A 57671-nucleotide genomic window follows, 5' to 3' on the forward strand; every position below is an offset into this window, starting at 1 on the left:
CACGCTCCACCCGGCAGCACCACGCGAACCAACCGACCCACGCTGTCCCACTGATACTGGGTCAGCGCGCCATGCTCATCCTCGCGGGCAATCTGTCGCCCCAAGTCGTCATAGCGATAACGTTTTATCCCGCCATTAGGCAGTTGCTCCTCAAGCAACTGCCCCCGCTCATTCCACACCAGCCGATGGCAGCTGTGATCCGGGTACCAAACCCCAACCAGTTGCCCATATTTGTCGTAGCTGTAATCCGTAACATGACCATCGGGATCGATCTTACGAATGACATCGCCCTGGTCGTTACGCTCGTACTTCCAGACCGCCAGACCCCGCCTTACAACCCGTACGAAGCCATTGTCATGCTCGTAGGTTGTCGGCTCATCATCCCCAGGAAACAACGCCACCAAGCGTCCGGCATCGTCGTACTGATACGCCGTCACCGCCCCCAGCGGATCCTGCTCAACCGTCAGGCGACCCTTGTCATCGTAGGATTTGAAATGCGAAGCACCGTCCGGATCAATCCGCTGCACCAGCCGTGCCCGGTCGTCATGGACGTACACTTCCTGGCTGCCATCGGCGTTATGCACCGTAACGCGGCCGTCATCACCCCAGGCATACCGCGTATCCATCTGCGAAAAACTGGCCCAGTGCCGGACACAGCGCGCAGCCTTGCCAGCCCGTTCCCATTCCCAGAAGAAACTCGCCCCACCGGCCAAGCTCCGCTCAAGAATCACGTGCTGATCGTCGTAGCGATAAACCTCGCTTTCGCCTACTGCATTGGTCGCCGAAACCAGCCGGCCAGCGTTGTCGTATGCGTAGGAAACAACGTTCTGCTCGGTCACCCACTCGAAGGGTTCATACCCCTTGGCGCGCTGAACCTGATAGTCCACCGCCACGATGTGGCCGAACGCATAGCGCAGGAACAGCGAGCGTCCGACGCCGTTATCCAGCCGCTCAATACGCCCCAAATAATCCCGAGAAATCCGCAGCCGGTTGTCGTACGCATCGCTGATGGAGACCAACACACCGTCGCGAAAGTGATAAAACTGCGACGCCTGGGACAACACCAACTCATCCGGCGAAGCGCCCAAATAGATCGCCGCTTCGGCCAAACTATTGGTGATGGCCGGTCGAGCAACGGTCGGCATCGGAAACGAAGTACTGCGGTTCTCATGGTCCGTCCACACCACCGAATCGCCCGACACCACAAGCCGATGCGCCAGCGAATGACTCCAGCCAAACCCCAACCCGCAATCCACTTCCACCGCACTGGTGCGATACAACCGCGTCCACTCAAACGGCAAAATCCCGTCCAACGTGCCATCGGTCAGGGTCAGCAGTTCCTCCCCGGTAACCATCGACACGGGGCAGCCGTTGGTGACGGTCTTATCCGAAGGAGCCGCCGCATCGCCCTTCGGATTAGTCGATACAACAGGCACATCATCGACAGGCTCCTGCCTGACCAACACGGTCTTCTGTGTCTTGTTACGAACCGCCGGTACCGGGTTGGAAACCAACTGATCCCCAGCCTTCAACGGCGCAACCGGTACAGTCTTGATCGCCGTCGCCGGGCCACCGAGCAGCAAAGGCTTCACCGCCTCGGCATGCGCGTCCATGGGAGATTTTCCGAACTGCCCCGCCATGCGCTCCAACCATCGGCGCGCACGTTGAGACTTGATGCCGCCCAGCACCTTGGTACTTATTCGCACCGCCATCCCCATCCCGGCAGTGGCGAGACACAGAAGCAAATTGATCAATACTTCGGCGCTGATTTCCCCGAGCAACTCGTTCATATAGGGCGGCGGCAACAGGCGCATCCAGCTGACCGCTGCCGAGAGATGGATGAACAACAGCGGCTCGTCGCTGAGCACCAACAAGCCCTTGGCGAGGGTGTTGGCGCCGAGGCTCAGCAGCTTTTCAAGTTCGTCCGGGGACAGGTAGTGCAGCAGTTGTTCGGCATAAGCCAACGGGTCGCCAAGCCACTGAAACAGCTGCTTGACAGTGTCCCAGAGCGAGTAGAGCGCTTCGCCGAAGCCGCGCGCGTAGGCTTGATGCAGGGAGAGGTAGCGCTTGGGGAAGCTGGCTTCGGAGTAACCCTTCCATAACGGTTCGAAGGTGGTCTCCCATTCACTGCGCAACCAACCGTCCAGCGCGGCAATCACCGACTGATAAGAGGTATACAGCGCCTTGAAATGATCTTTGGAGACGTTGGGGTAGAAGCTGACCCGGTACTGCTGGTTGCGATCACATTCCTTGATTTCAAGAGTGCCGCTGGGGCCGATGGTCTTGTGGATCGGCTCGCCCAGGGGGCCGCCCTCTGGATCGATGCGTTGCACCATCACGGGCGTATTGCCAATGGGCACGAACCGAGCGCTCTGGAACATATGCACCAGGGTCAACGTGCCGTTTGCCTGGCACGTTGCTGTGGTGCTGCTGGGAATGATGGCGCGGTTGATCGGCGCGACAAGCGCCACGTCATCCCCGACTTTGAAGACCTGTTCGACATCCAGGGCCGAAAAGCTAAAGAAGCTTTCCGCCCAGTTCTCGTAGGTATTGAGGCAGCGCCCGAAGTCGCTGAGAACGGATTCGACGTCTCGCGTCTTTGAATCCATGGCGGCCAGCACCAGGTAGCCAATGGCTTGGCGGGTCACCTCGATCATGAAACAGCCCCTTCAACCGGGGCTTTAACGAAAACAACCATCTGCAATCCCTCGCACTGTGTATTCAGGCGAGGGACTTTGCAGCGGTTTTCAGGGCAGGGGAGTAGCGCTTATCCGGCGCTTACGTGGGGCGTTTCGACAACTTTTGTCTTCTCCCGCCCCAGCACCAGGCTGCACAGCGCCGGCAAAAACAACAGCGTCAACACCGTGCCCACCAGCACTCCGCCAATCAGCACGAACGCCAGGGACGACCAGAACACCGACAGCGTCAGCGGAATAAACGCCAGCGCCGCCGCCAGCGCGGTCAGTATTACCGGCCTGGCCCGCCGCACTGTGGCCTCGACGATGGCCTCGCGAATTGCCATGCCGTGTTCCTGGTTCTGGCGAATCTGGTCGGTAAAGATCAACGTGTTGCGCATCAGGATCCCGCCGATCCCGATCAAGCCCAGGATCGCGTTGAACCCGAACGGCTGGTTGAACAGCAGCAAGGTCGGCACCGCGCCAATCAAGCCCAGCGGCGCGGTGGCGAAGACCATGAACATCACGCAGAAGGAACGCACCTGGAACATGATCACCGTGAGGGTCAGCAGGATCATGATCGGGAACAGCGCCGCCAGCGCCACGTTGGCCTTGGCGCTTTCTTCCACCGGGCCGCCGATGTCGATCCGGTAACCGGCCGGCAGCCTGGCGATCAGCGGTTGCAGGTCTTTGTACACGGCCATTTCCACATCGGGCGGTTGCACGCCGTCGATGATGTCGGCGCGCACTTCCACGGTGCTCGCGCGGTTGCGGCGCTTGAGGATCGGTTCTTCCATCACCGCCTGGAACTGCCCGACCTGGGCCAGGGGCACCGACGTGCCGGCGCTGTTGGTCAGGGTCATATTGTTGAGGTTGCCGAGGTTCTCGCGCTGGTTGCCTTGAGCGCGGGCGACCACGGACACGGTGCGGTTGCCCTCACGCACTTCGGTGATGGGGTTGCCGCTGAGCAAGGCGTTGAGCTGGGATTTGACCTCGTTGGGGGTAAAACCCAGCAGGCGCAGGCGGTCTTGATCCAGCACCAGGCGATAACCGCTGGTGCGTTCGCCCCAATCGAGAAAGGCGTCCTTGGTCAGCGTGTTGGCGGCGACGACCTTGCGCACGTCCTCGGACACGCCGCGCAGCACATCCACATTCGGGCCGGATACGCGGAACACCACCGGGAAGGGCACCGGTGGGCCGAACAGCAGTTGTGTCACCCGCACCCGCGCCGCTGGAAACTCACCGGCCGCAATTCGCTCACGCATGCGCAGCTTCAAGGCGTCGCGGGCGTGAGAGTCCGGCGTCTGCACGATCAGCTTGGCAAACGCCGGGTCCGGCATTTCGGGGTTCAGCGACAGGAAGAAGCGTGGCGCGCCACCGCCCACATAGGTGTCGACCATGCTGGTCTGCGGCTCTTGCAGCAGCGCTTTTTCCAGCTGCGCCGCCACCGCCTCGGTGCTCTTGAAGGCACTGCCGGGCGGCATATACACCTCAAGAATCAGCTCGGAACGGTCGGAGTTGGGGAAGAACTGTTTCTTCACCACGGCCATGCCCAGCACGCACAGTACAAAGGCGCCGATGACCAACCCGGTCACGAGCCAACGCCTGCGTACGCAGGCTTCGACTAAATCACGCAGCTTCTGGTAATAGCGCCCGGCATAAATCGCGTCGTGGCCACCGGGCACCGGCTTGATCTGCGGCAGCAACTTCACGCCCAGGTACGGCGTGAACACCACCGCCACCAGCCAGGACGAGATCAGTGCAAAGCCGACGATCCAGAAGATATTACCGGCGTATTCCCCCGCACCTGAACGTGCAAACCCCACCGGCAGAAAGCCGATGATCGTCACCAGCGTACCGGTGAGCATCGGTGCCGCCGTGGAACTCCAGGCGAAGGTGGCCGCATGAATCCGGTCAAAACCTTCCTCCAGTTTCACCACCATCATTTCAATGGCGATGATTGCGTCATCCACCAGCAAACCCAGGGAAATAATCAGTGCGCCCAGGGTAATGCGGTCGAACTCACGCCCGGTGAGCAACATGATCACGAACACCACCGACAAGGTCAGCGGCACCGCAGCCGCCACCACCAGGCCGACGCGAAAGCCCAGGGCCAGCAAGCTGATGAGCATCACCACCGCGAGGGCGACGAAGAATTTGAGCATGAATTCATTCACCGCCAGGCTGATGTTTTTCGCTTGGTCGGAGACTTTGGCGAAGTTCACGCCCAACGGCAGGTCCGCCTGGATCCGGGCTTCCTGAGCCTTGAGGCTTTTGTCCAGCTCCAGACCGTTCCAGTGCTTTTCCATGATCACGCCGAGCATCAGCGCCGGGTCGCCCTGGTGGCGGATGCGGTAGCTGGGCGGGTCTTCATACCCGCGGCTGACGCTGGCGACATCGGCAATGCGCAGCACGCGACCGTTGACTTCCAGGGGCACGTTTTCGATCAACGCCAGACTGTCGAAGGCACCGTCGATACGGATATAGGCGCGGGCCCCGGCGGTTTCCACGAAGCCAGACGGCGCCACGGCGTTTTGTGCGGCGAGGGCGCTGAAGATCTGGTCCGGCTTGATGCCCAGGGTCGCCAGGCGCTCATAGGAGAACTCGACGAAGATTCGCTGCGCCTGCTCGCCGAGGATATTGACCTTCTTCACCCCCGGCAGGTTGAGCAGGCCCTGGCGCAACTCTTCGGCCATCTGCACCTGTTGCCGATGGGGCAAGTGCTCGGCCTCCAGGGCGTACAGGGCGAAGTACACATCGGAATATTCATCGTTGAAGAACGGCCCGATCACACCGTTGGGCAGCCTCGCGGCTTCATCGCTGAGTTTTTTGCGCGTCTGGTAGAACAGCTCCTGGATTTCGCCGGGGCGCGTGGACTCCTTGTAGGTCATGCGCATCGACACAAAACCCGGCTGGGCGATGGTCTCGACGCGGTCGTAGTAGTCCAGTTCCTGCAGGCGCTTCTCCAGGCGGTCGGCAACCTGCTCCTGCATCTCCTGGGCAGTAGCGCCGGGCCAGGCAGCGGTAATGGTCATGACCTTGACGGTAAACGACGGGTCTTCGGCGCGTCCCAGTTTGCCGAACGAGAAGATCCCGGCGGCGAGGATCGCAATGATCAAAAACAGCGTGACTGCGCGGTGCTTGACCGCCAGTTCCGAGAGGTTGATGCCGCGCATGCTCATTGGTCCTGTTTGCGGTTGAGGGCCAGCACCTGGGCGGGCAACAGGCGCACCGCATCGCCGTTGTGCAACAGGTGCGCGCCGAGGGCGACGACGACCTGGCCGGGGTTCACGCCGCTGTCGAGCAGGGCGTCTTCCTGGCCGAGGCTGGCGACCTTGACGGCGGCGAAGCTGACCTTGTTATCCGCGCCGATCAACCACACACCGATGCCTTGCCCGGCATCGTGCAACGCACCGATGGGCACGCGAGTTTGTTGCGCCTGGCCGTTGCCTTGCAGGCGCACAGTGATGGTCGAACCGAGGGCGAAGCGCTCGACGTTACCGTGCAGCACATAACGGGCGCGGTAGGTGCGGGTGACCGGGTCGGCGCTGGCCGACAGTTCGCGCAAGGTGGCCGTTACCGCCTGGTCCGGGGCGCCGAAGGGGAAGGCCAGGGCTTTTTGCGCGGCCTGGTCACGCTGGTTTTCCGGCAGATTGACGATGGCTTCGCGGGCGCCGTCATGGGCCAGGCGCGCGACGATTTGCCCTTCGGCGACCACTTGGCCGCGGTCCACCCGCACGTCGGTGATGGTGCCGTCGCCGTCGGCCTTGAGTACCGAGTAAGTGCGGCGGTTCTCGATCTGGCTGGCATCGGATTGCGCCGCAGCCAGCTCGGCCTCGGCGACGCGCAGGTTAGTCGCCGACTGGTCGAAGATCTGCCGCGACACCGCGCCGGTACTGGCCAGGCGCTGGTAGCGGTTTTCATCGTCGCGGCGTTGGCGCAGTTGCGCCTGGGCGGCGTTGACGCGGTTTTTCGCCGAGCGCAGGGCCAGCTCGAAGTCGCCGATGTCCAGCACCAGCAGGGTGTCGCCACGGGAGACGTGCTGGCCGGGGTCGACCTTGCGTTCGATGACCTTGCCGCTGACCCGGAAGCCGAGGTCGCTTTCCGTACGCGCCGCCACCACGCCGGTGTAGGCGCTTTGCTGAGTGCCGGCGGCTTCGACCTTGGCGGCGAGTACCGGACGTGGGTGCGGCACTTCAGCGGCGGTGTCGGCCTGGCTGTTGCAGCCACTGAGGAGGATCAACAGGGCCAGGGGCGTGAGAAGACGCGAGGGGAGAGGGATCATGTCGGGCTCCGGGGATTACCAGTGGGCAAAAAATTATGGACATAATTTTTTACGCATATTATGGTCGAAATATAAATAAATCCAGCCCCGGATAATCCCCATGTCGAACGCCCCGGCCCCATCGCGAAGCTTATTGTTTTTACTGGTGGCCCTGACGGCACTGGGTGAAGTCTCGACCCAATTGATCATCCCAGGCTTGGGTGTGATCGAGCAGGCACTGCTGGCGCCGTCGGGGTCGGCGCTGATGGCACTGTCGGCGTTTGTCGCCGCCTTTGGCCTGGGGCAACTGCTGTTCGGGCCGCTGTCGGACCGTATCGGCCGCCGCCCGGTGCTGATCGGCGGGCTGTTGCTGTATGTGCTGGCGACCTTGTCGATGCTGCTGGTCAATGACATCCAGCAATTTATTGCCGCTCGCGTCGTGCAAGGCCTCGGCGCCTGCGCTGCGTTGGTACTGGCGCGCACCGTGGTGCGTGACGTGTGGAAGGCCGACGCGGGGCCGGCGCTGGCGCTGACCATGATCGGCATGCTTTACGCCATCGTCGTCGCACCGATGGTCGGCGGTCTGCTGATCAAGCTGCTGGGCTGGCGGGCGCCGATCCTGCTGGCCTTGGCGATTGGCAGTGTGGTGTTGCTGCTGGCGCTGCTGTTCTTCCGCGAGAGCAATCACTTTCTCGACCCCAAGGCCGGCCACTGGCGCACCCTCGGCGGGCAATACCTGGATCTGCTCAAGGGCCGCCAGTACCGCGCGTTCGCCGTGGCGCTGGCGTGCACCTATGGCGCCATGTTCGCAGTGATCGCCGGTTCCTCGGCGGTGTATATCAATCTGCTGGGCTTGAGCAGCCTGGAGTACGGCATCAATTTCGGCGTGATCGTGTCGATGCTGATCATCGGTTCCACCTACACCCGGCGCAACATCCAGCGCCTGGGGCCGCAACGGATTGTGGCGATGGGCGTGACGCTGGTGGCCATGGGCGGGATTGCCGCGCTGGTGATTTATGCGCTGTTTGGCCTGTCGGTGCTGGGCCTGGATATTCCCATTGCGCTGGCGACCCTCGGCGGCGGCCTGGTATTGCCCGGGTCTGTGACCGGCGGGGTCATGCCCAACGCTCACCGCGCCGGTTTGGCGGCGGGCTTGATGGGTTTTGCGCAGATGTTCGGCGCGACCTGCAGTGGCCTGTTGCTGAGCCATCTGCGCGACGGCAGTGCCACGCCGATGATCGTGATCCAGGCGTGTTTTGCCGTGACGGCTTTCGTGGCCTTCCATTTGTTACGTGAGCGCCGTAGCGCAGAGGTCGCGGCCGCCTGAGTTGTCACACTTTGTCCAAGTTTTTCGGGGCTGGATGATTACGATTCTCTTTTGAGTCTAATCCGAAGGTCTTCGCCCATGCTGCCTGCTTTTCGTTTCTCGCCCCTGGCCCTGCTGGTTGCCGCCAGTCTTCATGCCCACGCGGATGAGCCTGTTGCACTGGAACTCAATGATGTCGTGGTGACTGCATCCGGATTTGCGCAAAGCGCGGAAGACGCGCCGGCCTCGGTCACCGTGATCGATGGCGAGGAACTGCGCCGCAAGTCCTACCGCGACCTCGGCGACGCAGTACGGGACGTAGAAGGTGTGACGGTCAACGGCGGTGCGAATGAAACCGACATCTCTATCCGTGGCATGCCGGCCGACTACACCCTGATCATGGTCGACGGCAAGCGCCAGAGTGCGCGGGAATCGCGGGTCAATGGCAACAGTGGCTACGAACAGAGCTTTGTACCACCCGCTGCGGCCATCGAGCGTATCGAAGTGGTGCGCGGGCCGATGTCCTCGCTGTACGGCTCGGATGCCATCGGCGGGGTGATCAACGTGATCACGCGCAAGGTCTCTCCGACCTGGGGCGGCTCCATCGGGTATGACTACTCGGCGCGCCAGCACAGCGACCAGGGCAATGCACGCCAGACCCAGTTCTACCTCAGCGGCCCGCTCAAGGAAGATTTCCTCGGTTTGCAGGTGTGGGGCCGCTACCTGGATCGCCAGGCCGACGACGACATCGAGCAGACCAATGGCTTCAGCAAAGCCGACCACCGCGACCTCACCGCACGCCTGGCCTTCACCCCGACCCTCGACCACGACATCCTGTTGGAAGCCGGCGCCACGCGCTTGAAGAATGGCGACGGCATGAGCGCCAACTGGGCCACCCGCGAGCAGGAAAACAACCGCGATCACTGGTCGCTGTCGCACCAGGGCCGCTGGGGCTGGGCCACCTCGGACATCGCGCTGTCCCAGGAAACCTCCAGCCGCGAAGGCAAGGCGACACCAGCGCAGACTGACATCTACGGGCGCAAACCCGAGATCAAGAACACCGTGTTCGACGCCAAGCTGGTGGTGCCCACCGCCCATAACGTCAGCACCGTGGGCGTGCAATGGAATAAAAGCGAACTGACCGACTGGAACCAGGGCCTCGGTGACCGCGTCGACTATAAATTCTCGGTGGTGCAAAAAGCCCTGTTCGCGGAAAACGAGTGGTCGATGACCGACAGCTTCGCGCTGACCACCGGCCTGCGCCTGGATGAGCACGAAGAGTACGGCGCCCACCTCAGCCCGCGGGTCTACGGCGTGTGGCGCGCCACCGAGCAGTGGACGCTCAAGGGCGGTATCGCCCGAGGTTTCAAGGCGCCGGAGCTGCGTGCCGTGGTTGAGGACTATGCTTACCTGCGCCGCAACCGCTTCGTGATGTTCGGCAACCCGGACCTCAAGCCCGAGACCAGCACCAACTATGAAGTCTCGGCGTTGTGGAGCAACCGCGACAACCTGTCCGGCGGCGTGACGCTGTTCTACAACGACTTCCAGGACAAGCTCTCCACCGTCACCACCGACCGGCGCTGGAACGGCTACACCATCATGGACCGGGTCAACGTCGACAAGGCGATCATCCAGGGCGTTGAGCTCAACGGCCAATGGGACATCAACCCCAGCGTGCTGCTCAAGGCCAACTACACCTACACCGATTCCGAACAGAAAAGCGGCGCCAACAAAGGCGCGCCCCTGGCCCTCACACCTGAGCAAAAAGCCAATGTGCGCACCGAATGGACCATCAACGATCGCACCCAGGCCTGGGCCTCGCTGAGCTACTACGGCGAGGAAACCGGCAACACCCTTACCACCGACGAACCGGCGCCGGGCTACACCACCGCCGACCTGGGCGGCTCCTATGACGTGAGCGATTCGTTGACCCTCAACGCCTCCCTCAACAACCTCACCGACAAGCGCCTGGACGATGAAACCTACGGGACGGTGAACTACGGCCGCACCCTGTGGATGGGCGCCACGCTCAACTTCTAGAGCGCGGTGGGCAATCGCACCACCGCGCACAGGCCGGCCGGTGGGCGATTTTCCAAGACCAGTTCACCGCCATGGGCCTGGATGCACGACCGTGCGATCGCCAGGCCCAGCCCCACGCCGCCGTCACTGACACCCCGTTGTACGAAGGGCTCGAAGACTTTGCTCAACCAAGCTTCGGGTAGACCTTGGCCGTGGTCGAGAATCTCGATGCGCAGCCAGCCGTTGTCCTCGCGAACCAGGCTCAGGTCGGCATCGCCGGCGTGGCGCAGGGCGTTGTCGATCAGGTTGGTCAGTGCGCGCTTGAGCGCCAGCGGGCGGCAGGTCAGCAGTAACGGTGGTGCGCCGGCCCAGGTGACGGGCTGTCGCAGGCGTTGGTAACGCTTGGCCAGGTCATCCAGCAGGTCGCTCGACGAAAGCGTGGCAGTCGCTTCCTGCACCGCGTCGTCGCGCACGAAATTCAGGGTTTCTCGTACCATCGCACTCAATTCCCCGAGGCTTTCGAGCATGTCATCGCGGGCTGCGCCGGGCTCCAGCAACTCCACTTGCAGGCGCAGTTCGGTGATCGGCGTATTCAAGTCATGGCTGACCGCTGCGAGCATCCGCGTGCGGCCTTCGACATGCCGGGCGAGGTTGACCTGCATGGTGTTGAAGGCGGCAGTGAGGTCGCGGGCTTCCTGTGGGCCGGTTTCCGGCAGCGGCGCGATCCATTCACCGCGGCTGACGCGCTCGGTGGCCTGGGCCAGGGTCTTGATCGGGCGCACCACGCGAGCAATGAAAAACATCACGATCAGCAGCACCGGCAGGGTCGTCACCGGCAGGCTGTAGGCCAGGACGCGGCCCCATTCATAGGCGCCGGCGGGGTATTGCACGGCATTCAGGTAGGTACCGTTGGGCAGCGGCACGCTGCTGCGCAGGCGCAACGGCGCCCAGCCGGCGGGGCTGAACACATGGGTGCGGGCGTCGGCGCCGCTGATGCGTTCCAACTGCATACCGATGGCGGCGGCGTTATCCAGCTGTAATTGGCGGCGCAGCGCGTTGGCCAGGCGCTGTTCTTCCGGGCGGTGTGCAAACGGCGCCACCTCCGGCGTGGGGGCGATCCAGAAGCGCGTGTCGTCGGTGCTCATGCCGGCCAGCAGGTGCTCGGTTTCATTCGGGCTCAGGTCGATTGCCGTGTGATGTGCAATCCCCAGGCGTTCCAGGCTGAAACTGCGCGACAGCGGGTGGATCAGGCTGCCGGTGCGTTGCAGAAACAACATCGCTATTGCGTTCGACGCCAGCAATGCCAGCAACAACAACAGGCTCAACTGACGTGCCAGGCTGTGCGGCCACAGCCGGCTCAAGGTGTGCATTCGCTGACCTCGGCCGCCAATAGATAGCCGCCGCCCCAGATGGTGCGCAACAGTTCCGGGGTGGCATCGCCCTGGGCCAGCTTGCGGCGCAGGCGGCTGACTTGCCGGTCGATGGCGCGGTCGCTGACATCGCTGTCGGCGGCGGCGGTGAGGTCGATCAGGCGTTCGCGGGGCAGTAGGGTATTGGGATGGGCGAGGAACACCTGCAGCAACCGGCTTTCAGCGGTGCTGAGTTGGATGTCGGGGTGGGCATCGCGGCGTAAGGTGGCGCTGGTCACGCTGAAGTGCCAACCGGAGAACTGATAGGCCCGTGCGCCAGTGCTGGGCGCGGTGGGGCCGGTGGCGCGGCCCTGACGGCGGAGCACGCTGTTGATACGCGCCACCAGCTCCCGGGGTTCGAAGGGCTTGGTGACGTAATCGTCGGCGCCCAGGTCCAGGCCGCGTATGCGGTCGGCGGCAGTGTCGCGGGCGGTCAGCAGGATCACCGGGGTGTTGCTGCGCCGATGCAACTGGTTGCACAACTCAAAGCCATCGCCATCGGGCAGCAGCACGTCGAGCACCACCACATCGAACGCCTGGGTCTTGAGCAATTGCCACATGCCGGCCGCGTCTTCAGCGGTGCGCACCTCAAAGGTGTGACGTCGCAGGTACGTGGCCAGGGGTTCACGAATCTTGCGGTGGTCATCCACCACCAGTACGCGCGGTGCGGCAGGCGCAGGGGCAAACGGCATTGCAGCCCTCGAGGGTTGAGCGGGAGAGGGTGGATATTACTACGAGTCATTATCATTAACGCTGTTTTGTGAGGATGCAGCCTTAAATCGTCCTGCCAGTAGGACGATTAAGGTTGTTTTTACCGTCTAGCGCCGAATTGCTGCGAGTTTTAAGGTGTATGCACTTTGGAGGACCACCATGAAAAGACTCATCGGCATCTACACCAGCCCACGCGCCCACTGGGTCGGCGACGGCTTCCCCGTGCGTACGCTGTTTTCCTACGACTCGATGGGCAAGCACATCAGCCCATTCCTGCTCCTGGACCACGCCGGCCCGGCCGATTTCACCCCGACAGACCAGCGTCGCGGGGTAGGCCAGCACCCCCATCGCGGCTTTGAAACCGTGACCATCGTCTACGACGGCGAAGTCGAACACCGCGATTCCACCGGCGCTGGCGGAACCATCGGCCCGGGTGACGTGCAATGGATGACTGCCGCCAAGGGCATCCTCCACGAGGAGTTCCACTCCGCAGCCTTCGCCCGCAGCGGCGGCGTGATGGAGATGGTGCAACTGTGGGTCAACCTGCCCGCCAAGGACAAAATGGCCGACGCGGGTTACCAGACCATCGTCGACGGCGATATTCCCGTGCTGCCCTTGGCCAATGATGCCGGCCACCTGCGCCTGATCGCCGGTGAATTCGCCGGCACCCAAGGACCGGCGCGCACCTTCACGCCGATCGACGTGTGGGACCTGCGCCTCAACGCCGGCAAGCCCGTCACCCTGGACCTGCACGTCGGGCGCAACACCGCCCTGGTGATCCTGCGCGGCACGGTGCTGGTCAACGGCGAAGAAGTCGCACGCCAAGGCCAACTGGCGTTATTCGAGCGCGACGGCCGCCAACTCAGCCTGGAGGCCAACGACGATGCCAAGGTCCTGCTGCTCAGCGGCGAACCGATTGACGAGCCTATCGTCGGGCATGGACCGTTTGTGATGAATACCGAGCAGGAGATTCATCAGGCGTTTGTGGATTTCCGATCGGGTAAGTTTGGGCGGATGGACGCCTGACGGTTCACCCTAAAAACCTGTGGGGGCAGGTTTTATGTGACGAACGGGCTTGTTGTGGCGAGCGGGCTTGCCCCGCGTTGGGCTGCGCAGCAGCCCCAATAAACGCGACGCGGTTTTCCAGACATTCCGAAGCGGATGGTTTCAGGGCCGCTTCGCGCCCCAACGCGGGGCAAGCCCGCTCGCCACAACAAGCCCGTTCACCATCATTGCGCAGCAAGACATTTTGTTTGCGCAATCTCTATTTCATGCGATCTTCCCGTCATTCGCCCTGGAGTCGCCTGGATGCCCTCATTTATCGCTGATCACCCGATGCTGTGCGCCGTGGCGCTGATCTTTATCGACATCGCCGTGTGGCGCCTGATCTCTGCCGACCTGGCCAATTGGAAGCTGGCTGCGCGGTTGGCGATTTTTGCCGTGTTCAGTGCCGTGCTGTTCAACGACGGCATGAACCCCATGCAACTTGCGCCCTATACCGACAACACCGCCTTGCACCTGGCCGCCACGGCCCTGCAGATCGGCTGGTGGCTGTTTGCGGCGCGCACGCTGACGGTGTTGCTGGGCACGGTGATGATGCAGCGGGTGGGTCACACCGGGCGGTTGTTGCAGGACCTGATGGGCGCGGTGATTTTCCTCATCGCGATCATCGCCGCCATGGCCTATGTGCTCGACCTGCCGGTCAAGGGCGTGCTGGCCACCTCCGGCGCGGTGGCGATCATCGTTGGCCTGGCGTTGCAAAGTACCCTGAGCGATGTGTTTTCCGGGATCGTGCTCAACACCACCAAGCCTTATCAGATCGACGACTGGATCTCCATCGACGGCACCGAAGGGCGGGTCACCGACATCGACTGGCGTGCCACACGCCTGCAAACCTCCCAGGGCAGCCTGGCGGTGATCCCCAACTCCCTCGCGGCCAAGGCCAAGATCATCAACTTTTCGCGCCCGGCGGACATGTTCGGCCTGACGGTCAGCCTGCAAGTCAGCCCCCATGCGCGTCCGCAAACCGTGATCGAAGCACTGGAACGTGCGATGCAGGGCTGCCGGCCACTGTTGGCCAAACCCGCGCCGAGCGTGGCATTCAAGACTTCCGCCAGTGGCGGCGTGGAGTATGAAATCAGCGGGTTCGTGCCGGCTATGGCCCTCAAGCGCGAGGTGCGCAACCAGCTCTATGACCTGGCGTTCCGGCACCTGCAAGCAGCGGGCGTGGGCGTGCTGTCCGCCACCGAAAGCAGCGCGCCACCGGCCATGTCTGCCGCGCGGGCGTTGCTGGAGCGTTCGTCGATTTTCTCCACCTTGCGCCAGGAAGAGAAAGACACCTTCAGCCAGAACATGACCCTGCACACCTACCGCGCCGGCGAGATGATCCTGCCGGCGGGGGAGGTCAGCGATCATTTGTTTATCGTCGAGTCCGGCGTGGTCTCGGTGATGTTGACCAAGGGCGACCATGTATTCGAAGCCGGGCGCATGGGGCCGGGAGAAGTGATTGGCGAGGCCGGGATCTTGTCCGATCAGGCCGTGCTGGCGGACTTTTCCGCCAAGACCTTCTGCACGTTGTACCGCATCGAGAACGAATACCTGAAACCGTGCCTGGATGCGCGCCACGACATTAGCGAGGCGATGAAGGCACTGTTGGAATTCCGCCTGCATGCCGCCCAGGTCCTGACCCAGGAGGCGCCGGTGGTGCCGGTGAAGAAGGGCTTTTTGCAGTGGCTGCGCAAGCGCGGCCTGTGAGAGGCAAGGGCCTGAAAGTGCTGTATTCGATGTCGAATGATCGCCAATGCGGGTTTTCTTGACTGTCTCTGACCACGTGAGGGCTCGACCTTGATTCGACTCACCGACTACATCGCCAACCTTGCTCAATCCCCTCTTGCCCCGTGGGCCGGCTTGGCGCCCTGGGCCCTGGTCGCCCAGGCGCCGGCCGTTGTTCGCCAGATGCTCGCCGACCTGCCGGCCGACGACTACAGCGTGAACGACGAAGTCGCCATCCACCGTACCGCTATCGTCGAACCCGGTGCCTTGCTCAAGCCGCCCCTGATCATCGGCGCCCATTGCTTTATCGCCAGCGGCTCACTGCTGCGCGGTGGGTGCTGGGTGGATGAGCACTGCATCATCGGCCCCGGCGCCGAACTGAAAACCACCTTCATGTTCAGCGGCAGCAAGCTGGCCCACTTCAACTTTGTCGGTGATTCAGTGCTGGGCCATGGGGTCAACCTTGAGGCGGGGAGTATCGTCGCCAACTACCGCAACGAGCGGGACGACAAGGACGTGCTGGTGCGGGTTGACGGGGTATTGCAGCGCACCGGCTGCGACAAGTTTGGCGCGTTGCTGGGGGATCAATGCCGGGTTGGCGCCAATGCGGTATTGGCGCCGGGGGCGGTTCTGGTACCTGCCAGCGTCGTGGGACGCGGACAGGTGTTTGATGCAGAGAACGGCTAGAAGTCGGCGATAAATTGCACGCCGCCGACCACTGCGCCCGTGGTTTGCGTAAGCCCGCCGGGGTATTTCACGTATTGCAGGTTAGGCCGCACCATCAGCCATTTCGTCGCCTGCACGCCATAGTTGATCTCGTAGCTGTACTCGCGGCGCTGCTCGGGCACGTATAGCGGGTCATCGATGTCGGTCACGCCATTGGCGCCGTTGAGCATCTGCGTATTGCGGGTATAGCGGTCGCTGACCTGCAACTTCGATGCGCCGAGGCCGAAGGTGTCGTCCGGGCGTGAATCGAAGGGGCCACGGTAGATCAGGCCGACCTGGATCAGGTGCTTGATCACGCTTTTGTCCGGGTCATTCACCGTCAGGTTCGCGAACACGTTGAGCCCGCGCCTGGCGTTGCCGTCGACCGTGGTTAATTGCTGCTGGCCCGACAGCCACCAGCCGCTGTTGCTGGAATACAACCGGTAGGGCTTTCGTGAGCTGGCGGCGTAGTTGCCGTCGGCGTCCTTGAGCATGTCCTTGGTGTCGGCGTTGGCGTAGTAGTAACCGGCGTGGTACTCGGAATTCAGCCCGGCGAGCTGGCCTTTCCAGATGGCCTCGATGGGGAAGCTGGTGCCCTGGGAACCGCTGATAAACGGCTTGAAACCATTGCTGGCTTCGGCGTTGCCGGGGTTCTTGTCGTAGGCGCCGACCTGCATGGCGAACTCATCGGTGAACTGGTACTTGGCCCGCACCGCCCACTGGCTGATCGGAAAGCTGTTCCACACGCCGTTCCAGTTGCCCTCCTGGGAACCGCACAGGGTGACGTTCTGGAACTCGCAGGGGAACTGGTCGAAGTCTTCGCCATGGCCGAAGCGCCCCAGTTTCAGGGCGAACTTGCGCTCGAAGAACTTCTGCTCGTACCAGAACTGCGAGAGCCGCCAGGCATTACCGCCGCCGAAGACTTCCATGGTGGAGGTCAGGCCGGTGGCGTTGGGCTGGTGCACGCGGTCGTTGGTGATGTCCTTGCCATGGCGCTCACTGATGCCGATGCGAAAGGTCGCATCCTGCCAACCGAGGAGTTTTTGCAGGTCCATGTTGACGCCCAGGATCAACTGGTCGCTCCAGCGCGCGGTGGTGTGCGAGTTGTAGCCGCCGCCGAGGTTGGCACCGACTTCGCCGACATACTTGAGGGTGAAGTCGTAGCCTTGTTCGGCCAGTTGGGGGCGCAGGCCGTTCCAATCGCCGAGCATGGCCGGGGAGTTGGGGTCGAGCAGGCCCGCACTGAAGGCACAGGTGGACATGGCGCTGCAGAGCAGGGCCAGGGGGAGGGTGGTGCGCATGGAAGTACTCCTGGAATTGTTGTTTTTATTAGGTACAACACAAACTTCAGGCACACAGAGATCCCTTGTGGGAGAGGGCTTGCCCCCGATGGCGGTGTATCAGTCACTAATGTACCGACTGACACTCCGCTATCGGGGTAAGCCCCCTCCCACAGTGGAAGTGTGGTGTTTGTTAAGGCGCGGTGTTACTGCAGGTTTACGTAGAGGCCGCCATCGACGAGCAACGACGCACCGGTCACATAGCGCGCCATGTCCGAGGCGAGGAACACGATCGGCCCGGCCACATCGTCCGGCTCGCCCAGGCGGCCCAGGGGCGTGCGCGAGGTCATGTAGGCGAGTTTTTCTTCGTCGGCCAGGTCGTCCTTGTTGATGTCGGTGGCGATGGTGCCCGGCAGCACCGAGTTGCAGCGGATCCCATACGGGCCCAAGGCAATCGCGCAGGATTGCATCAACGAATGCAGGCCGGCCTTGGTCGGCGTGTAGTGGGTTTGCATGCCGCCGCCCACCAGCGCACTGATGGAACTGACGGCGATGATCGCGCCGCCACGGCCCTGGTTTTTCATCTGGTTGGCCGCCGCCTGCACGGCGAAGTAGGCGCCGTTGAGGTTGGTGTTGACGGTTTTCAGGTAGACCTCGCGGGGCATGTCGAGGAACGAGTGGAACGGGCAGATGCCGGCATTGTTGACGAACACGTCGACGCTGCCGAAGGCCTGTACTGCGCCGGCCACCAGCGTGTCGCCGGTGTCCGGGTCGGCCGCATCGCCGCCCACTTCGATGGCTTGGCCGCCAAAGGCCTTGATCTCTTCGATCAATGAATGCGCAGCCTCGGTGCCTTGGCCGCTGCCGCTGTGGCCGATCACCACGCGGGCACCCTGGCGGGCACACTCACGGGCTGCGGCGCGTCCGATGCCACGGGAGGCGCCGGTGATGATCACGGTTTTGTCTGCAAGCAACATAAAAATACTCCTAGAAAATCAAGCGGCGTCAGCCGAGGTAATTGCCGTAGCCGACCATGGCGATAGCGCCGAGGATCACCGCGATGCCCGCCACCAGCACGCCCTTGTTGGCCGCGCTGGTGCCGTGCCATTCGCGGAAATACAGGCCCCAGCAGTTGGACACGATGATGATGAATGACATGTGCAGCACCCAGGAACTGGCGTCGTTCTGCAGGCGGCTTTCGCCCATGCCGTAGAAAAAGAACTGCAGGAACCACAGCGTGCCGGCAATGGCCACCAACAGGTAGTTGCCCAGCAGCGGGGTGCTGCGGTCGGTGTAGTTATGAAAGGTGCGGTTGCGCCAGTTCAGCCACAGGCACCAGATGCCGTTGGTGGTCAGGCCGCCCCACATGATCACCATGAAGGTCACGTTGTTCTGGAACAGGCTGTTGGCGCCATGTTCCACCGCCGCCGCCGCCAGTGGGCGACCGGCGGAAATGCCGTAGCTGAAACAGGCACTCAGCACGCCGGAAATCACCGCCACCAGCATGCCCTTGCCCAGGGCGAATTCGCTGACGCTGGCGAACTTCACCGCTGCGGACACTTCCCGTTCCTTGATCAGCCCGGCCTTGCCGCACACTGCGATGCCGATCAGCGATACCGCCACGCCCCAGAGCACCCAATGCCCGCCTTGTGAGGCCAGCATCGAGGTCAGGGTACCTTCGGTGTCCTGGGTGAACAGGTCGCGGTACAGCGCCGGCATCAAGGCGCCGAGGGCCGAGGTGAGGCCCATGATCAGCGACATGCCTAAGGACAGGCCCAGGTAACGCATAGTCAGGCCGAAGGTCAGGCCGCCGATGCCCCACAGCACACCGAACAGGTAGGTCCAGAGCAGGGTGCCGGTGTCGGCATTGCGCAGGATTTCCACCCAGCCTGGCACCGTCAGTTGGGCGGCGATCAGCGGCACGATCAGCCAGGACACCAGGCCGCCGGTGATCCAGTAGCTTTCCCAGGCCCAGCCGCGCACCTTCTTGTAGGGGATGTAGAAACTGCCGGAAGCGAAGCCGCCGATAAAGTGCAGAATCACACCGAGGAGAATGATTTCCACGTGGTCGAATCCTTTTTATTGTTGTTGTGGGTCGGTTAATTCAAGGGCGGCTCAGCTGGAACATCGGCAGCAGGTCGACACTGACCGGCGAGCCGTCTCCATGGCTGGGCATGATGTCCTGCATATGGCGCCACCAGCGTTGCATCAGTGCGGTGCCGGGCAGTTCATCCAGGCCGTGGGTGTCTTCGTGGGTGAGCACGGCGAACAGCGCATTGGTCGCCTCATCGAGGAAAATCCGGTAATCCACCACGCCCGCGTCGAGCAGGGCCTGGGCCAGTTCCGGCCAGATCTCGTCGTGACGCCGGCGATATTCATCAGCCTGGCCCGGATTGAGGTGCATGCGAAAAGCGCGGGTCTGCATTACAGCGCTCCATGGGGTGGCGTGGGCGTGTAGATACGCACGGCGTTATGCAGGAAAAACTTGGCCTGCACGGTTTCAGGTTTGTCGGCCATGCAGCGTTTGACGAGCCCCAGGGTGGTGGCGAAATCCGCCAAGTGATCGCTGTTGGGCCAGTCGCTGCCGAAGAAGCAGCGCTCTTCGCCAAAGGCCTCCCACAGCACGGCCAGGCGGTCGTGGTAAAACGCAGTATCGGTGATCAAGCCCTGCGCCCCAAGCTGGGGAATTTCCGCCAGCTTGGCGAACACATTCGGGCGCTCGGCCAGGCGCAGCAGGTTAGCGTGGTACGCCGCCTCTTCACCCACCGGTACCTGGGCGTTGGGCAGGTGGTCGACGATGATGCGCAGTTGCGGCAATGCGTCGCTCAGCTGCAGCAGGCCTTTGAGCAAGCGCGGGTTCGGGTTGGCGCTGTCCAGGCTGCGGCCGGTGGCGGCGAGTTGGCGCAGGCCGTCGATAAACCCCGGGCGGGTCTGGTCGTGCAGCAGGTCGCGGTCCCACAGGTTGCCGTAGCGCAGGCCGAGGAACAGCGGCTCATCCGCCAGGGCCTCGAGGTCGGTGGCGAAGTCGGCGTGCAGCGGGTCCAGGTTGCCGACAAAACCGAGCATGCGCGGCTCGCGGCGCAGGGTGTGCAGCAGCCAGCGGTTGTCGTCGCGCCATGGGCTGGCTTCCACGGCAATTGCGCCGATCACATTGTGTGGGCCGGCCAGGGCCCAGTAGTCGGCAGGTAAATGGGCGGTGTACAGCCGATTGCCCGGCTCGGGCCACGGGATGCCCTGGGGGCGACGTGGGTCGAACAGGTGCAGGTGGCTGTCGATGATGGGGCCGCTATAAGGCGTCAGGGGCATCGCGCAATCCTTGTGGGATTTTGTCAGGAAAGGCCCGCACGCTAACGCGCACCGACCCGTTTCACCACCTCAGCTCTGCAGGTACACCACATGGGTATGGGTGTACTCGTAGAGGCCGTGCTTGCCGTCGGCGCCGCCGATCCCGGATTTGCGCACGCCGGCATGGAAGCCTTGCATGGCTTCGAAGTTTTCGCGGTTGACGTAGGTTTCGCCGAAGTCGATCTCGCGCACCGCGTGCATGGCCTTGCCGAGGTCGCGGGTGTAGATCGACGAGGTCAGGCCGTAGTCGCAGTCATTGGCCAGGGCGATGGCTTCGTCGAGGTCGTCGACAATCTGGATCGGCAGCACCGGGCCGAAGATCTCTTCGCGCATGATCTCCATATCGGCCCGGCACCCGGCCAATACCGTCGGCTGGAAGTGAAAGCCGGCACCCAGGTCGGCGATCTGCCCGCCACTGACCAACGTGGCGCCCTGGCTCAGGGCGGTGCGCACTTTGCGGTTGACGCTGTCCAGGCCCTGGCGATTGATCAACGGACCCATTTCCGCATCGGCCATGGCCAGCGGATCGCCGTAGCGGGTCGCGGACATGGCCGCGCTGATACGCTCGATGAATGGCTCGGCAACCTTGCGCTCCACGTACACGCGCTCGGCACAGTTGCACACCTGGCCGGTGTTGATGATGCGCGAATCGCGGATGGCTTTGACCGCCAGGTCCAGGTCGGCATCTGCCAGCACGATGGCCGGCGCCTTGCCGCCCAGCTCCAGGTTGAGCTTGGTGATATTCGGCGCGGCGGCGGCCATGATGCGTGAACCGGTGGCGACGCTGCCGGTGAAGCTGATCATGTCCACGCCCTTGTGGGTAGTCAGTGCAGCGCCGACCTGACCATCGCCGCACACCACATTGAACACGCCGGCGGGCAAGTCGGTCTGGGCCACCAGTTTGGCGAATTCAAAGCAGTTGTTCGGGGTTTCTTCGCTGGGCTTGATCACGATGGTGTTGCCGGTGAGCAGCGCCGGGGCCAGCTTGCGGGCGATCAGGAAGAACGGGAAGTTCCACGGCAGGATCCCGGCCACCACGCCCAACGGTTTGCGGAACAGGAAGATGTTTTCGTTGGGGCGGTCGCTGGTGATGATCTCGCCTTCGATGCGGCGCGCCCATTCGGCCATGTAGTCGAGGTAGTCGGCGGTGAAGTTCACTTCGACCTCGGCCAGGCCGCTGACCTTGCCTTGCTCCAGGGTAATGGTGCGGGCCAGGTGGGCGACGTTTTCCCGCAGCTTGGCGGCGATGCGGCGCAGATGCCCGGCGCGTTCGATCGCGGGTTTGCGCGCCCAGTCTTTTTGCGCACTGCGGGCCGCGGCGAGGGCCTGGTCGACGTCGTCGGCGGTGGACGCCGGGACCTTGGACAACAAGACCCCGGTCGCCGGGTTGAACACATCGATGTGCGCCTGGCTTGGGGTAAAGCGGCCGTTGATAAAGTTCTGGTACACGGGAACGGATGGCATGGGCAGCTCCTCAGTAAGTGCGCGATGGCGCGTTCGTTTCAGCGGCAGGGCGGTAGCGGGCCAGGGTGGCCAGGGCGCTCTGGCGCAGCAGGCTGATGTCGATGGCTACCGCGATAAAGCGGCAACCCCAGGCCTGGTAGCGGCGTGCGTCGTCTTCGTTGGGCGCCAGGATGCCGCTGGCCTTGCCGGCGGCGAGGGTGGCCTCCACCGCGTGCTTGATGCGCTCCTGCACTTCAGGGTGGCCGGGGTTGCCTGCGTGGCCGAGGCCGATGGACAGGTCGGCGGGGCCGATAAACACCGCATCCACGCCTTCCACGGCAGCAATCGCCGCGACGTTTTCCACGCCCAGGCGCGACTCCACTTGCACGATCAGGCACAGCTCTTCATGGGCGGTATTGAGGTAGTTGGCCACGCCATCCCAACGGGTGGCGCGGGTCAGGCCGCCACCGACGCCGCGAATGCCATGGGGCGGATAGCGCATGGCACGCACCAGGGCCTGGGCCTGTTCGGCGGTTTCCACCATGGGGATCATCAGGGTCTGGGCGCCGACGTCGAGCAGTTGCTTGATCAGGCTGGCGTCACTGTTGACCGCACGCACCACCGGTGCGGTGGCGTACGGGGCCACGGTCTGCAATTGGTTGAGCACGCTGGGCACGGTATTGGGCGCGTGTTCGCCGTCGATCAGCATCCAGTCGTAGCCGAGGCCGGCGACGATCTCGGCGGCGTAGCCGGTGGCAAAACCGGCCCAGATGCCATATTGGGTGGCGTCCTTGGCCAGGGCGGCCTTGAAACCATTACGGGGCATATTCATGGCGTTTTCCTCAGCGATTGTACGGACGGTGCAACTGGCAATCCGGGTTCAGGTCTACGCCGAAACCGGGCTTGTCGAGCACCGACAAGCGCATGCGGCCATTCACCGGGACCGGCTCGCCGAGCAGTTGCGGGTGGAACATCGGCACCACTTCATCGGCCTTGGGCGCCATCATCAGAAATTCGGCGAACGGGCTGTTATGGCGGGTGGCAACAAAGTGGTAGCTGTACACCGACGAGCCGTGGGGCACGACCATTGCGTTGTGGGCATCGGCCAGGGCGGAGATTTTCACCAGCTCGGTGAGGCCGCCGCACCAACCGACATCCGGCTGGATAATGTCGCAGCAGCCCATTTCCAGGAGCATGCGGAAGCCCCAGCGCGTGGCTTCATGTTCGCCGGTGGTCACCAACATGCCTTTTGGCACGTTGTTGCGCAGGGCGGCGTAGCCCCAGTAGTCGTCGGGAGACAGCGCTTCCTCGATCCACTTGAGCCCGTGTTCATGGGCGCCTATCGCCAGTTTGGTGGCGTAGTTCACATCCAGGCTCATCCAGCAATCGAGCATCAACCAGAACTCCGGGCCGACCCGTTCGCGCATGGTCGCCAGGGCTTCGAGGTTTTTGCGCAGGCCTTCTTCGCCTTCGCTGGGCCCGTGGTGCAGGGGCATCTTGCCGCCGATAAAACCCATCTTCTGCGCCAGGTCCGGGCGCGCGCCGGTGGCGTAGAACTGCAACTCGTCACGCACCGCGCCGCCGAGCAACTGGTGCACCGGCTCCTGGCGGATCTTGCCGAGCAGGTCCCACAGCGCGAGGTCCACCCCGGAAATGGTGTTGATCACCAAACCCTTGCGACCGTAGTAGAGGGTTGACTGGTACATCTGGTCCCAGATCTTCTCGAGGTCTGTGACACGTGCGCCTTCGATAAAGCGTGCCAGGTGTTTTTCGACGATATACGCCGCCGGTTCGCCGCCGGTGGTCACCGCGAAACCGACGGTGCCGTCGCTGGCTTCGACTTCCACCACCAGGGTGCCGAGCACGTTGATGCCGAAGCTGCGGCGGCTCTGGCGATACTCAGGGTATTTGCTCATGGGCGTGCAGATATGGTCGTCAATCCAATGGCCGTCGCCCTGGTCGTGGTAATCGGCGCCGCCGCCTCGCAGGACAAAGGCGCGCACGTGTTTGATGGTGAGATGACCCATGGTATGACTCCTGGAATTAAACAGTGGCCGGCGTGTTCGACGCGGTGCGGCCGGGTGAATGGATGCCCAGTACCAGCAATGCAGCGAGCACCGTGGTGGCGGACAGCAGGTACAAACCGGCCGCCGGGGAATCGAAGGCGCCTTCGGCCCAGTGCTTGATCACTGGGGCGATAAAGCCGCCGAGGGCACCGAAGGAATTGATCAACGCAATGCCGGCTGCGGCGGCGCTGCCGGCCAGGTAGCTGGAGGGGAAGGTCCAGAACACCGGCTGCACCGCGATAAAACCCGAGGCGGCAAAGCACAGCGCGAGCATGCCCAGCAGTGGGTTGGCGAAGGTCACCGAGCAGGCGATGCCGGCGGCCGCCATCAATAACGTCAGGCAGGCGGTGCGGCGGCGTTCGCCGGTGCGGTCGGAATAACCGGGGATCCACCAGGCAGCGAACAGCGCGCAGACCCAGGGAATCGCCGAAACCAGCCCGACCATCAAGCCGACCTTGGTGCCGAGCAGGCCGCCCACCTGGGTGGGCAGGTAAAACACCACGCCATACACACTGGCCTGGATCAGCAGGTACACCAGGCACAGGTACAGCACCGAGGGTTGGCACAACACGGTCAGCAGGCTGCGGCCATGGGAGGTTTTGTGTTGGTCTTCCAGGTCGAGCAGGCTCTGGATTTGCTGGCGCTCGTCCACGCTCAGCCACTTGGCGTCGGCGGGGCGATTGTCCAGGTACCAGTAGGCCCAGATGCCTACCGCGCTGGCCATCAAGCCTTCCACGGCGAACAGCCACTGCCAGCCGTGAATCCCACCGAAGCCATCCATCTCCAAGAGCAAACCGGACAATGGGCTGCCGAAGATAAAGGCCAGGGGCGCGCCAAAGTAAAAGAAGCCCATGGCCTTGCCGCGCACGGCCTGGGGGAACCAGTAGGTGAGGTAGAGGATAACGCCGGGGAAGAACCCGGCTTCGGCCACGCCCAGCAGGAAGCGCAGCACGTAGAAGCTGGTTTCGTCATGGGCGAACACCATCGCCGCCGAAATCAGGCCCCAACTGACCATGATCCGGCACATCCACAGGCGGGCGCCGACACGGTGCAGGATCAGGTTGCTCGGCACTTCCAGCAGCGCGTAGCCGACGAAGAACACACCAGCGCCAAAGGCAAAGGCGGCATCGCTCAAACCGGTGTCGGCCTGGAAGGCTTGCTTGGCGAACCCGACGTTGGCGCGGTCGAGAAACGCCATGATGTACATCAACAGCAGGAAGGGCAGCAGCCGCCAGGAAATCTTGGCGAGCAGGTGTGCGGGCAGGGTTTTCATGAGGAGGTCCGTTGTTTTGTTCTTATGGACCGGACTGTACGGCGGCCGAGCAATGCGCTACAAATCGAATCTCGCTTACAACCGATAACCTCAGGGTATCGATAATAAGGAAAAAAATGCGTAGTCCCACGATCTCTCCCAGCCTGTTCAACCGTCTGCGCTACAAGCACTTGCATATGCTGGTGGCGCTGAGTTCCAGCCAGAACCTGCACCGCGCCTCCCAGGCCCTGAGCATGTCGCAACCGGCAGCCACGCGTATGCTGCGCGAGATCGAGGACATGTTCGGCTGTGACCTGTTCGAGCGCCTGCCACGGGGGATGCGTCCTACGGCACTCGGCCAGCAACTGATCAATTTTGCCGAATCGGCACTGAGCGGTCTCGACCGTTGCGCCGAAGACCTGATGGCGCGCCAGCAGGGCGGGTATGGCTACTTGTCCATCGGCACCATCATGGGCGCCGCGCCGGACCTGGTGATGGACTGCATTGCGCAGATCAAGGCGCTCAACCCGCAACTGCGTATCCGCATCATGGGCGACACCAGCGACCAGGTGATCCAACTGCTGGAGCGGGGGCGCATCGACCTGGCCATCTCCCGGCGCAACGCTGCCACCGACAGCGAGCACTACAGCTTCGAACCCCTGGGCAACGAGCGTCTGTTGGTGGTGGTGCACGCCGGCCACCCATTGGTCCGACGCGGCCAGCTATCCCTGGCGGAGCTGGTGCGCGACTGGCCGTGGATCCTGCAACCGCAAACCAGCCCGGCGCGTATCGGTTTCGACCAGGCCCTGCAAGACCTGGCGCTGCCAAGCCCGGCGGACATCATCGAATGCAGCTCGGTGTACTCCATGCAGCAGTTGATCCAACTGACCGACGCGGTGATGGTGCTGTCGGAAAGTGCCTTGCGTGATTATCTGAAAATGGGCCTGGTGGTCGCGCTGCCGGTGGCCCTGGACGTGCGGCTGGCGCCGTTTGGCATCTTGTTGCGCAAGGGCGAGGGGGTGAGCCGCGAATTGGGCTTGTTTATTGACCTGCTGCGGCAGAAGGCGGCGATGCTGTAAACGCGAGGTTGAAAAGATCATGGTGTCCCGGCACGATATTAAATAGAATGAATCTCATTTGAGACTCAATCGCGCCGTGCAGGTTGTTGCCATGAATGATGCTGTTGTCCCCACGCACGCCCCCGAACTGACGCTATCAAGCTTGTACCGTGACCATCGCAGTTGGCTGGAAAGCTGGCTGCGGCGGCGACTGGGCAATGCCTGGGATGCGGCCGACCTGAGCCAGGACACGTTCCTGCGGGTGCTTGCCAGTGCGCAGCCGATTGCGCAGATGCAGGAACCCCGGGCGTACCTGGTGACGGTGGGCAAGCGCCTGCTGGTGAATTTTCATCAGCGCCGCAGCCTCGAACAGGCGTATCTCAATGCCCTGGCCACCTTGCCCGACACCTGTGTGCCGTCGCCCGAACAGCGCTGGCTGGTGCTGGAAACCCTGCAAGCCCTGGATGAATTGCTCGACGGCTTGCCCGTGCTGGTGCGCCGTGCGTTTCTATGGAGCCAGCTGGAGGGCCTGGGTTACCGCGAGATTGCCGAGCGTCTTGACGTGTCCGAACGTACGGTGAAGCGCTACATGGCCCAGGCCTATGAGCATTGCCTGCTGGTGGAGCTGTGAGCCGCGACGTCGCGCGCGCCGCCGCCCAGTGGCTGGCGCTGCTCGAATCCGGCGCGGCCACCGAGCGCGATCACGCCGCGTTGCAGCATTGGCGCGACAGCCATCCCCAGCATGAACAGACCTGGCAAAGAGCCCAGACCTTGCGCCAGCGTTTCAGCGACTTGCCCCAGGCGCTCGCGATGGCCAGCCTCGACCGCCCGCAACCGGGGCGACGTGCCGTGCTCAAGCGTGCCTTGGGCGTGGCGGCGCTGCTGCCGACGGCATGGTTGATCAGCCGCCAGTTGCCTATCGAAGCCTGGCGTGCCGACGTGCACACCGCCACCGGCGAACGCAAACGCATGCCGTTGGCCGAGGGTGGCAGCCTGCAACTGAATACCGCTACAGCCGTAGACGTGGACCTGGCACAACGGCGCATCACCCTGGTCGACGGTGAGCTGGCGCTGAACGTTCCGGGCGCGGCGGCGATGACGGTGCAAACCCGCTACGGCCAATTGCTCGTCAGCCAGGCCGAGGTGTGCGTGCGGCAACTGCCTTCCGGCTGCCTGGTGTCGGTGCTCAAGGGCGCGGTGCAGGTGCGTGATTTGAGCGCAAACCTGGCGACATTGCAGGGGGGGCAGCAAGCACCGCTGAAAGCCGGCGGACTTGGCGCCTGGGTGCCGTTCGATGTGCTGCAGCTGGGTTGGCGCGACGGCGTGTTGACCGCACAGAACCAGTTGCTGGGGGATTTTCTGCGCGAGCTGGAACGCTATCGTCCGGGCGTATTACGCTGGGATCCCAGCCTGGAAACGCTGCGGGTGACCGGCAGTTTTCGCCTGGATGACACCGACCGCATCCTCGGCCTGCTGGCCTCGACCCTGGGGTTGGAGGTGCAATCTCGAACCCGTTATTGGGTGAGCCTGCGCAAGGCGGCTTGATGCGCTTTGTGGCAAGCCTGCTTGTTGTGGTGAGCGGGCTTGCCCCGCGCTGGGCTGCGAAGCAGCCCCAATCAGGATCCCTGTGTTCTGTCAGGTAAACCGCAGCGCCTGGCTTTGGGTCTGCTTCGCAGCCCAGCGCGGGACAAGCCCGCTCGCCACAGGTTACGAGTAGTCCTCAGATCACGTGGGCACGCTGCAACTCGGTCAAGGCCAGCGCCTTGAGCCGGGCCAGCAACGGATCACGTCGGTCTCTCGGGTGCGGCAGGTCGACCGCCAGTGCCTGGCGAATGCTGCTCGGTTGGTTGTCCATCACCAGCACCCGGTCTCAGGGGTTGTCATCGCTGATACCGATGTTCTGCTCCACCGTGAGCCCAGGCATCAGGCGTGGTTCCCGAAACACAAACACCACTTCGCCTTCGAGGCTGCGTCAGGCGCACTGCCGACCCAGGATCGAGTCGCGGCCGACGCAGCCTTGCCGGGACTCGAAAGCTGCTACCGGGGGGGGGAGCAAATTGTTGATCGGCTGTTGATGGGGCAACAGCTTGTATATTTCTATATGGAATAAATAAATAGTTATATATTCCTTTTAATGTTCTCTCGGATAACGCACTTTGAGGGCCTGCGCATTCGTGCGGATTGACCCAACAGCCAAAAGGAAAGCCGACATGACCATTAAAGCGATCAACGTGCGCAACCAGTTCAAGGGCGTGATCAAGGAAATTCTGCTGGGGGAGGTGGTGTCCGAAATTGACGTGCAAACCGCATCCGGCATCGTCACTTCGGTGATCACCACCCGCTCGGTGCGTGACCTGGAATTGAAGGTAGGCAGCGAAGTGATTGCCTTTGTGAAGTCCACCGAAGTGTCCATCGCCAAGCTGTGACGCCCACCTGATGTGGGAGCGCTGCTCCCACATTGATAAAACCTGCGACGGTGCCTTAGCGCTGCTGCAGCGCACGCTCCATACGTTGCAGACCCTCTTCCAGCAAGGCCCGTGGGCAGCCGAAGTTCAGGCGCACGAACTGCTGGCTGTCGTCACCGAACTCGATCCCCGCACTCAGTCCGACCTTGGCCTGCTCCAGGAAGAAGTGCTGTGGGTCATCCAGGCCCAGGGCGCTGCAGTCCAGCCAGGCGAGGAATGTGCCTTGCGGCGCATGCATCACCACGCCGGGCAAGCGGGTTTGCACGGCCTCGAACAGGTAATCGCGGTTGGCTTGCAGGTACTGCTTCAGCGCGTCGAGCCATTCACCACACTGGCTGTAGGCGGCGCGGGTGGCTTCCAGGCCCAGGGGGCTGACGCTGTCGACCATGCCGCAGCGGGCCTGGTTGAAGCGCTCGCGAATCTCGGCGTTCTGGATCACCGCAAAGCAGGTCTTCAAGCCGGCTACGTTGTAGGCCTTGCTCGCCGACATCAGCGTGATGGTGCGCTGGGCAATCTCGTGGCTGAGGCTGGCGGTGGGGATGTGGCGGCGGCCGTCGAAGCACAGCTCGGCGTGGATTTCGTCGCTGATGATCAGCGCGCCGTTTTCCAGGCAGGCATTGGCCAAGGCCTGCAGTTCTTCGCGGGGGAAGACCTTGCCGATCGGGTTGTGCGGGTTGCTCAGCAGCAGTGCGCCGGCGCCGGTCAGGGCCTCGCGCAGGGCGGGCATTGGCGTGATGTATTCAGCGCCGCGCAATTGGAACGGTACTTCGATGCGCGGCAGGTTCCAGTGGCCGGGCGCCAGGCGAATCGGGCGATAGTTGGGGGTTTGCAGCACCACCGGCTGGCCCGGTTGTACAAAGGCGTGCAGCGCCATATTGAAGCCAGGCTCAACGCCGGGCAGGAACAGCAGGTCGTCGGGCTGTACGCGCCAGGCGTACTTGGCCCACAGGTCGGCCACGATGGCCTCGCGTACATCCGGGCCGGCCACGCTGTAGCCGAGAATCTGCTGGTCGACGCGAGCGTGCAGGGCCTGGAGAACGGCGGGCGGCGCGGCGATGTCCATGTCGGCGATCCACATCGGCAACACATCGGCCGGGTAACGGTTCCATTTGGTACTGCCAGTGCCGAGGCGGGGGTGGATCGTGTCGAAATCAACGCTCATGAAGGGGCTCGTGTCAGGGAGGGCAGACGGGAATGGCGATGATTCTAACGGGATAAAATCCAGATGCCAGCCCCGTCTTTACAGGCCCTGGTTGCCCCGAATCAAGTCATACGCCTTGCGCGCAATCGGGTTTGCCGTATTCGGCCGAATCCACAGGTAGTACGTGACCTCCGGCAACCTCGGCAACCCATCCGTTTCGCCCAGCACGCGCATATCCGGGCCGAGCATTTCCATGCTGCGCGGCGTCACCCCCAGGTCTGCGCGAGTGGCCGCTTTAATGCGAAGACCTGCAGCGCGGCTTTGCCCTGGCGGGCTGAGGATGACCGCTCCCGCGCAAGGCGGGTGCGGTACAGGGGTGTCAGCGATTGACCAGTTTCGCCGGCAACGCGATGACCAGGAAGCTGCTGAGGATCAGGCAGCCGGCAAAGAACCACAGCGCGCCGGCGCTGCTGCCGGTGACGTCGATCGCCACCCCCATCAACGAGTTGCTCACCAGGCCGGCGATATTCGCCAGCGAGCACGCCAGGGCAAAACCGGTGGCGGCGGCGGTGCCTTTGAGAAAGGTCGCCGGCAGGCTGAAGAACACCGGCACTGCGCCGATGATCGCCGCCGAAGCAATCGCGAACAGCGCCACGGTAGCCGCGACGTTATGGGTGAAGAAGGTGCTGGTGGCCATCGCCGCCGCGCCGATGAAAAACGGCACGATGATGTGCCAGCGGCGTTCGCGGTGTTTGTCGGAGCTGGCGCCGATCAACAGCATGCCCAGCAGGGCGGCGACGCTCGGCAGGGCGGTGAGGATGCCGATATGGAAGGTGTCGGTGACCCCGGCGTTGCGGATGAACGTCGGCATCCAGAAGCCCATGGCGTAGGCGCTGAGCAGGATCGAGAAGTCGATGCCGCCGAGCATCCACACCTTGAGGTTGAAGAATCCGTCACGGAAGCTGTGCTTGCTGCCGGCGCCATCGGTGTCGTCCTTGCGCAGTTCGGTTTCGAGCAAGGCTTTTTCTTCGTCCGACAACCATTTGGCTTGCTGGTAGGTGTTTGGCAGCGCCCAGAACGTCAGCGCGCCGAGCACTACGCTGGGTACCGCCTCGATCAGGAACAGCCATTGCCAGCCGCGCAGGCCGCCGATGTGGTCGAAGTGGCCCATGATCCAGCCAGACAACGGGCCGCCGATCACGCTGGACAGCGGCAGGCCGATCATGAACAGCGCAATGATGCGCCCGCGCCGATGGGTGGGAAACCAGGTGGTCAGGTAGTACAGCACGCCAGGCAGGAACCCGGCTTCGGCGGCGCCGAGCAGGAAGCGCAGGATGTAGAACTGGGTCGTGGAGGTGACCAGCATGGTGCAGGCCGACAACAGGCCCCAGGTGATCATGATGCGCGCGATCCAGATCTTCGCGCCGACCCGCTCCAGTACCAGGTTGCTGGGGACTTCAAAGAGGATATAGCCGACAAAGAACAGCCCGGCGCCGAGGCCGAACGCGGTTTCGCTGAACTGCAATTGGTCGAGCATCTGCAGTTTGGCGAAGCCGATGTTGATCCGGTCGAGGTAAGCGGCCAGATAACAGAAGCACAGGAAGGGAATCAGCTTCCAGGTGATCTTGTGGTAAAGCGTGTTGACCGGATCGGCGACTGTGGTCGCGGGCGCTGCATTCGCAATGGGCATCGGGTGTCTCCTGGCGGTGACTTATGGTTTTTATACAGCCGCTTTTGTTTCAGCACTTCGGAATGCTGTCGAAGCGGCTTCCAAAGGCAGTGTCAGAATTGTTCTGCAGGTGCCGTGCTCTGTGGCGCGGTTGGGGGTAAGGCCTCATTGCTCCCTGAACTTGCTCATGGCCTCCTGCTTGCTCACCACGTCGCCGTACTTGCTGTCGATGTCGAACAGGTTGGCTTCATGGGGTGCCGGGTGTCGATCACCGACGCACTCACGCACGACGATGGTGCGAAACCCATGCTGCACTGCGTCCACCGCCGTCGCCCGAATGCAGCCGCTGGTGGAACAGCCGGCCAGCACCACCGTGTCGATACCCTGGGCATGCAGCATCGAAGCCAGGCTGCTGCCGAAAAACGCGCTGGCGTACTGCTTGGTGATCACCACTTCATCGGCTTGAGGCAGTACCTCGGCGCAGAACGCCGCCAGTGGGTTGCCTTCGACCATGTCTTTCATCACCGGGGCTTTTTTCACCCAGATACCGCCATCGGCGAAATGGCCGGGATGGTAGCGGATATTGGTGTGCACCACCGCAATCCCGTGCTGACGTGCGGTAGCCAACAGTTCGATGCTTTCAGCCACGGCGACAACCACTTCGGGTGCATATAACGGCGCGCCTTCGGTGGTGTAGCCCTGCATGAAGTCGATCATCAGCAGCGCGGCTTTCTTGCCGAAGCCGATGCGGTTGCCCCACACGCCCTGGTAGTTGGCGTTGGCGGATTGTTCGCTCATCTTTTCAATCCCTCATTTTCGAACAGGGCTCACTTCAGTACGCACCGGAGAGCAGGGCGCCCGCACCGGGAACGATGGGTTCCAGGTCCAGAGCCTTGAGCATGGCGTAGGTGGTGGCGATGGCGGCGGTGAGCACCGGCTTGCCGGTTTGCGCCTCGACCTTGGCCACCACCGGCAGCGACTGCATCTGCACGCAAGCCGACAACACGATCACGTCGACGCCTTCCAGGTTCATGCCGGCAACGATGGCCGGCAGGTTGGCCGGGTCGTGGCGGGCCACCTCGAGGTTGTCGGGGATCTCCAGCGCGCGCCAGTCCACCACCTCGAAGCCTTCTTCGCGGATGTAGTTCACCACCAGCTCGGTCAGCGGTTTCATGTACGGCGCGACAATCGCGATGCGCTTGGCGCCCATCACCTGCAAGCCTTCGATCAGCGCACCGGCGCTGGTGATCACCGGGGCGTTGGCGTCGTTATCGGCGGTGGCCTTGCGCAGGCGTTGTTCGGATTTGCGGTGGTAACCCAAGCCCATGGCCATGATCGCCACCAGGCACGCATACCCCAGCACGTCGACCTTGGCGTCGGACAGTTCGACGGCGCAGCGGTCGGATTCGCCGTCCATGGCCGCCAGTTCTTCCTTGCGCACTTGCTTCATGCGCATGCGGCTGGAGTGGAAGGTAAAGCGCTCGGGGCGGATCGCCTGGCGTGCGGTGAGCATGGCGGGGATCTCGGTCTCCATGGTGGTGTTGGAGCTTGGCACTATCTGGCCGATGCGGTAGGGCTTCTGCATGGAAGTGTCCTTATTGTTGTGTGAGGAAGTCGCCGAGGGCATCGAAGAAACCTTCAAGGTCATCCCACGGAATCATGTGTCCGGCATTCGGCACGCGGACCACCTGGATGCGCGCTTGCAGGTCCTGGATCTCGGCGATGTCCTCGTCGAGGATCACGCCGCCGCGTCCGGCCACCATCAATAGGGCTGGGGCCATGAGGTGGGGCAGGTCCTGGTGGAAGTCCACCGTGTGGAAGTCATTGAAGGCGCGCACGATGGCGGGCTCAAAGCAGGTGTGCAGCCATTCGGCGCGCAGGTGCAGTTGCTCGTCGGTCCAGGTGGCGCAGAAGGCGCGCATCGCCTGTGCATCCATGCCGACCAGGGATTGACGGATCGAGTCGACGTACCACGGCAATTTGCTCGGATACTCGCGTCGGCCCGGGCCGGATACCGGTGGGTCGATCAACACCATGCGGTTGACGCCCTGGGGATGCAGCACGGCGCTGCGCACCGCAAAGCGCGCGCCCATGGAGTGGCCCATCAGGTGGTAGCTGTCCAGGTTCAGCGCATCGGCAAAGGCACCGACGTCCTCGGCGCAGGTATCCGCGCTGTAATCCAGCTCCGGACCCGTCGAGGACAGCCCGCGCCCGCGTACATCCAGCACGTAGGTGTCGAACTGCGCGCCCAGGCGCTCGGCCACGAAGCCCCAGGTGATCGCCGGGCTGGTGATGCCCGGGATCAGAATCAGAGTCGGGCCTTTGCCGCCATAGCGCAGGTAATGCTGGCGAATGCCATTGGCCTGGACGTTGCCGCCGTAAAGGAAGGTACTCACGCGGCCACCCCCGATTTGAGCGGCTGGGCGTAGAGGTCATAGCCATAGACCCAGGCCGGGTCTTCCTGGGTGCGCAACCAGGTGTTGGCGTTCGATACGGCCTGCACTCGGGATGCGCGCTCCTTGCGGTTGGCTTCGTAGAGTCCAAAGGCCGTGCGGTAGTCGCTGATGCCGGTTTCCTGCAGGCAGCGGGTGAGCATCGCGGCGTCTTCGATGGCCATGCCGGCGCCTTGGGCCATGTGTGGCTTCATCGGGTGGCAGGCATCGCCCAGCAGCACCAGACGGCCACGGCTCCACAGCGGCAACGGGTTGCGGTTGCGCAACGGCCACTTGGTCACGCTTTCGGTGCTCTCGATCAACGCCTGCACGGTGGGATGGTAGCCCTTGAAGGCGTCGAACATCTCTTCGCGGCTGCTGTCGACGAACGCGCCCTGGAAGTCCCATTCGGCATGGGGCACGCCGGTCACGTAGTAGTACTCGTCGCGCTTACCGGTGGTGTAGTAGACCATCATGTGGCGGTCCTCGGTCCACCATTTGATGCAGTCCTCGAACTTCAAGTCGTACTTGGCCAATTGGTCGCCACGGATCAGCGCGCGGTGCGCGACCCAGCCGCTGTACAACGGCTTTTCCGCGCCGAGCAGTTCCTCGCGAATCTTTGAATTGATGCCGTCGGCGCCGATCACGATGTCGGCATAGGTCACTTCGCCGTCAGCGAAGGTCAGGCGCACCTGGGTGTCGGTTTCTTCGAGGGTTTCCAGGCGCTTGTTGAAGTGCAGGGTGCCAGGCTTGAGGGTGGACATCTGCAGGGCGTGCAGGTCGCCGCGGTGCACGGTGATGTAGGACGCGCCATAGCCGGTGAGCGGGATACGCGAGAGGTATTCACCGCTTTCGCCGCAACGACTGAACCAGTACTCGGGGTGCGAGCCCATCAGGTCCAGCTGCTTTTCGATGCCCATGCGGCGGAAGATTTTCATGATGTTGGGGCCCATGTGGATCCCCGCGCCCAGCCGGGAGAACTCGGGTGCCTGCTCGTAGATGTCGACGTCGAAGCCGGCTTGCTGCAACAGGGTGGCTGCAGCTGCACCGCCCAGGCCGGCACCGACGATAGCGATTTTTTGTGTGCTTCCCATGGGGCGTGATCCTCTGTCTCTTTGATTGTCGGCGGCATCTGTCCGCGAGTTTTTTAGTGTATACGCTACGTTTTTAAAATTGAAAGCCCAAGTTAATGAAATTGTTTTTTGGCTGCATTCGTCATCTGTACTGTATTTATCCCTGTATCTGTTGGGTATGTGTGAAAAGGTAACGTTTTTGTGCGGTGCTTGCAGTCCGCCTTCAATTCAGGTCTTATCAATATTAATTGGCGTGTACGCTATATAAATGCACCAGTGTGAAGCGCGATGCCTGAACGTGGTGCAGCCCCACAGGAGACAGGAAAATGCCGGTAAGCGATTGCGAACTGACCCAGATGTTTGAACACGTGCTGAAGCTGTCGAAGGTCGATCCGACTCAGAGCGTTGCCGTGCTCAAGAGCCATTACTCCGACCCGCGCACCGTGCGCGCCGCGATGGATGCGGCGCAGCGCCTGGGGGCCAAGGTGTATGCGGTGGAGCTGCCATCGTTCAACCATCCACGGGCGATGGGCAATGACATGACCGCCTACTGCGGCGACACCGCGCTCACCGGCAATCTCGCCGCCCAGCGCGCCCTGGAGGCGGCCGACCTGATCGTCGACACCATGATGCTGCTGCATTCGCCGGAGCAGGAGCAGATCCTCAAGACCGGCACGCGCATCCTGTTGGCGGTGGAACCGCCGGAAGTGCTGGCGCGCATGCTGCCCACCGAGGCCGACAAGGTGCGTGTGCTGGCCGCCGAGCAGTTACTGAAAAAGGCGCGTTCGATCCATGTGAAGTCCCGCGCCGGCAGTGATTTCCGCGCCGCATTGGGGCAGTACCCGTCGGTGACCGAGTACGGTTTTGCCGATGAGCCGGGGCGCTGGGACCATTGGCCGAGCGGTTTCCTGTTTTCCTGGCCCAATGAAGAAACCGCCGAGGGCGTGCTGGTGCTGGATGTCGGCGATATTCTGCTGCCGTTCAAGACCTATACCCGCGAGCAGATCACCCTGGAAATCGAGAAGGGTTTTATCACCGGGATCCACGGCGGTTTCGAGGCCGAGTACCTGCGTGACTACATGAAGTACTTCAATGATCCCGAGGTGTACGGCATCTCCCATATCGGCTGGGGCCTGCAGCCACGGGCGCAGTGGACGGCCATGGGGCTGCACGACAAGAATGACGGCATGTGCATGGATGCGCGGGCGTTCTATGGCAATTTCCTGTTTTCCACCGGGCCGAATACCGAAGTGGGTGGCACACGCAAGACGCCCTGCCATATGGATATTCCGCTGCGTAACTGCGATGTGTATCTGGATGATGAGGCGGTGGTCATTGGCGGGGATGTGGTTGCCCCAAAAGCTTCCCTGGCACGCTGAAAATCCAATGTGGGGGTCAAGTCCCCCACATGTTTGACCGAGTTTCTTCAGTGGGAAACTTGAGTACATCCAATAACGCGGCCATCATGCCCACCCATCGCCAACCACCCACCGAGCTCGCCGTGCCTGATTCCTACGTTTTTTCTGAACAAGTTGGCCACCTGCTGCGCAAGGCCTACCAGCGCCACCTGGCGATTTTTCAGCAGAATGTCGGCGATTCCCAGCTTACCGCCGTGCAGTTCGTCACCCTGTGTGCGTTGCGCGATCACGGTGCAAGTTCCCTCACTGAACTGGTCAAGGCCACGGCCGTGGACCAGGCGACCATTCGCGGGATTGTCGAGCGGCTCAAGGCCAAGGAACTGATCACCCTTGAGCCCGACCCGCAGGACAAGCGCAAGGTGGTGGTCGATCTGTCTGCCGCCGGCGCCGAGTTGGTCGCGCAAACCACGCCCCGCGCCGCACAGATCAGCGAATTGACCATGAGCAACCTCAACCCTGCCGAACGGATCGCGGTGCTGTTTCTGTTGCGCAAGATGATCGACGATCCCCAGGAATAAAGCCGGCTGGCATCGTTTTTGCTCTGTGTTGATGTAGCAGGCACTTCATCAGTCAAGTGTGTCGTGAGACCCCAGGTTCGCGACGCTTTTTTTTGGCTTATTAATGTAGTGCCTACTTCATCAAATGATTCGGGCGAAGCAAATGATCAGCCAGCACATCACGGTAGCGCTTGAGGTCAATGGGCAAACCAGCGAAGTCAGCGCCATGGCGGATACACCGCTGTTGCTGGTACTGCGCAATGATCTGCAACTCAACGGCCCCAAGTACGGCTGCGGCCTGGGCGAGTGCGGTGCGTGCACCGTGATCATCGATGGCGTCGCTGCGCGGTCGTGTGTATTTCCGCTGTCGGGCGCGGTGGGGCGCAAGATCGTCACCCTCGAAGGCCTCGGTACCCGCGAGGCGCCGCACCCGGTGCAGCAGGCCTTTATCGATGAGCAGGCCGCGCAATGCGGCTACTGCCTCAACGGCATGATCATGGCCACCAAGGCCTTGCTCGACCGTAACCCCAGCCCCAGCGAAGCCCAGGTGCGCCTTGAGCTGGCGGGCAACCTCTGCCGCTGCGGCACCCATATCGAAATCCTTCGCGCGGTGCTGCGAGCCGCGCGCCTGATGAACGTGGATGGATCACCATGACCGACACCCCGCTTTCCCGTGACCAGTGGCTGGCCAAGACCGGCGTTCTGTTGATCGTCGATGACGTGCTGCCGCCTTCGGGGCCGGTGGCCAAGGGGGGTACGCCCAGCGTGAAGCCCAAGGAGCTGGGGCTGTTTATTGCCGTCAACGATGACGGCCTGGTGTACGCATTCAACGGCCATGTGGACCTGGGCACCGGCATACGTACCGCGCTGGCGCAGATCGTCGCCGAGGAACTCGACCTGAGCATGAAGCAGGTGAAGATGGTGCTCGGCGATACCGAGCGCGTGCCGAACCAGGGCGCGACCATTGCCAGTGCCACGTTGCAGATTTCCGCGATCCCACTGCGTAATGCGGCGGCGGAGGCGCGGCGCTTCTTGCTGGCGCGGGCGGCGGGGCGCTGGGGCGTAAGCACGGCCAGCCTCAGGGTGGAAGGCGGCATGATTCACGGCGTCGACGGGCGTACCAGCACCTACGCGGAACTGGTCAGCGGCCAGCACGACCAGTTGCGCATCAGCGGCGATGCGCCCCTCAAGGCCGTCGAGGACTATCGCCTGGTGGGCAAGGGCGCTGCGCGGGTAGACATCCCGGGCAAGGCCACCGGTGAACTGACCTATGTGCACGATATGCGTGTGCCGGGCATGCTCCACGGCCGGGTGATCCGCCCGCCGTATGCGGGGCTTGATTGCGGTGACTTTGTCGGCAACAGCCTGCTGCGCGTGGATGAAGATTCCATCGCCCATATCCCCGGGATCGTCGCGGTGGTGGTGATCCGCGATTTTGTCGGCGTGGTGGCGCTGCGCGAAGAGCAGGCGATCAAGGCTGCCCAGGCGTTGCAGGTGCATTGGAAACCCTGGAATACCGCGCTGCCGGACATGGGCGATGTGGAACAGGCCATCCGCGATAACCCACGGGTGCGCCGCACCGTGCTCGACCAGGGCAATGTCGACGCCGCCCTGGCCGACGCCAGCCAACGCATGCCGCGTACGTACCTGTGGCCATACCAGATGCATGGCTCCATCGGTCCCTCCTGCGGGCTGGCCGATTACTCGCCGGCCGGCAGCCGCGTGTGGTCCGGCAGCCAGAACCCGCACCTGCTGCGCGCCGACCTGGCGTGGTTGTTGGAATGCGATGAGGCGCTGATCGAGGTCATCCGCATGGAAGCTTCCGGCTGTTACGGACGCAATTGCGCCGACGATGTGTGCGCCGATGCCTTGCTGTTGTCCCGAGCGGTGGGCAAGCCGGTGCGCGTGCAATTGAGCCGCGAACAGGAACACCTGTGGGAGCCCAAGGGCACCGCGCAGTTGATGGAGGTGGACGGCGGCCTCAACGCCGATGGCAGCATCGCCGCCTACGACTTCGACACCAGCTACCCCTCCAACGGCGCACCGACCCTGGCTCTCTTGCTCACCGGCCGCGTCGAACCGCTGGCGGCGATGTTCGAGATGGGCGACCGCACCTCGATTCCGCCCTACGACATCGACAACCTGCGCGTGACCATCAACGACATGGCGCCCATCGTGCGCGCGTCGTGGATGCGCGGCGTGTCGGCGTTGCCCAACACCTTTGCCCACGAGTCCTATATCGATGAGCTGGCCTTCGCGGCCGGCGTCGACCCGGTGGAATACCGCCTGCGCTATCTGAAGGACGAGCGCGCCATCGACCTGGTGAAATCCACCGCCGAACGCGCCAACTGGTCACCGCGCACCGCGCCGATGCAGACCGCCAGTGAAGACCACCTGCTGCGCGGTCGCGGCTTTGCCTACGCGCGCTACATCCACAGCAAGTTCCCCGGCTTCGGCGCAGCGTGGGCCGCCTGGGTAGCGGACGTGGCCATCGACAAGCACACCGGCGATGTGTCGGTGACGCGGGTGGTGATCGGGCATGACGCGGGGATGATGATCAACCCGTCTGGCGTGCAGCATCAGATCCACGGCAATGTGATCCAGTCCACCAGCCGCGTGCTCAAGGAGCGTGTGACCTTTGAAGAATCGACGGTGGCGAGCAAGGAGTGGGGCGGTTACCCGATCCTGACGTTCCCGGAGGTGCCGCAGATCGACGTGCTGATGATGCCGCGTCAGGACCAGCCGCCTATGGGCGCGGGTGAATCGGCGTCGGTGCCCAGCGCGGCGGCGATTGCCAATGCGATCTACGACGCCACCGGGATTCGTTTTCGCGAATTGCCGATCACCCCGGAGCGGGTGCTGGCGGCGCTGAATGCCGGCACGTTGGGTGAACCGGCCAGGTCGCCGGAAAAACGCCGCAAGTGGTGGTTTGGTGCGCTGTTCGCGACGTTGGGCGCGCTGCTGGCTACGGCCTGGCCGTTTCACAATGAAATCGCACCCATCGCTGCGCCGAGTGCCGGCACTTGGTCCAAGGCCACGTTGGAGCGCGGACGCTTGCTGGCGGCGGTGGGCGATTGCGCGGTGTGCCATACGGCGCCCGGTGGCGCGGTCAATGCCGGTGGATTGGCCATGGAAACCCCCTTCGGTACCCTGTACAGCAGCAATATCACCCCGGATGTAGAGACCGGCATCGGCGCCTGGTCTTATCCTGCGTTCGAGCGGGCGATGCGCGATGGCATTGGCCGCGACGGGCGCAACCTGTACCCGGCGTTTCCCTATACGGCGTTTCGCAATATCAACGATGCGGATATGCAGGCGCTGTACGCCTACCTGATGTCCCAGGCGCCGGTCAGCCAGGCGCCGACGCCGAATGCCATGGGTTTTCCGTTCAATATCCGGCCGCTGATGGCGGGGTGGAATGCGTTGAATCTGCGCCGCGGTGAAATATCGCTGCAGCCTGAGCGCAGCGAGCAATGGAATCGCGGCAATTATCTGGTGAACGGCTTGGGCCACTGCGCCGCGTGCCACTCGCCGCGCAATTTCATGGGGGCCGAGAAGGGCGGTAAGTCCTTCCTGGCGGGCGGCATGGTCGATGGTTGGGAGGCGCCGGCACTGACCGGGTTGTCGAAGGCGCCGACGCCTTGGACCGAGGACCAGCTATTCACCTATCTGAGCACCGGCTATTCCGATGCCCATGGTGTGGCGGCAGGCCCGATGGGGCCGGTGGTGAGCGAGTTGTCGAAACTGCCCAAGGCAGATATCCGTGCGATGGCGGTGTACCTGGCGTCGCTGAAGGGCGAGGCCGTTGCTGAAGTGCAGGTGGCCGCGACGGTGCCAAATCCCAATGGCCGGCGCGTGTTCGAAGGTGCGTGCAAGGCCTGCCACGCCGACGGGCTGGGGCCGAAATTGTTTGGGGTGAGCCCGTCGCTGGCAACCAATACCAATGTGTACAGCGACCAGCCGGACAATCTGATCAAGGTGATCCTGCAAGGCATCAGCAAACCTGCGACCCAGGACCTGGGCTACATGCCGGGTTTCAAGGACAGTTTGTCCAACAGCCAGGTGGCGGATCTGGTGGCGTACCTGCGCGGGCGGTTTGCGCCGAATGCGCCGGTGTGGAGTGGGGTGGAACAGAAGGTCGCGCAGCTGCGCGCCAACCCTGGTACTCACTGACACGACAGGGTTAAAGCGGTGGGAGGGGGGTCACGCCGCGCACCACCAGGTCACTGATAAACCCCAGCCAATCCTGCTGCTGCCCCTTGTTCGACAAGTCTTCGCCGAGGAATGAGCTGAGGGTGTGGCGGTTGGAGTTATAGAAGTAGCACAGCGAGGCGATCATCAAGTACACGTGCTTGAGGTCGACATCCTTGCGGAACACGCCTTGGGCCTGGCCGGCTTCGATGATCGGGCGCAATACGCCGACCGCTTCCCCCGACAGCCTGCGCAATTCGCCGGACTGCTTGGCGTGCTTGCCCTGGTGCAGGTTCTCGATGCTCAGGATCGCCACGAACTCCGGGCGCTTGACGTAGTAGTTCCAGATAAACGCGACCAGCTCGCGCAGGGCCTGCACCGGCGCATCCAGGTCCAGCTTGAGTGTGCTTTCGGCGTGGTTGAACTGCTCGTAGGTGTGTTCCAGCACGCAGACGAACAGGTGTTCCTTGCTGCCGAAATAGTAATAGAGCATGCGGTCGTTGGAGTCGGCTTCCTTGGAAATGGTGTCGACGCGCCCACCGGAATAGCCGTCGCGGGTGAACACCTTGACCGCCGCCTGCAGAATGCGTGAACGCGTCTGGTCCGCCTGTTGGGCACGAATTCCGGTCTTCTTGATCGCCATGTCAAAGCGCCTTGCAGGACAGTTTGGGCGCGAAATATAGCATGGGCTTTTTCCGCTCCGTTCTGTGACCGACAGGTTCTGTAATAAAAACGCCATTGTGCTGGGGATTAAATTCGGGGCGGGCTATTTTGGTGCGTCTCAATAACTAGAGTAGCCATGGATGAAATACCAACCTTTCAACCGCGCATTAATTGCCACCGCCTTGGTGTTGACGGTCAGCGGCGTGCAAGCCGCTTCCCAGGCCCCGGTGGCCGGTGAAAATGGCATGGTGGTGACCGCCCAGCATTTGGCCACGCATGTCGGCGTGGATGTACTCAAGGCCGGCGGGAACGCGGTGGATGCCGCCGTGGCGGTCGGCTACGCGCTGGCGGTGGTGTACCCGGCGGCGGGTAACCTGGGCGGCGGCGGCTTCATGACCGTGCAACTGGCGGATGGGCGCAAGACCTTCCTCGACTTCCGCGAAAAGGCCCCGTTGGCGGCCACCGCTGATATGTACCTGGACAAGGCCGGCAATGTGGTCGAAGGCTTGAGTGCCAAGGGGCATCTGGCTGTCGGCGTGCCCGGCACCGTGTCCGGCATGGAGCTGGCCCTGAGCAAGTACGGCACACTCAAACGCGCCCAGGTGATTGCCCCGGCGATCAAGCTGGCGGAAAACGGCTTTGCCCTGGAGCAGGGCGATATCGACCTGCTGCACACCGCCACCGGCGAGTTCGAAAAAGACAAGGATATGCGCGGGATTTTCCTGCACAACGGCCAGCCGCTGCAGGTCGGCCAGAAGCTGGTGCAGAAAGACCTGGCCAAGACCCTCAAGGAAATCTCCGCCAAGGGCAGCGACGGTTTCTATAAGGGTTGGGTCGCCAAGGCCCTGGTGGATTCCAGCCAGGCCGGCAAGGGCATCATCACCCAGGCCGACCTCGACAGGTACAAAACCCGCGAACTGGCGCCCATCGAGTGCGACTACCGTGGCTACCACGTGGTCTCGGCACCGCCGCCAAGCTCGGGTGGGGTGGTGATCTGCCAGATCATGAACATCCTCGAAGGCTACCCGATGGCTGACCTGGGCTATCACTCGGCCCAGGGCCTGCACTACCAGATCGAAGCCATGCGCCACGCCTATGTGGACCGTAACAGCTACCTGGGCGATCCGGATTTCGTGAAGAACCCGATCGAGCATCTGCTGGACAAGAACTACGCGGCCAAACTGCGTGACGCCATCGATCCGCACAAGGCCGGGGATTCCCAGGCAATCAAGCCGGGTGTGTCGCCGCACGAAGGCAACAACACCACCCACTACTCGATCGTCGACAAGTGGGGCAACGCGGTCTCGGTGACCTACACCCTCAACGACTGGTTCGGTGCGGGCGTGATGGCGAGCAAGACCGGGGTGATCCTCAACGATGAAATGGATGACTTCACCGTCAAGGTCGGCGTACCGAACATGTACGGGCTGGTCCAGGGGGAAGCCAACGCCATCGCACCGGGCAAGGCGCCGCTTTCCTCGATGAGCCCGACCATCGTGACCAAGGACGGCAAGGCCGTGATGGTGGTGGGTACACCGGGCGGCAGCCGCATCATTACGGCGACCTTGCTGACCATCCTGAATGTCATCGACTATAAGATGAATATCCAGGAAGCCGTGGACGCGCCGCGTTTCCACCAGCAATGGATGCCGGAAACCACCAACCTGGAGACCTTCGCGGTCAGCCCGGACACCCAGAAGATTCTGGAAAGCTGGGGCCACAAGTTTGCCGGGCCGCAGGATGCCAACCACTTGGCGGCGATCCTGGTGGGGGCACCGTCCCTGGAGGGTAAGCCGGTAGGTAACAACCGCTTCTATGGGGCGAATGACCCGCGTCGCAATACCGGCCTGTCGTTGGGCTACTAACCGCCCCGGTGTTGTAGTGAGCGGGGCAAGCCCGCTCACTACAACAGCTGTTCTACCGCAGCAAACGCGGCGGTGCGGCGCTCCTCCCAACTCCCCTTGATGACCACCACCGCCTGTCGATGCGCCTGCATCCACGCCAGGCTGTCCTGGAAAAACGCCTGGCGGTCGGCCAGTTCCGGTTGGCAGCGTTGACCGTCGGCGGTCCATTCCACATCATCCGGCGACAGCAGCAGGTGCAGGTCGTACTGCCGGGCCAGCAGTTCGTCGTCGAGCCATGCCGGGTAGTCGCCGAACAGGGTCTGGCTCCACAGTTTATTGGTCAGCAGGTGCGTATCGAGAACCAGCAGGTGCGGCTGCCGGGCGCGGGCGGCATCTTCCCAGGCCAGTTGGCCGTGGGCGATGGCTGGAATATCCGCCAGGGTGGTGTCGCGCTGGTGATGGTCCATGAAATCGCGCACGTATTCACGCACCATCAAACCGCCAAAATGCGCGTGCAGCTCGGCGGCCAGCCAGCTTTTACCGCTGGATTCGGGGCCGGCCAGTACGACCACCTTCATGGTTGCAACGCCGGGTCGGCGCGCCATTCACGCCAGCCTTGCACGGCGATCACGGTGAATAGGGCATAGAGCGCAGCGGTGAGATACAAGCCCTTGTAGAGGAACAGCCCGACGAAAATCACATCCACCGCGATCCACAGCGGCCAGCATTGCACGCGTTTCTGCGCCATCCACATTTGCGCCACCAGGCTGAATCCGGTGAGGGCGGCGTCGAGCCAGGGCTGGGCGGCATCGGTCCAGTGCGCCATCGCAGCGCCCAGCAGCAGGCTGCCGACCGCGCCGATGGCCATGCTGGTCATGATTGCGGGCCAACCCAGGCGGGTGACCTGGCGCCCTTGCCTGACCTCGCCGGCGCGGGTCCACTGCCACCAGCCATAGACTTGCAAGGCGGCGTAGACCACCTGCAGCAGCATGTCGGAATAGAGCTTCACGTCATAGAACACCCAGGTGTACAGCAACACCATCACCAAGCCGATGGGCCAGCACCAGGGGTTCTGTTTGACCGTCAGCCAGACAGCGATCACCCCCAGGGCGGCGGCGAACAGTTCAAGCCCGGACATGGCAGTTCCTTGGGAGAGTGGGAGAGGGCGGGGATTGTAACCAGAGGCCAGCAATCTTCAAAACACAGTAGGGCAAATGTGGGAGAGGGCAAGCCCCTCCCACATTTGGAGCGGTGTTAGACCTTGAACTGGCGCAAGAGGCCGTCGAGCTGCTCGCTCAGCCCGCGTAAGTGCACGCTGGCCACGTTAGACTGTTCCGCCGCCAGCGCGGTGCTGTGGGACAAGCTCGCAGCCTGGGTGACGTTTTGGTTGATGTCTTCCACCACATGGGCCTGTTGCAGGGTGGCGCTGGCAATCGAGGCATTCAAGCCGTTGAGGTTGTGCAGGGCCTGGCCGATGGCGGTGAGGCTGGCACCGGCCTGGCCGGCTTGTTCGATGGTCAGTTGCGAGGCGCTGTGGCTGTCGCTGATCACCTTGACCGCGGCTTCCGAGTGACCTTGCAGACGCTCGATCATCGCCTGGATCTCGGCGGTGGATTTTTGCGTGCGCTGGGCCAGCAGGCGGACTTCATCGGCCACCACGGCAAAACCACGGCCTTGTTCGCCGGCGCGTGCCGCTTCGATGGCGGCGTTGAGCGCCAGCAGGTTGGTCTGGTCAGCGATGGAGCGGATCACTTCCAACACACCACCGATCTGCGTGCTTTCGCTGGACAAGGTGCGGATCACTTCCACGGCCTCGCTGATGGTGGTGGAAAGCTGGTCGATCTGCTGCAGGCTACTGTCGATATTGACCTGGCCTTGCTGGGCCTGAGCCTGGGCGTCGCGCATTTCGCTGGCGGCGTGTTCGGCGTTCTTGGCCACGTCCTGCACACCGTAGGTGACTTCATTGATGGCGGTGGCCACCAGTTCCATCTGCTGGGACTGTTGCTGGCTGCGGTCATGGGCCTGGGTCGCGTTGTTGCCCAGTTCCGTGGAGGACTGGCCCAGGGCGTTGGCGCACACCTGCAACTGGCTGACGACCTGGCGCAGCTTGGCAGTGAAACTGTTGAAGTGTTGGGACAGCTGGGTGACTTCGTCGCGACCGTCGGTGTCGAGGCTGCGGGTCAGGTCGCTTTCGCCGCTGGCGATATTACCCATGGCGTTCACTGCGTCCTGCAAGGGGCGCACGATGCTGCGGGCAATCAGCGATACCAGCAGGGCCATTACCACGGCGATGCCCAGACCGATAAACGAGGCCTTCCACACCTGGCTGTTGAACTCGGCCTGCACATCGTCCACGTACACGCCGGAGCCGATGATCCAGCCCCAGGGTTCGAACAACTGGATATACGAGGTTTTCGCCACCGGCGCATCGGCGCCCGGCTTCGGCCAGCGGTAGTTGATGATGCCGGCGCCCTTGGCCTTGGCGAGGATCACGAACTCGTTGAACACGGCAAACCCGTCGGGATCGCGGATGGCCGAGAGGTTCTGGCCGTCCAGCTTCGGGTTGGCCGGGTGCATGATCATCACGGGGGTGAGGTCGTTGATCCAGAAATAGTCGTCGTGGTCATAGCGCAAGCCGCGCACCGCGCTCAGGGCTTGTTTTTGCGCGGCTTCGCGGGTCATCACCCCGGTGGTTTCGAGGCTGTGATAAAACGTCAGGATCCCGCTGGCGGTCTGGACCACGTGCTGGGTCTGCTGGCGCTTGGCCTGGTAAAGGTCGTCGTGGATCTGCTTGAGCATCAGCAAACCCAGGGCCATCAGCATCAGCACGGCGACGATCAGGATCAACCAGAGGCGTCGGCTGATCGACATATTACGCAAACTGTTCATCGTCCTGTCACTCCGGGCTTTTTATAATTGTGGGCGTCGCATCGACTTTTACGCCTTGTCTGATAGGCTTTCGGCCTGAAATCGCAAAACCTGAGTACTGCCTGATTTTTCACAGAATTTTTGCAGACCGGCATTGACCCATGGTCAACACCGGGCCTTCAGTGCGCTCGTCAGTGAACCATTAAAAGATTGATAAGGCATGCCACAGGGCATGACCTTTGGGGGAAGCATGGATTTTTGGACAGCCATTCAGGCATTGATTCTTGGCGTAGTGGAGGGGCTTACCGAGTTCCTGCCGATCTCCAGCACCGGACACCAGATTATCGTCGCCGATTTGCTCGACTTCGGCGGCGAACGCGCCATGGCGTTCAATATCATCATCCAGCTGGGTGCGATCCTCGCGGTGGTCTGGGAATTCCGGCGCAAGATCCTCGATGTGGTCACCGGTTTGCCGACCCAGCGCAACGCTCAGCGCTTCACGGTCAACCTGCTGATCGCGTTCCTGCCGGCCGTGGTGCTGGGGGTGATCTTTGCCGACCTGATCCACCATTACCTGTTCAACCCGATCACCGTGGCCACTGCGTTGGTGATCGGCGGCGTCGTCATGCTGTGGGCCGAGCGCCGCGAGCATGAAGTGCACGCCGAAAGCGTCGATGACATCACCTGGAAAGATGCGCTCAAGGTCGGTTTTGCCCAGTGCCTGGCGATGATCCCGGGTACGTCGCGCTCCGGCTCGACCATCATCGGCGGCCTGCTGTTCGGCCTGTCGCGCAAGACCGCCACCGAGTTTTCGTTCTTCCTGGCCATGCCGACCATGGTCGGTGCGGCGGTGTACTCGGGCTACAAATACCGCGACCTGTTCCAGCCGGCGGACCTGCCGGTGTTCGCCATTGGCTTCGTCACCTCGTTCATCTTCGCGATGATCGCGGTCAAGGGCCTGCTCAAGTTCATTGCCAGCCATAGCTACGCGGCATTTGCCTGGTACCGTATTGCGTTCGGCCTGCTGATCCTGGCGACCTGGCAATTCGGTTGGATCGACTGGGCTGCGGCCAAGGCATGATGATTCAACACCCACGCCTGAAAGCGGCGATTTTTGTGCTGCTGTGCACGGCGCCGCTGCTGGGTTCGGTGTTGGTGTGGCTGCGCGGTGAAACGGTACTTCCGTTGGCGGCCTATGGCGTGGTCAGCGTGCTGGCGTTCTTCCTGTATTGGAGCGACAAGCGCAAGGCCCTCACCGACAGCTGGCGCACCCCGGAGAACATCCTCCACGCCGTGGAGCTGGCGGGCGGTTGGCCGGGGGCATTGATTGCCCAGCAGGTGTTCCGGCACAAGACGCGCAAGGTGTCTTACCAGGTGCTGTTCTGGGTGATCGTGCTGTTGCACCAGGTGTTCTGGCTGGACCAGTTGTTCCTCGGTGGCACGCTACTGTCAGTTCTCTAGCAGCAAGCCGATCTGCGTGCGCTTGGGCAGTTTGCTCACCACCAACTGGTGGGAGCGCTGCAACAAGCCGCGCAGTTCCTCGGCGCCCAGCGGGTAGGGCGTGTTCATGAAGATCCACTGCGCGCGTGCCAGGTACGGCGCCGGGTGGATGCCAGGGCGGTCCACATGGCCGAGGAACAATTCCTTGTCGACCTTGAACGCCAGCGAATCACCGCGCAGGTTTTGCAGGGCGAACATCTTGTTGCCCGCTATCGAGAACACCCGCACGCCACCCCATTTGTAGTCTTCCCGCGCGCCGGGCAGGCTCAGGCAGAAACTCGCGACTTGTGCTTCGGTCATCTTCATAGCAAGCGGTCTCCGCAGCTCTTAAAGCCTTCTTCCAGGTAATCGATCCAGGCCCGAATCGCCGGCAGCACGCCACGGCGATGCGGGTAGACGGCCTGGAGCCAGCCGCCCGGCAACGACCATTGCGGCAGCAGTTGCACCAACCGACCGTTGGCCAGTTCCTCTTCGCAGTACATCATCGGCAGCACGGTAAAGCCCAGACCCATGACGGCGCTGGCCTTGCGCACGATGAAGTCGTCGATGCCCAGGCGGGCTTCCATCGCCAGATCGTGTGGGTTGCCCTGGGGGTCAAGGATGCGCTGATGCACCAGGCGATCCGCCTCCAGCGCACCGAGTATCGGCAGTTGCTTGAGATCGTCGAGGGTGCTTACCTGGCGACCGAGCATGAAGGCGGGGCTGGCGACCAGCACGGTCTGGGCCTGGCGCAGGCGCTTGGTCACCAGCAGCGGGTCTTCGTCACCAAGCTCGCGCACTCGCAGTGCCACATCGATGCCTTCGGCGACCAGGTCGACGCGGCGGTTGACCAGGGTCATCTCCAGCTGTACCTGGGGGTTGGCGGCGAGAAATCCGGCGACCAGTTCTGGCAGGAAGTGCTGCGCCAGCCCCACCGGGCATGTGACCCGCAGCCGCCCGCGGGGTTCGCTGGACATGCTGGCCACCGCCTCGTCGGCCATTTCCGCCTCCAGCAGCATCGCCTGGCAGTGGCGCAGGTAGCGCTCGCCAACGGCGGTCAGGGTCAGTTGCCGCGTGGTGCGTTGCAGCAGGCGCGCGCCGAGGCGCTCTTCCAGTTCGGCAATGCGCCGCGACAGCCGCGACTTGGGAATGCCCAAAAGCCGCCCGGCCGCCGCGAAGCCGCCGGCTTCGACGACTTTGGCGAAATAGTAGAGGTCGTTGAGGTCTTGCATGGTCAGCCTATTGTCCTGTCAGTGGGACAAACTATCGCAATTCAGGCGACTTATCGACTATTGGTTTCATGCGTAGCATCACCACCATCTGATCGCCACTGTCGATCCCACACTCGGAGATCCACCATGAAACTGTTGCACATCGATTCCAGCATCCTCGGCGACAACTCGGCTTCCCGTCAGCTCAGCGCTGGCGTAGTCAAGGCCTGGCAAGCGGCCGAGCCGGGTGTGGAAGTGACCTACCGCGACCTCGCCAGTGAAGGCATCAACCACTTCTCCGGCGCGACCCTGGGCGCCCTGGGCACCGCCGCCGAACTGCGTGACGCCGCACAACAGCACGAGGCCGACCTCAGTGCCAAGACCCTGGCTGAATTCCTCGCCGCCGATGCCGTGGTATTGGCTGCGCCGATGTACAACTTCACCATTCCAACCCAATTGAAGGCCTGGATTGACCGCATCGCCGTCGCCGGTCAGACCTTCCGTTACACCGAAGCCGGCCCTGAAGGCCTGTGCGGTAACAAGAAAGTCATCATTGTTTCCACCTCCGGCGGCCTGCATGTTGGCCAGGCAACCGGTGTTGCCCACGAGGAATACCTGAAAGTGATGCTGGGCTTCCTCGGCATTACCGACATCGAATTCGTACGCGCCCACGGCCTGGCTTATGGTGATGAAGTACGCAGCAAATCCATCAGCGACGCGAACGTACTGATCAACGAACAATTGTTCGCCGCTGCGTAAGGCTTGTGTAAATTTCGCCTCTGCTCGGTTTCTATCTGAAGCCGGGCGCCTAAACTCTGTATTCTGGTCGTCTTGAAGCGACTGGCGTACGGAGTTTTTTCGTTTACCCGCTGTCATTACCTTGGCCCAGGTTATGCACGCATGGGTTTATCACCCAGTGTGAGTACCTTGAGCCATGGACTTTTCAAATAGACATGCCGCGGGTGTTGAACGTGGTCACGCAGCAAAGGTGGACATCCTCATGATGCGTCTTTGTGCCGTTATGGTTCTTTCCCTGCTCGGCGGCCTGATTTCAGTGCACGCCGCGCCTGCGCCGCACCCCCATTGGAGTGTGGGCTTCCATCGCATGACCTTTCTCGACCCGCTGGATCTGCAACCGATGAAAGCGGTGGCGTTCTACCCGTCCACCGACGATGAACACAGCACACAACTGGGTCCCTATCACGTCGCGGCTACCGAAGATTCCAAGATCGCCATTGGCCGCTTCCCGATGCTGATGCTGTCCCATGGCAACACCGGTACGCCGTTGGCTCTGCATGACCTGGCCACCTCCCTGGCGCGTAAAGGCTTTGTGGTGGTCGCGGTATTGCACCCCGGCGATAACTACAAGGACCACAGCCGCCTGGGCACGGTAAGTAACCTGTACGGCCGGCCGATCCAGATTTCCGAAGCGATCACCGCGACCTTGGCTGACCCGATGCTGTCGCCATTCGTCAACGTCGATCAGGTGGGCGTTATCGGCTATTCGGCCGGTGGCGAAACCGCGTTGATCCTGGCGGGAGCCAAGCCGGATTTCGATCGCCTGCGCCGCTATTGCCAGGAACGCCCCGAAGATCGCGATGCCTGCACCACCAAAGGTGAACTGGTGATGGACCGTGACGACCTCCAACCACAATCCGACCCGCGCATTCATTCGTTGATGTTGATGGCGCCTTTGAGCCTGATGTTCGGCCGCCACACCCTGGCGGATGTGCACGTGCCGGTGCTGCTCTACAGCGGCGACGGCGACAAGCTGGTGGCGGTAGACAAAAACGCCGCCGCCCTGGCGCGCAAGCTGCCGGAACCACCGGACTTCAAGTTGCTGGCGGGGGCAGGGCACTTCGTGTTCATGGCGCCGTGCGACAGCGACCAATTGGCCGCGATGCCGGCGATCTGCACCGATGCCGACGGCGTCGACCGTGAAGGCATCCACCGCGACCTGATTTCCGAAGCCGGGCGTTTTTTCACCCACACCCTAGGCCAATCTACCCGCGCCGGCTTGCAGACCGCCGATCAGTAAGCGCGGCGCTTGAGCAGCAAGGTCACGCCCAGCGCCGTGACCGACAACAGCGCCGCGCAGAAGAAGATCCAGCTGTAACCCAGGTTCAACGCCACGGCACCCATCAATGGCCCAGCAATCGCCAGGGCCAGGTCGAAAAACACCGCATACGCACTCAGGCCCGCACCGCGGCTGCTGTTTGGCACCTGTTTGATGGCTTCCACGCCCAGTGCCGGGTACACCAGCGACAAACCAAAGCCGGTCAGCCCCGCACCGATCAAGGCCACGCCGGTGGACGGCGCCAGCCACAGTAACGTCAGGCCCAAGGTCTCGATGATCATGCACGCAATCGCCGCCCTGAAGCCGCCAAAACGGCTGATCGCCGAGATGAACACCAGCCGCGAGACGATAAAACACACGCCAAACACCGTGAGGCAGTACGCCGCGCCGACCCAGCCGCGATTGAGGTAATACAGGGTGATAAAGGTGGTCAGGGTGCCGTAGCCGATGGACGCCAGGCACAGGCTGGCACCAAACGGTGCGATGCGCCCGAACACCGCCCAGAACGGCAGGCGCTCGCCGCGCACCACCGGCACCGAGGGTTTGTTGCGGATCAGCACCAGGCCCAGCGCCGCCAATACCGACAGCGCGATACCCAGGCTGGTGTAGCCATATTCGGCGACCATCACCACTCCGAGCGGCGCGCCGATGGCGATGGCGCCGTAGGAGGCAATGCCATTCCACGAAATCGATCGCGCGGTATGTTCGGCACCCACCTGGCCCATGCACCAACTGATGGTGCCCACGCCGATCAGGCCCTGGGCCACGCCCAGCAGCAGCCGGCCGGCAATCAGAATCCCCAGGCTCAGGCTGGGCAGGCTGTCCACCAGGGTGGCGAAGAACGTCAATACACCGCTGATCAGGATCCCCGCCAGCCCCAGCACAATCGCGCGCTTGGTGCCGACGTTGTCGGACATGCGTCCGGCCATGGGACGGCTGAGCAGGGTTGCGAGGTACTGGGAGCCAATGGTGATCCCGGCCACCACCGCGCTGAAGCCCAGTTGCTCATGGACATAGCCCGGGATTACCGCAATCGGCAGGCCGATGCAGATAAAGGCGATGAAGGTGTAGAAGACGATGGAGACGATCTGCAGGGTGATCGACAGTGAACTGGGGGCGGCGGCAGACATGGGCACTCGTTCGCGGGCGGGCGGTGAGCGCATCATGGCAAGGGCTTGGGGGAAAAGGAAGCAGGCTAACTACTTTGACTGAGAAACCGGCTTTTGTGGCGAGCCCGCTCGCCACAAAAGCCCGCTCGCCACAACGAGCCTGTTCCCCACAGTTTCAGGTCACTACTTTTAGAACACCACGCCTTGGCTGCGCAGGTAGTCGTCGTAGGTACCGCTGAAGTCGATCACGCCGTTGGCGCTCAACTCGATGATGCGGGTGGCCAGGGACGATACGAACTCACGGTCATGGCTGACGAAGATCAGCGTGCCCGGGTAGTTCTCCAGCGCCAGGTTCAGCGCCTCGATGGATTCCATGTCCAAGTGGTTAGTCGGTTCGTCCATGATCAGCACGTTCGGCTTTTGCAGGATCAGCTTGCCGAACAGCATGCGGCCTTGCTCACCACCGGAGATCACCTTGACTGACTTGAGGATCTCGTCGTTGGAGAACAGCATGCGCCCCAGGGTGCCACGGATCACTTGCTCGCCTTGGGTCCACTGGCCCATCCAGTCGAACAGGCTCATGTCGTTTTCGAAGTCACTCGCGTGATCCTGGGCGTAGTAGCCCAGTTCTGCCGCGTCGGTCCACTTGATGCTGCCGGCATCTGGAGTCAGTTCGTTGACCAGGGTGCGCAGCAGGGTGGTCTTGCCGATACCGTTCGGGCCGATGATCGCCACACGCTCGCCGGCTTCAACCTGGAAGCTGAAGTCCTTGAACAGCGGCTTGCCGTCGAAGCCTTTGGCCATGCGCTCGACGATGACCGCCTGGCGGTGCAGCTTTTTGGTTTGTTCGAAACGGATGAACGGGCTCACGCGGCTCGAAGGCTTGACCTCGGCCAGCTGGATCTTGTCGATCGCCTTGGCACGGGACGTCGCCTGCTTGGCTTTCGAGGCGTTGGCCGAGAAGCGGCTGACGAAGGATTGCAGCTCGGAGATCTGCGCTTTCTTCTTCGCGTTGTCCGACAGCAGTTGCTCGCGGGACTGGGTCGCCACGGTCATGTACTCGTCGTAGTTGCCCGGGAACAGGCGCAGCTCGCCGTAGTCCAGGTCAGCCATGTGGGTGCACACGCTGTTCAGGAAGTGACGGTCGTGAGAGATGATGATCATCAGGCTGGAGCGCTGGGTCAGGATGTTTTCCAGCCAGCGGATGGTGTTGATGTCCAAGTGGTTGGTCGGTTCGTCGAGCAACAGCACTTCCGGGTCGGAGAACAGCGCCTGGGCCAGCAATACACGCAGTTTCCAGCCGGGGGACACTTCGCTCATCGGGCCGAAATGCTGTTCCAGGGGAATGCCCAGGCCCAGCAGCAACTCACCAGCACGGGATTCGGCGGTGTAGCCGTCCATCTCGGCGAACTCGGTTTCCAGCTCGGCCACGGCCATGCCGTCGTCTTCGCTCATTTCCGGCAGCGAGTAGATACGGTCGCGCTCGGCCTTGACCTTCCACAGCTCTTCGTGGCCCATGATCACGGTGTCGAGCACGGTGAATTCTTCGTAGGCAAACTGGTCCTGGCGCAGCTTACCCAGGCGCACATTCGGCTCCAGCATGACCTGGCCACCGGACGGATCGAGGTCGCCGCCGAGGATTTTCATGAAGGTCGACTTGCCGCAACCGTTGGCACCGATCAGACCATACCGGTTGCCGGCGCCGAACTTGACCGAGACGTTCTCAAAGAGCGGCTTGGCGCCGAACTGCATGGTGATGTTAGCTGTGGAGATCAATTACTTTACCTATCAATGGGTTGCGAGCGTGGCGGCAGGAGCCTTCAGGCATGCATCAACAGCGACATCAAGGCGCGAAACCCGGTCGCTGAGCAAAAAATGGGGGATGTGTGTTGGAATTTGGCGCGCATTGTCGCATATGTGAGGCGACAGTTGTATGGCGGCCGACGAGGGATATTCAGCGCTCTGAATGTGGCAAGCCATTGCTGGTGCAGGTCGGATGCCTGCTTGACGTACTCCGAGCTCGTTGGCGGCGGGAAAATGGAAGGTGTTTCCAGCACCTGACCTTTGCTTTTTTTCCGGCGCTCAGCTTATTTCCCTGGCGAATAGAGGGCTTGCAGGGGGCTATCATTCAACAAAACGAAGCGCTCAATAGATCGTATTGGGCCAGTGATCGTGCTCGTACATCTTCGCTATCTGGTCTGCTTATTCCAGCGTGAAGGGGTCAACCTCCTTTTTGTTGCGCTTGGGTAGGGGAGCGTTTCACTGCGCCGGCTGCCGTTCCACATAAACCGGATGCGGATCGATCCGTCGTTGAGTTGTTCTGCTGCTGACATGTGTGGTCCTGGCCGCGCGGGGTGGCGGAGAGTAGCCCACCGGTTTCCGGCAGGCTTATTCAGAGGGGAAAGGGCTACATCAAGGAGGCAACATATGCCCCTGCGGTTTGCTGCCGCATATCCTGTCGCGTTTTAAGATTGATGAAGCCCAGCCGAAGCAATGGCGCGCCGGTGATGACCAGTTTTGTGACTGTCGAGCGCTCGACCTTTAGCGGCGCGGCGATGTGGTTTTCTGTAGGCATGAGGAGTCCTTGCCGGGCCATGCCCGGCGGTGGAGTAGATTGATTTGAACTGCTGATTCCATCAGGTGCCGAAACAGCTACCACCCAGAGGACATAGCGATGACTAAGGAAAAGAAGAAAGAGCCCGAGCAGGAAACCCCGGCGCACTCCACCGAGGAAGAGCGCGAACGCTTGAAGGACTTCAACAAGGACGGAATTCCGCCTGGTTCAAGCTGATCGTCAAGCAGCGCGTGCTTGGCGCTGTTCTGTTCGCCGTGCCGTCCTGACCTGGGCCATTCCTCAGGTTGCCGGTGCCGAGGGCAAGCGCTCCGCTGCGGTGCTGCCGGCTGCCTGTTACGACATCACCAATTGGGATAATGATGGCAAGCCGGAGTCGACCCGGTACTGGTGGCGCTCAGGGATCCGCAAGACATTGGATGACCAAGTGAACGAGGCGCTCACTGCCGCTCAGGAACTGCTCGACGCAGAGGGATTAATCGAAGGTTGCGCGGCGTAGCAAAAAGCCGTTGCAACGAGTGAGAAAGTGAGAGAAAGATTTATCCATCCTGTCAATCTTGCGCATAAGGGATTGATATTAGAGAGCCTCGTCACTGGACGGTTTTTTTTCGTCCGCTCGTCGAGGCAGAAGCACTTTCTGTCTAATTAATCCCTCCCAGTTATACGCGCAACCCCGCGCTACAGACAGGAGATGATTTATGGTGGATGACAATAATGGTCCTGCAGCGGCATATCCGGGACCAAAAGAGGAAGTGCCTGAGACGGGCGAAGGTCATGACTCCGGTCTTGAGCAAGCTGAGTCCGAGCCCAAGCAGGGTACTGGTGAGAGTCCAGAGGATTGGAATCCGCCGCCTGGAAACCCAGGATCGGATCAGGACGCTCAGAATGATCGCAGCAACGGCGGCGCTAAGTAGTCTTCAGCGGTTAAAAGTTAAAACACAGAGCCCGGCCATCGGCGGGGCTTTTTGTGTCCGATTAGCTATAGGCGAAATTGGTTAACCATTCGGTTCAGTTCAGCCGCCAGCTTCGACAGTTCCGAACTGGCTAACGCGGTCTGGTTTGATCCTTCAGAGGCCTGGCTCGACAAATCGCGGATACTGACCAGGCTTCGATCCACTTCCCGGGCTACTTGAGCTTGCTCCTCGGATGCTGTGGCAATCAGCACGTTGCGTTCCGTGATGTCGTCAATGGTTTCGGTAATTTCCACCAATGCCGAGCCAGCACCACGCGCTGTGTCGAGTGTTTTTTGTGCTTGGATGTTGGTATTGCTCATTGCAGAAACGGCGGCTCCAGTGCCTTTCTGAATGGACGTGATCATCTGTTCGATCTCGCTGGTTGAAGTTTGCGTTCTATGCGCGAGCGCTCGGACTTCATCGGCTACCACAGCGAATCCGCGGCCTGCTTCTCCTGCCCGGGCGGCTTCGATTGCAGCGTTGAGTGCAAGCAAATTAGTCTGTTCGGCGATGGCCCTGATGACGTCTAGAACCTTACTGATGTCGGTAGCCATCACCGCGAGTCCTTGAACCTCATTGGATGCGTCTCCCACGCTTGAGACCATCAGGCTAATCGCTTCGACGGTTTCATCCACCCGTGCGCGGCCGGCAATAGCCGCCGAATTGGAGCGTGTAGCGGCCTCAGATGCCGCAGAGGCATTTCGGGCGACTTCTTCAACTGCAGCGCTCATCTCGGTAACAGCCGTAGCGGCCATTTCCACCTCGTGGCTCTGTTGCTGCATGCCGGTATTCGCGTTTTCGGTTACGGCATGCATTTCCTCGGATGTTGATGCCAGCTGGCTGGATGAGTCGGATATCGACAGAAGTGTGGTTCGCAAGTTAGCCTGCATCGCTTTCAACGCCTGCATCAGCCGCGCTACTTCGTCGGTGCCTTGCACATCAATCACTTCGCTAAGGTCGTTTTTCGCGATCCGCTCAGCGATGGCCAATGACCGATTCACCGGGGTGGTGAGGCTTCGGGTGTACATGAAAGCAAGGACGATCGCAGCCAGCGTACTCACCAAAATGAAACCGCCGACGATCAGTTTGCTTTGTTCATAAATACGCGTTGCATCTTTGCCAGCATTCATTGCTTTATTGTTATTGAGTTCGGTCAGGTTCTGAAGAACGGTGTTTACGCCATCCGCCTCAAACTTCATTACCTCGCTGGACAGCTTGACTGCATCCTCGAATTTTCCGGCACCTGTAAGGGCCAAATATTGCTCCTGAACGACCTCATACGTGCTGTAATCTTTCGCCAATTCCCCGATAAGCTGTTTGCCCTTAGCCGTTACGATGAGCGGTTGGAGTTTCTGAATAAGATCCTTAAAACTTCCGCGCGATGTTTGGACCTCTACAAGCGCTTGAGCTCTGCGCTCGGCAGGCTCAATAGGGTTACGCAATCTCGAATTATTATTTCGAATGCTTAAAAACTCGCGGTCCATCTTGGCGAGTATCGAAATGCTGGGCACCACGTTGTTTTCTACAAACTTTTCAGCGTCGTTCAAGCTTGATGCCTGGATGAGAGCTACCACTCCCAACCCAATAATCATCGAGCAAAAAAAACCAAAGCTAAGTGCGGAGCGTGGGGCGATATTGAGTTTGCGCAGAATCATACTGATACCTCTTCATGATCCCATACTATCGGCAGCAAACTGAGCAGCA

48 protein-coding genes and 3 pseudogenes are annotated in these 57671 nt (G+C 62.1%); 18 read left to right on the forward strand and 33 right to left on the reverse strand.

Features of this window, described 5'->3' with window-relative positions; genetic code table 11:
- From M2397_RS06385 to M2397_RS06395, 3 genes are all read right to left on the reverse strand, one after another.
- On the reverse strand, positions 1-2657 hold a 2657-nt coding region (locus tag M2397_RS06385; RefSeq protein WP_259242455.1), incomplete at its 3' end, for a DUF6531 domain-containing protein.
- A gap of 110 nt (positions 2658-2767) precedes the next feature.
- Positions 2768-5851: an efflux RND transporter permease subunit gene (locus tag M2397_RS06390; RefSeq protein WP_259242456.1), complete on the reverse strand. Its 3084-nt coding sequence runs from the start codon at positions 5849-5851 to the stop codon at positions 2768-2770.
- Positions 5852-5853: 2 nt separating this feature from the next.
- Positions 5854-6960, reverse strand: coding sequence for an efflux RND transporter periplasmic adaptor subunit (locus tag M2397_RS06395; RefSeq protein ID WP_259242457.1), 1107 nt, complete (start codon positions 6958-6960; stop codon positions 5854-5856).
- A 100-nt stretch (positions 6961-7060) separates the two neighbouring features.
- On the opposite strand from M2397_RS06395, the gene M2397_RS06400 reads away from it, so the two are divergent.
- Together M2397_RS06400 and M2397_RS06405 are read left to right on the forward strand one after the other, a co-directional pair.
- Positions 7061-8266 (forward strand): multidrug effflux MFS transporter, encoded by a 1206-nt coding sequence (locus M2397_RS06400; protein WP_131696523.1) that lies wholly within the window; start codon positions 7061-7063, stop codon positions 8264-8266.
- 78 nt (positions 8267-8344) lie between these two features.
- Complete coding sequence (locus M2397_RS06405) at positions 8345-10285, forward strand: TonB-dependent receptor domain-containing protein (protein WP_259242458.1); 1941 nt, start codon at positions 8345-8347, stop codon at positions 10283-10285.
- Here the strand turns inward: M2397_RS06405 and M2397_RS06410 are convergent.
- Together M2397_RS06410 and M2397_RS06415 are read right to left on the reverse strand one after the other, a co-directional pair.
- Positions 10282-11601: an ATP-binding protein gene (locus M2397_RS06410; protein WP_259242771.1), complete on the reverse strand. Its 1320-nt coding sequence runs from the start codon at positions 11599-11601 to the stop codon at positions 10282-10284. The genes M2397_RS06405 and M2397_RS06410 overlap by 4 nt on opposite strands.
- A 20-nt stretch (positions 11602-11621) precedes the next feature.
- On the reverse strand, positions 11622-12365 hold the full coding sequence (locus M2397_RS06415) for a response regulator (protein ID WP_131696520.1): 744 nt from the start codon (positions 12363-12365) through the stop codon (positions 11622-11624).
- Between the two features lie 178 nt (positions 12366-12543).
- On the opposite strand from M2397_RS06415, the gene M2397_RS06420 reads away from it, so the two are divergent.
- The 3 genes from M2397_RS06420 to M2397_RS06430 all read left to right on the forward strand — a co-directional run bounded on the left by M2397_RS06420 (position 12544) and on the right by M2397_RS06430 (position 15843).
- A complete protein-coding gene (locus M2397_RS06420; protein ID WP_259242459.1) occupies positions 12544-13410 on the forward strand; it encodes a pirin family protein in 867 nt (288 codons plus the stop codon).
- A 282-nt stretch (positions 13411-13692) separates the two neighbouring features.
- Positions 13693-15138, forward strand: coding sequence for a mechanosensitive ion channel domain-containing protein (locus tag M2397_RS06425; protein WP_259242460.1), 1446 nt, complete (start codon positions 13693-13695; stop codon positions 15136-15138).
- Between the two features lie 90 nt (positions 15139-15228).
- Positions 15229-15843 carry an LpxA family transferase gene (locus M2397_RS06430; RefSeq protein ID WP_145338815.1) on the forward strand — a complete coding sequence of 205 codons (615 nt, stop codon included), beginning with the start codon at positions 15229-15231 and terminating at the stop codon, positions 15841-15843.
- Here M2397_RS06430 and M2397_RS06435 read toward each other — a convergent pair.
- The 9 genes from M2397_RS06435 to M2397_RS06475 form a co-directional block, all read right to left on the reverse strand.
- The gene (locus tag M2397_RS06435) at positions 15840-17162 is read right to left on the reverse strand and encodes a carbohydrate porin (RefSeq protein WP_259242461.1); all 1323 of its coding nucleotides are present in this window, start codon (positions 17160-17162) and stop codon (positions 15840-15842) included. The two genes, M2397_RS06430 and M2397_RS06435, sit on opposite strands and share 4 nt — an antisense overlap.
- A gap of 185 nt (positions 17163-17347) precedes the next feature.
- Positions 17348-18118, reverse strand: coding sequence for an SDR family NAD(P)-dependent oxidoreductase (locus M2397_RS06440; RefSeq protein WP_259242462.1), 771 nt, complete (start codon positions 18116-18118; stop codon positions 17348-17350).
- Positions 18119-18146: 28 nt separating this feature from the next.
- Positions 18147-19205, reverse strand: a complete 1059-nt coding sequence (rhaT, locus tag M2397_RS06445) for an L-rhamnose/proton symporter RhaT (RefSeq protein ID WP_090404933.1) — start codon at positions 19203-19205, stop codon at positions 18147-18149.
- A gap of 40 nt (positions 19206-19245) precedes the next feature.
- On the reverse strand, positions 19246-19566 hold the full coding sequence (gene rhaM / locus M2397_RS06450; protein ID WP_259242463.1) for an L-rhamnose mutarotase: 321 nt from the start codon (positions 19564-19566) through the stop codon (positions 19246-19248).
- Positions 19566-20447 carry an amidohydrolase gene (locus tag M2397_RS06455; protein ID WP_259242464.1) on the reverse strand — a complete coding sequence of 294 codons (882 nt, stop codon included), beginning with the start codon at positions 20445-20447 and terminating at the stop codon, positions 19566-19568. The genes rhaM and M2397_RS06455 overlap by 1 nt, the downstream gene beginning before the upstream one ends.
- Positions 20448-20516: 69 nt before the next feature.
- Complete coding sequence (gene aldA, locus M2397_RS06460) at positions 20517-21950, reverse strand: aldehyde dehydrogenase (RefSeq protein ID WP_259242465.1); 1434 nt, start codon at positions 21948-21950, stop codon at positions 20517-20519.
- A gap of 10 nt (positions 21951-21960) precedes the next feature.
- Positions 21961-22761: an aldolase/citrate lyase family protein gene (locus M2397_RS06465; RefSeq protein ID WP_092489220.1), complete on the reverse strand. Its 801-nt coding sequence runs from the start codon at positions 22759-22761 to the stop codon at positions 21961-21963.
- Positions 22762-22771: 10 nt separating this feature from the next.
- On the reverse strand, positions 22772-23956 hold the full coding sequence (gene rhmD, locus M2397_RS06470; protein ID WP_131696511.1) for an L-rhamnonate dehydratase: 1185 nt from the start codon (positions 23954-23956) through the stop codon (positions 22772-22774).
- A gap of 16 nt (positions 23957-23972) precedes the next feature.
- Positions 23973-25268 (reverse strand): MFS transporter, encoded by a 1296-nt coding sequence (locus M2397_RS06475; RefSeq protein WP_131696510.1) that lies wholly within the window; start codon positions 25266-25268, stop codon positions 23973-23975.
- 116 nt (positions 25269-25384) lie between these two features.
- Between M2397_RS06475 and M2397_RS06480 the strand changes: the two genes are divergently transcribed.
- The 3 genes from M2397_RS06480 to M2397_RS06490 all read left to right on the forward strand — a co-directional run bounded on the left by M2397_RS06480 (position 25385) and on the right by M2397_RS06490 (position 27850).
- Complete coding sequence (locus M2397_RS06480; protein ID WP_184742017.1) at positions 25385-26326, forward strand: LysR family transcriptional regulator; 942 nt, start codon at positions 25385-25387, stop codon at positions 26324-26326.
- Positions 26327-26417: 91 nt separating this feature from the next.
- The gene (locus tag M2397_RS06485; RefSeq protein WP_027607930.1) at positions 26418-26936 is read left to right on the forward strand and encodes a sigma-70 family RNA polymerase sigma factor; all 519 of its coding nucleotides are present in this window, start codon (positions 26418-26420) and stop codon (positions 26934-26936) included.
- A complete protein-coding gene (locus M2397_RS06490; protein WP_167655203.1) occupies positions 26933-27850 on the forward strand; it encodes a FecR domain-containing protein in 918 nt (305 codons plus the stop codon). The genes M2397_RS06485 and M2397_RS06490 overlap by 4 nt, the downstream gene beginning before the upstream one ends.
- Positions 27851-28025: 175 nt before the next feature.
- Here the strand turns inward: M2397_RS06490 and M2397_RS30390 are convergent.
- Positions 28026-28175: pseudogene (locus M2397_RS30390) on the reverse strand (ABC transporter ATP-binding protein); the annotation flags it as partial.
- Positions 28176-28515: 340 nt separating this feature from the next.
- On the opposite strand from M2397_RS30390, the gene M2397_RS06500 reads away from it, so the two are divergent.
- Entirely contained in the window at positions 28516-28731 is a 216-nt protein-coding gene (locus M2397_RS06500; RefSeq protein ID WP_003173733.1) for a molybdopterin-binding protein, read from the forward strand.
- A 55-nt stretch (positions 28732-28786) separates the two neighbouring features.
- On the opposite strand, the gene M2397_RS06505 is transcribed toward M2397_RS06500, so the two are convergent.
- The 7 genes and pseudogenes from M2397_RS06505 to M2397_RS06535 form a co-directional block, all read right to left on the reverse strand.
- Positions 28787-29932: a MalY/PatB family protein gene (locus M2397_RS06505; RefSeq protein WP_259242466.1), complete on the reverse strand. Its 1146-nt coding sequence runs from the start codon at positions 29930-29932 to the stop codon at positions 28787-28789.
- A gap of 78 nt (positions 29933-30010) precedes the next feature.
- Positions 30011-30211, reverse strand: a pseudogene (locus tag M2397_RS06510) (LysR family transcriptional regulator); the annotation flags it as partial.
- Between the two features lie 79 nt (positions 30212-30290).
- On the reverse strand, positions 30291-31601 hold the full coding sequence (locus M2397_RS06515; RefSeq protein ID WP_131696505.1) for an MFS transporter: 1311 nt from the start codon (positions 31599-31601) through the stop codon (positions 30291-30293).
- 144 nt (positions 31602-31745) lie between these two features.
- Positions 31746-32378: an N-carbamoylsarcosine amidohydrolase gene (locus M2397_RS06520; protein ID WP_131696504.1), complete on the reverse strand. Its 633-nt coding sequence runs from the start codon at positions 32376-32378 to the stop codon at positions 31746-31748.
- Between the two features lie 34 nt (positions 32379-32412).
- Positions 32413-33165, reverse strand: a complete 753-nt coding sequence (locus M2397_RS06525; protein ID WP_131696503.1) for an Asp/Glu racemase — start codon at positions 33163-33165, stop codon at positions 32413-32415.
- Positions 33166-33175: 10 nt separating this feature from the next.
- The gene (locus M2397_RS06530) at positions 33176-33976 is read right to left on the reverse strand and encodes an alpha/beta fold hydrolase (RefSeq protein ID WP_145338821.1); all 801 of its coding nucleotides are present in this window, start codon (positions 33974-33976) and stop codon (positions 33176-33178) included.
- On the reverse strand, positions 33973-35106 hold the full coding sequence (locus tag M2397_RS06535; RefSeq protein ID WP_145338822.1) for an FAD-dependent monooxygenase: 1134 nt from the start codon (positions 35104-35106) through the stop codon (positions 33973-33975). The genes M2397_RS06530 and M2397_RS06535 overlap by 4 nt, the downstream gene beginning before the upstream one ends.
- 305 nt (positions 35107-35411) lie before the next feature.
- Here M2397_RS06535 and M2397_RS06540 point away from each other — a divergent pair, with 305 nt between their 5' ends.
- The 4 genes from M2397_RS06540 (at position 35412) to M2397_RS06555 (ending at position 41173) form a co-directional block, all read left to right on the forward strand.
- Complete coding sequence (locus M2397_RS06540) at positions 35412-36464, forward strand: 2,5-dihydroxypyridine 5,6-dioxygenase (RefSeq protein ID WP_131696500.1); 1053 nt, start codon at positions 35412-35414, stop codon at positions 36462-36464.
- Positions 36465-36586: 122 nt separating this feature from the next.
- Positions 36587-37021, forward strand: a complete 435-nt coding sequence (locus M2397_RS06545) for a MarR family winged helix-turn-helix transcriptional regulator (protein WP_131696656.1) — start codon at positions 36587-36589, stop codon at positions 37019-37021.
- A 142-nt stretch (positions 37022-37163) separates the two neighbouring features.
- Entirely contained in the window at positions 37164-37655 is a 492-nt protein-coding gene (locus M2397_RS06550) for a (2Fe-2S)-binding protein (RefSeq protein ID WP_131696499.1), read from the forward strand.
- On the forward strand, positions 37652-41173 hold the full coding sequence (locus tag M2397_RS06555) for a molybdopterin-dependent oxidoreductase (protein ID WP_259242467.1): 3522 nt from the start codon (positions 37652-37654) through the stop codon (positions 41171-41173). The genes M2397_RS06550 and M2397_RS06555 overlap by 4 nt, the downstream gene beginning before the upstream one ends.
- A gap of 10 nt (positions 41174-41183) precedes the next feature.
- On the opposite strand, the gene M2397_RS06560 is transcribed toward M2397_RS06555, so the two are convergent.
- Positions 41184-41834, reverse strand: a complete 651-nt coding sequence (locus M2397_RS06560; RefSeq protein WP_259242468.1) for a TetR/AcrR family transcriptional regulator — start codon at positions 41832-41834, stop codon at positions 41184-41186.
- A gap of 160 nt (positions 41835-41994) precedes the next feature.
- Here M2397_RS06560 and ggt point away from each other — a divergent pair, with 160 nt between their 5' ends.
- Complete coding sequence (ggt, locus tag M2397_RS06565; protein WP_131696496.1) at positions 41995-43719, forward strand: gamma-glutamyltransferase; 1725 nt, start codon at positions 41995-41997, stop codon at positions 43717-43719.
- Between the two features lie 38 nt (positions 43720-43757).
- On the opposite strand, the gene M2397_RS06570 is transcribed toward ggt, so the two are convergent.
- From M2397_RS06570 to M2397_RS06580, 3 genes are all read right to left on the reverse strand, one after another.
- Positions 43758-44276 (reverse strand): AAA family ATPase, encoded by a 519-nt coding sequence (locus M2397_RS06570; protein WP_259242469.1) that lies wholly within the window; start codon positions 44274-44276, stop codon positions 43758-43760.
- Positions 44273-44836 carry a nicotinamide riboside transporter PnuC gene (gene pnuC / locus M2397_RS06575; protein ID WP_131696494.1) on the reverse strand — a complete coding sequence of 188 codons (564 nt, stop codon included), beginning with the start codon at positions 44834-44836 and terminating at the stop codon, positions 44273-44275. Before pnuC ends, M2397_RS06570 begins: the two co-directional genes overlap by 4 nt.
- A gap of 116 nt (positions 44837-44952) precedes the next feature.
- On the reverse strand, positions 44953-46587 hold the full coding sequence (locus tag M2397_RS06580; protein ID WP_145338826.1) for a methyl-accepting chemotaxis protein: 1635 nt from the start codon (positions 46585-46587) through the stop codon (positions 44953-44955).
- 229 nt (positions 46588-46816) lie between these two features.
- Here M2397_RS06580 and M2397_RS06585 point away from each other — a divergent pair, with 229 nt between their 5' ends.
- Both M2397_RS06585 and M2397_RS06590 read left to right on the forward strand, forming a co-directional pair.
- Positions 46817-47647, forward strand: coding sequence for an undecaprenyl-diphosphate phosphatase (locus tag M2397_RS06585; RefSeq protein ID WP_145338827.1), 831 nt, complete (start codon positions 46817-46819; stop codon positions 47645-47647).
- Positions 47644-48027 carry a DUF1294 domain-containing protein gene (locus M2397_RS06590; protein ID WP_131696492.1) on the forward strand — a complete coding sequence of 128 codons (384 nt, stop codon included), beginning with the start codon at positions 47644-47646 and terminating at the stop codon, positions 48025-48027. The genes M2397_RS06585 and M2397_RS06590 overlap by 4 nt, the downstream gene beginning before the upstream one ends.
- On the opposite strand, the gene M2397_RS06595 is transcribed toward M2397_RS06590, so the two are convergent.
- The gene (locus M2397_RS06595; protein ID WP_259242470.1) at positions 48016-48372 is read right to left on the reverse strand and encodes an MmcQ/YjbR family DNA-binding protein; all 357 of its coding nucleotides are present in this window, start codon (positions 48370-48372) and stop codon (positions 48016-48018) included. The two genes, M2397_RS06590 and M2397_RS06595, sit on opposite strands and share 12 nt — an antisense overlap.
- Positions 48369-49277: a LysR substrate-binding domain-containing protein gene (locus tag M2397_RS06600; RefSeq protein ID WP_131696490.1), complete on the reverse strand. Its 909-nt coding sequence runs from the start codon at positions 49275-49277 to the stop codon at positions 48369-48371. Before M2397_RS06600 ends, M2397_RS06595 begins: the two co-directional genes overlap by 4 nt.
- A 126-nt stretch (positions 49278-49403) precedes the next feature.
- Between M2397_RS06600 and M2397_RS06605 the strand changes: the two genes are divergently transcribed.
- Both M2397_RS06605 and M2397_RS06610 read left to right on the forward strand, forming a co-directional pair.
- On the forward strand, positions 49404-50015 hold the full coding sequence (locus M2397_RS06605) for an FMN-dependent NADH-azoreductase (protein ID WP_131696489.1): 612 nt from the start codon (positions 49404-49406) through the stop codon (positions 50013-50015).
- Between the two features lie 241 nt (positions 50016-50256).
- The gene (locus M2397_RS06610) at positions 50257-51294 is read left to right on the forward strand and encodes a dienelactone hydrolase (RefSeq protein ID WP_184742025.1); all 1038 of its coding nucleotides are present in this window, start codon (positions 50257-50259) and stop codon (positions 51292-51294) included.
- Here M2397_RS06610 and M2397_RS06615 read toward each other — a convergent pair.
- The 5 genes and pseudogenes from M2397_RS06615 to M2397_RS30400 form a co-directional block, all read right to left on the reverse strand.
- The gene (locus M2397_RS06615; RefSeq protein ID WP_131696487.1) at positions 51288-52463 is read right to left on the reverse strand and encodes an MFS transporter; all 1176 of its coding nucleotides are present in this window, start codon (positions 52461-52463) and stop codon (positions 51288-51290) included. The two genes, M2397_RS06610 and M2397_RS06615, sit on opposite strands and share 7 nt — an antisense overlap.
- 168 nt (positions 52464-52631) lie before the next feature.
- A complete protein-coding gene (locus M2397_RS06620; RefSeq protein WP_074846575.1) occupies positions 52632-54218 on the reverse strand; it encodes an ABC-F family ATPase in 1587 nt (528 codons plus the stop codon).
- Positions 54219-54849: 631 nt separating this feature from the next.
- A complete protein-coding gene (locus M2397_RS06625; protein ID WP_167655195.1) occupies positions 54850-55017 on the reverse strand; it encodes a hypothetical protein in 168 nt (55 codons plus the stop codon).
- Between the two features lie 976 nt (positions 55018-55993).
- Positions 55994-56875: a methyl-accepting chemotaxis protein gene (locus tag M2397_RS30395; RefSeq protein ID WP_371921007.1), complete on the reverse strand. Its 882-nt coding sequence runs from the start codon at positions 56873-56875 to the stop codon at positions 55994-55996.
- A pseudogene (locus M2397_RS30400) lies at positions 56849-57622 on the reverse strand (MCP four helix bundle domain-containing protein); the annotation flags it as partial. The gene M2397_RS30395 and the pseudogene M2397_RS30400, both read right to left, overlap by 27 nt.
- Between the last annotated feature and the right edge of the window lie 49 nt (positions 57623-57671).

Source organism: Pseudomonas sp. BIGb0381, from assembly GCF_024809815.1.
Taxonomy (GTDB): Bacteria; Pseudomonadota; Gammaproteobacteria; order Pseudomonadales; family Pseudomonadaceae; genus Aquipseudomonas.

Coding starts and splice junctions, on each gene's coding strand:
- M2397_RS06405 (WP_259242458.1), top strand. CDS start 8,345: ATGCTGCCTGCTTTTCGTTTCTCGCCCCTGGCCCTGCTGGTTGCCGCC.
- M2397_RS06415 (WP_131696520.1), bottom strand. CDS start 12,365: ATGCCGTTTGCCCCTGCGCCTGCCGCACCGCGCGTACTGGTGGTGGAT.
- M2397_RS06605 (WP_131696489.1), top strand. CDS start 49,404: ATGAAACTGTTGCACATCGATTCCAGCATCCTCGGCGACAACTCGGCT.
- M2397_RS06590 (WP_131696492.1), top strand. CDS start 47,644: ATGATGATTCAACACCCACGCCTGAAAGCGGCGATTTTTGTGCTGCTG.
- M2397_RS06390 (WP_259242456.1), bottom strand. CDS start 5,851: ATGCGCGGCATCAACCTCTCGGAACTGGCGGTCAAGCACCGCGCAGTC.
- M2397_RS30395 (WP_371921007.1), bottom strand. CDS start 56,875: ATGCAGGCGTTGAAAGCGATGCAGGCTAACTTGCGAACCACACTTCTG.
- M2397_RS06500 (WP_003173733.1), top strand. CDS start 28,516: ATGACCATTAAAGCGATCAACGTGCGCAACCAGTTCAAGGGCGTGATC.
- M2397_RS06625 (WP_167655195.1), bottom strand. CDS start 55,017: ATGCCTACAGAAAACCACATCGCCGCGCCGCTAAAGGTCGAGCGCTCG.
- M2397_RS06540 (WP_131696500.1), top strand. CDS start 35,412: ATGCCGGTAAGCGATTGCGAACTGACCCAGATGTTTGAACACGTGCTG.
- M2397_RS06580 (WP_145338826.1), bottom strand. CDS start 46,587: ATGAACAGTTTGCGTAATATGTCGATCAGCCGACGCCTCTGGTTGATC.
- M2397_RS06525 (WP_131696503.1), bottom strand. CDS start 33,165: ATGCAGAAGCCCTACCGCATCGGCCAGATAGTGCCAAGCTCCAACACC.
- M2397_RS06600 (WP_131696490.1), bottom strand. CDS start 49,277: ATGCAAGACCTCAACGACCTCTACTATTTCGCCAAAGTCGTCGAAGCC.
- M2397_RS06585 (WP_145338827.1), top strand. CDS start 46,817: ATGGATTTTTGGACAGCCATTCAGGCATTGATTCTTGGCGTAGTGGAG.
- M2397_RS06520 (WP_131696504.1), bottom strand. CDS start 32,378: ATGAGCGAACAATCCGCCAACGCCAACTACCAGGGCGTGTGGGGCAAC.
- M2397_RS06425 (WP_259242460.1), top strand. CDS start 13,693: ATGCCCTCATTTATCGCTGATCACCCGATGCTGTGCGCCGTGGCGCTG.
- M2397_RS06400 (WP_131696523.1), top strand. CDS start 7,061: ATGTCGAACGCCCCGGCCCCATCGCGAAGCTTATTGTTTTTACTGGTG.
- M2397_RS06615 (WP_131696487.1), bottom strand. CDS start 52,463: ATGTCTGCCGCCGCCCCCAGTTCACTGTCGATCACCCTGCAGATCGTC.
- M2397_RS06435 (WP_259242461.1), bottom strand. CDS start 17,162: ATGCGCACCACCCTCCCCCTGGCCCTGCTCTGCAGCGCCATGTCCACC.
- M2397_RS06610 (WP_184742025.1), top strand. CDS start 50,257: ATGATGCGTCTTTGTGCCGTTATGGTTCTTTCCCTGCTCGGCGGCCTG.
- rhmD (WP_131696511.1), bottom strand. CDS start 23,956: ATGGGTCATCTCACCATCAAACACGTGCGCGCCTTTGTCCTGCGAGGC.
- M2397_RS06550 (WP_131696499.1), top strand. CDS start 37,164: ATGATCAGCCAGCACATCACGGTAGCGCTTGAGGTCAATGGGCAAACC.
- M2397_RS06455 (WP_259242464.1), bottom strand. CDS start 20,447: ATGCCCCTGACGCCTTATAGCGGCCCCATCATCGACAGCCACCTGCAC.
- M2397_RS06515 (WP_131696505.1), bottom strand. CDS start 31,601: ATGCCCATTGCGAATGCAGCGCCCGCGACCACAGTCGCCGATCCGGTC.
- aldA (WP_259242465.1), bottom strand. CDS start 21,950: ATGCCATCCGTTCCCGTGTACCAGAACTTTATCAACGGCCGCTTTACC.
- M2397_RS06485 (WP_027607930.1), top strand. CDS start 26,418: ATGAATGATGCTGTTGTCCCCACGCACGCCCCCGAACTGACGCTATCA.
- M2397_RS06505 (WP_259242466.1), bottom strand. CDS start 29,932: ATGAGCGTTGATTTCGACACGATCCACCCCCGCCTCGGCACTGGCAGT.
- M2397_RS06595 (WP_259242470.1), bottom strand. CDS start 48,372: ATGAAGATGACCGAAGCACAAGTCGCGAGTTTCTGCCTGAGCCTGCCC.
- M2397_RS06440 (WP_259242462.1), bottom strand. CDS start 18,118: ATGTTGCTTGCAGACAAAACCGTGATCATCACCGGCGCCTCCCGTGGC.
- M2397_RS06560 (WP_259242468.1), bottom strand. CDS start 41,834: ATGGCGATCAAGAAGACCGGAATTCGTGCCCAACAGGCGGACCAGACG.
- M2397_RS06480 (WP_184742017.1), top strand. CDS start 25,385: ATGCGTAGTCCCACGATCTCTCCCAGCCTGTTCAACCGTCTGCGCTAC.
- M2397_RS06475 (WP_131696510.1), bottom strand. CDS start 25,268: ATGAAAACCCTGCCCGCACACCTGCTCGCCAAGATTTCCTGGCGGCTG.
- rhaM (WP_259242463.1), bottom strand. CDS start 19,566: ATGCAGACCCGCGCTTTTCGCATGCACCTCAATCCGGGCCAGGCTGAT.
- M2397_RS06535 (WP_145338822.1), bottom strand. CDS start 35,106: ATGGGAAGCACACAAAAAATCGCTATCGTCGGTGCCGGCCTGGGCGGT.
- M2397_RS06555 (WP_259242467.1), top strand. CDS start 37,652: ATGACCGACACCCCGCTTTCCCGTGACCAGTGGCTGGCCAAGACCGGC.
- ggt (WP_131696496.1), top strand. CDS start 41,995: ATGAAATACCAACCTTTCAACCGCGCATTAATTGCCACCGCCTTGGTG.
- M2397_RS06395 (WP_259242457.1), bottom strand. CDS start 6,960: ATGATCCCTCTCCCCTCGCGTCTTCTCACGCCCCTGGCCCTGTTGATC.
- M2397_RS06465 (WP_092489220.1), bottom strand. CDS start 22,761: ATGAATATGCCCCGTAATGGTTTCAAGGCCGCCCTGGCCAAGGACGCC.
- pnuC (WP_131696494.1), bottom strand. CDS start 44,836: ATGTCCGGGCTTGAACTGTTCGCCGCCGCCCTGGGGGTGATCGCTGTC.
- M2397_RS06420 (WP_259242459.1), top strand. CDS start 12,544: ATGAAAAGACTCATCGGCATCTACACCAGCCCACGCGCCCACTGGGTC.
- M2397_RS06570 (WP_259242469.1), bottom strand. CDS start 44,276: ATGAAGGTGGTCGTACTGGCCGGCCCCGAATCCAGCGGTAAAAGCTGG.